Genomic DNA, 57,671 nt, shown 5'->3' on the forward strand with positions numbered 1-57,671 from the left:
TGAAATTCTCAAGGACGCACTCGGTTTTTTCGCAAAAGACCGGAAGCGGTAAAGGCATGTCAACTCTATGCGTACATCCGTGAACGACGGGATCGGTGGCCCGTCAAAGAGATGTGCAAAGTACTTGCTGTCAGCGAATCGGGCTATTACCGAAGCTTGAAGCCGACATCCAGACAGGAGCGGCAGCAACGCCTTCTGGTCAACATTAAAGAAATCATCGGAGCACATGAAGACAACAGCAATTACGGTGTCCGGCGTATTCTGCTGGCGCTGTCACAAATAGAGATCACAACCAGCTACAGCACAGTCTATCGAATCATGAAGAGGCACGGCCTGCTGAAGAAAGTGAGGCGTCATTCAAACAGTATTACACGCGAGGATGCTGCAGCTCAAAAGAGCGAGAACCTGATCCAGAGAGACTTCAAATCCTCAGCACCCAACCAAAAGTGGTTATCGGATATCACCGAAGTCCCTTGTTCAGACGGTAAGCTCTATCTGTCCGCGGTACTGGATTGTTTCAATGGAGAGATCGTGGGCCTTGCCATGGACGACAACATGCGCAAAGAGCTGTGCATCCAAGCCTTTGAGAACGCCTGCAAAGCAAGAAATGCTCGCGGAATGATTTATCACAGCGATCGAGGTAGCCAATTCACCAGCCAAGCTTTCCGGAAGAGTCTGGCTAAACGTGGTGCCATTCAAAGCATGAGCGGCACAGGACGTTGCTACGATAACGCACGGATGGAAAGCTTTTTTGCTACGCTAAAGAAATAGAGCGCTATCCGATGGCCTATATTAAATCGGTCATCTTCAGATACATCATGGTCTATTACAATCGGCGGCGGATCTACACCTCTAATCCAGGGGGTTGGCCGCCATCTGTATATCGCGAAATAATGCTTTCAAAAGCAGCTTAGCAGCGGGATTTCTGAATGAGTGTGTTTTCAAACTGCACTTTTATTGACAACTCCAAACTACATAATTTCATATCATCATCATTCATGATGGTTCTTTTACTTCAAAGGACTGATTTTAAGGTATACTAAGCATCAATCATAAATTGTGGGTATACTAAGATGGTATTTACCTTTATTGGAGGATTCCGAAGGGAAGAAATAACATGAACATGGAAATATCGGATATCGACCAGCAAGTGTTGAATGAGATGAAGAGTGAATGTGATATCAATGTCACTGAAACACTAAATTTAATCGGTGGAAAATGGAAACTCAACTTATTATGGGCTATTCATGATAAAAGTAAACGGTTTAATGAACTTCGAAGAGAGCTCACCGGCATCTCTCAAAAAATGCTCACGCAACAACTGAGAGAGTTGGAAGAATCGGGATTGATAGCAAGGCGTGTCATTCCCGAAAAACCCCCTAAAGTCGAATATTCCCTATCCGAATACGGACATACATTGGAGCCATTGTTTAATGTGTTAAACTATTGGGGGTTAAGGCATAGAGTTCGTACCATTCATTCTCATCCCATTCACCAAACAAAAACAAACAAGCCCTCACAACTCGATTCTTAATGCCATTTTAGACGTAACGTTCTGAAGGACGCCCGTCCTTCGTTACTTTGTTGTTACTTTCTCGTTACCATTTTGTAACGAACTTCGTCCGCGTTCCGGGTAAGATGAGCATGTAAGCAACAAGGTCCCATGTCCCGCAACAGAGAAAACGCGGTTCGAGCAGGCCGATGACCGGTCGACGCACAAGACATCCTGCAGGTATCCTACACAATTGCTTGCTCACAATAAGGAGGAATTACGAATGAAACTTTTGACTCCCGTGAAAAAAACGGCGATTGCCGCAGTGGCCGCCGGTACGCTGGCCCTGTCCGCCGTCGGCGCCGTTCCTACTTACAACACGGCGGCCGCTGCTGCCGCGCCGGTTGACGCGCATATGAAGGCGTTCGAAACGCTGATGAGCTTCTATAAGCCAGCACTCCAAGGCCAGTTCCCGAATTTCCATAGCTTCACGATCGGCTCGACCACGCATGGAACGGTCATCAAGACGATCGGCGAAGCCGAGTCCCCGGCCAAGGACGCCGACGGGTTCGACGTCTATCACGCGGAGATGGGTCATCCCGGCTACGCCATCAATTACAAGCTCGATAAAATCCGCGAGATGCGCTACTTCGGCACGAACGTCGAGCGCCAGACGAACCTCGGCGGCATCACCGTCCGCATGATTGTCCAGCACTGGGGCGCGCCGAACGCTTCGACCGTGTTCAAAACAGGCAAAATCGTTCAAAAGAAACTCACGTACGTTCGCGGCAACTATCAGCTGGAATTCATCTTCAACGGCACGAGCGGCACGGGGCTGGACCACATCAACCTCGTGAAGAAGCCGGTCAAGTAACCGCTCCGCTCGCCGCATTCCTTCTCGATCCTGCGACGCATCGCACGATGACTAAGCCCGTCTTGGCCTATGGCCGAGACGGGCTTTTCCAGCCTCCCCGAACGCAAAAAAAGCCGCGGCAATCGCGGCTCGTTCTCGTCAGCATTCAGCAGCCCGCAGCCAAGCTGACCGTGTGGTCCTAGGGGCTACGCTACGGTCACGATGATGGGCTCATGCTTCGTAATGATGATCGTATGCTCGTGCTGCGCCACGAAGCTGTTATCGGGTACGCTGAGCGTCCACCCGTCCGGCTGTTCAACGGCATATTCGGCGCCGGTCGATAAGAAGGGTTCGATGGTGATGACCATCCCTTCTTTCAAGACCCGTTTGTCATGCTTGTTGTAATAGGGAAGAATCTCCGTGGGCGTCTCGTGCAGCGATCTGCCGACCCCGTGGCTGCACAGATTCTTAATCACGCGGTAGCCGCCCTTCTCCGCCTCGGATTGCATGATCCTTCCGATCTCGTTCAATTTGACGCCATGCTTCAGAGATGCGATCACCTTCATCATCGTATCGTGCGCGTATTGGCAGAGGCGCGTTAAAGCCGGATCGTACGGCGACATCGGAAACGAATGCCCCGCATCCGCATAATAGCCCCCGCGTTCAGCCGACACGTCGATGTTGATGACATCGCCCGGTTGAAGCTTGCGATTCCCCGGTATGCCATGCGCGATATCATGATTCACGCTAATACAGGCGTTGCCGGGAAAGTTATATGTGGCTTTCGGCGCGGGGACGGCGCCATGCCGTTTCAATATTTGGCCCCCAATCTCGTCGAGCTCCCGCGTCGTCATGCCCGCCCGGGCGCGATGCTTCATTTCGCGAATCGTCAAGGCAACGATTTGGCCAATCTCCTTCAGACCCTCGATATCGTTTTGCGATCCTATTGTCACGGCTTACCCCTCCGTTTGATGGATGTTCCCATTTTACCATATCGGAGCAGCGATCCGTTATCCCGGCCGCTGCTCGGCGCAGGCATGCAAAATAGCGATGGAGCTGATCCATCGCCTTTGCATGCGTACACGTTTAGTTCAGGGACTCCTCCTCCGGCTCCTCCGCCTGCTTCTCGACAAATTCATCCTGGTCGCTGCCCCAGATGAAGTCGATTCCCGATTCATTCATGACCTGGGCGCTGTTCTTCTTTCCTTGGCTAACCAGATCGGTTGGATCCGGTATGTCGCGATTGTTCATCTATAAGCCTCCTATTCCTCAAATGGCGGAACCCAAGCGGTATCCTTCCCAATTTCCGGTAAGCTTATGTACCGGCCAACAAGCGACAGCCGACGACTTGAAGCCGCAAGCTGCCGCTCGCTTCCGAATGATTATCGCTACAATGGATCCGCTAGCTTGAGCAAGACCGATACGGCCTCCGCCCTTGTTGCAGGATCTGCAGGGGCAAATCGGTTATTGCTCTTTCCTTGCACGATGTCTTGCTCGTGCAAGAACGCGATGCTCCCTTTCGCCCATGCCGGAATAGCCTGATCGTCCGCAAACCCGGTTGCGGCTGCCGCTCCGACCGATTGGCCAAGCGCCTTGGCGAGAATAACGGCCATCTCCGCGCGCGTGATTGCCGCATTCGGACGGAACGTCCCGTCCTCGTAGCCTGTCATGTACCCGGCTTTCACGGCTTGCGCGACGGCACTCCGGGCCCACGCTCCGATTCGCGCCGAGTCCTTGAACGTCAGCCCGGCTGCCGCCTCCGCCGGGGCCTTCAGCGTATGCATCAGCATCACGGCGAATTCGGCACGCGTCACCGTCGCTTTGGGTTTGAACGTACCGTCCGGATACCCGCTGACGATGCCCATGCTTACGGCTTGCTTAATCGCGGACTCGGCCCAATAGCCGGAGATATCGGAGAAGCTCGGCACGGGTTTACCGGTACCGGATGCCGACCCCTCTTTGGTTGCGGCAAACACGGCAAACTTCGTAAAATAATTCACCTCGACCGAAATACGATTGCCGTCGATTTTCCCTCCGGGCACTTCCACCCATTTTTTACTTGTCTCATCGTAATACATCACGGCTGCCCGCTGATTCTCCTTCAGTCTTGACCGGTCGAATGCAAAGGTCAACGTAACGGGATTGCTGAAATTCTCGGTGAAATTCTTGCTTATATCATAGATCGCGCTTAGAAGCTGCTCATGATTCACGACGAGATTATGCGTGCTTGTCCATTTCTCGATCGTTACGTTCAATTCCCGGTTCGCCGCATTCGCCGGAATGACGACCGTTGTCATCTACGCTCACTTCGCCCGATTGGCCTGCCGTCAGCGTCAGCTTCCCATCCTTGGAAATCACGCGCTCATCGGCCGGAGGCGGCGGTACCATTCCTCCGAAGCCACCACCGCCGCCAATGCCCCCGCCACCGCCGCTTCCGCCACCGCCGCCGTTGTTTCCGCCTGTCTCCTCGGACCGTTCATCGGCGTACGCCTTCGATACGATCAAGCTTTCCGCTTTGCCGTCGGCCTGCAGCGAGAGATTGACGTAGCCGCCTTCCTTGTTAAGATGCGCGACCTTCATCGTGACCTGCGTACTGCCGTTCCGTTTGCAGGGCGCTCACCGTGATGGAATCGTTGGCCGTACCGGCGAGATTCGTAACCTTAATCGCATCCAAGTCCGGCGTTCGGGTCATTTGGTCCAAGATCGGAACGACCGTGTAGAAAGGGGCTTGCTCCCCGTTGGAATCCGTATACCTGACCGCCAGCATCAACGCGGAATCAGGAATGGGAGTTCCCGAAGGAATCGTAACCGTGTACACGGACTTCTTGGCATCCGCCCGGGCAATACGGTCACCTACCAAGCCGTCCTCTCCTGCAAAATACACCTCGTAGCCGCTTCCGGTGCTCTCGGTGTCGGCAGGGTGCCAGGACAGGACGCCGCCAATGGTATCCCCGTTTGGATCGGTATCGTTGAACGCAACCTGATTCGCGAGGAAGGTCGGCATATCCCAGAGTCGCGCCACGCTGTAGTTGGTCGAACGCCTGAAGCTATTGTCATTGACTCTAATATAAGCGTAGATTGCGATATGCGTTTGATCGGTTTGGGGGTAAAGGCCATAGATGTCATAGTAGTACAGCCCGTCCTCCAGCTCATCCTTGCCGACTTGCCCAAGCTCTGCACCGAGCTCCATCTGATCGTTCATATAATACAAGGTATAGTGATCCACTTCGGCATCGTTCGCGGAAGGCTCGAACGCCACGAAACCAGATACCAGACCGGCTTGATTATTGTAATCGATGAACACCGCTTGTCCCGGCGTAAACGAATCCATGTAGGATTTGAGCGCGTCTACGGAGGCAAACTTATACACTTGCTTCATGCCGGAATTATCCGAATTGAAGGGATCCTGATTGCCCCGGACGACATAGACCGCGCTGTCGTCACCCACATCCACTAACCCGGCCTCGAACGGCAGATCGAACAATTTGACGGATGTATCGCTGTCATAGACGGCATATTGGGTAAACGCATACGAGCCTTTCGCATAGATGACCTGGTCCGGGAAGGTGGCCAGCAATGGCGCGCCTTGGCTCCTGTCGTACTTCTTGGTGCCTGCGTAGATCGCGTCGCCGTCGGTCATCAAGGTCCTCGTGCTGTATTGGAAATTGTCTACCACGGCATGAAGCTTATACGGAGCTTGAAGTTCGATCCCATACAGGCTGTTGCCGATGCTCGCATACAGCAATGACTGATCCGGCGCCAAGGCAAGATGCACGGCATTGATGTCGAAGTAACCGTTCTTGATCTCCGTCACCTCTTGCGTGGCCCTCGAATAGACGCTCAGCGTGTTGGCGTTCCGGGATAGATCGGTCGAGGTGAAGAAGATCAGATCCCCGTAAGCGACGGCCTCCAGCGGCATGCGCCCCGACAGCTCGGCCGCCTCACCGATTGCCGGATTCGAAGGATTCACGATGGCGATCGAGGAAGAACCGGTATTCGCGGCATACAGGCTGCCGTCGGACATCGTAATCGCGACAGGCTTGGAACCGATATACGACTCGTTATCCACCGTCATCATGTCCTTGTTGATCGTCACTAGCGTATTCTCCGTCGAGACGGCATAGAGATGGTCGTTGTCCGACGCCCAGCGCGTAATCGGACTGCGCAAGTCCAGCCGGTTCGCGGCCGCAGTATGGCCGCCGTACGAGAGCTCGGGGAGCTCGATCCGCTGCTTGGAGATCGTATTGTAGGAATACGTGTACACGTTGTGCTCCGCATCCAGGGCTGCCAAGGAAGATTCTCGGGGCAGATCGGCCAAGATCCGGTACGTGTCCTTGTCATAGACATGCCGGTTGGTCACGACTACGCGGTCTCGAACCTGCAGAATGCTGTCGAAGTGATATTCCGTGAACGACGAATACATCCCTCGAACGACCGCCAGGTTCGAGGCATCGAATTTGCGCGAGGCATAGTAGACCTCTTCCCCTTGCGCAAGGATCGGCCCCGTGAAATTATAACCGCCCAATTCAATCTTGGATGCTACCTGCGCGGTATTTGCCGTACTTACCGCGATCAAATCGTTCCCGGCCAAGTAGAGCATATTCTTCGCGGCGTTGATTGCGAGCTCCCTCACATACGAGACCCCGTCAGGCAGCGCAATCGCGCTTTCGGTACCCGCAGTCAAGTCGAATTTTTTGACAAGTTCATTCGGGGAACCGGACGAATAGTAGACGCTTGAAGACGACGCTTCCGGCGAGGAAGCGAATGCCGCGCCGCTCGTCGGAGCCGGCATAATAAAAACGTGAAGCAATAAAACAAACGCCGCCATCATGCAAATAAACCTTCGATATTGCCAACTCCTTCATCATTTCTTTGGTTGTTCTGTAAAATCGTTCCGATCATGGAATGAGAAGTGAGTATTCCGAACCATAGCCAATCAGGCCGCAACAATAAAGCCCAAGGCGCTAAACGGCCTTGGGCTTTGTTTTCTAATATCTCGTTATGAATCACAAGTGGGTTGCGGGTAAAACTCGCTATAAATTGAATTATCCTGCTCCTTGCTTCCAAATTCACTCAGCAGTGCACGCACTTCGCTTGTTGACTTCGCGTTCATCAAGCTGTTTCTAAGTTCACTTGCCCCTCGAAACCCACGGACATAAATTTTGAAGAAACGGGTAAGCGCGCTAAACGAACGTGGCACCACTGCTGAATATTGATCATGCAGATCCAGATGGAGCCGCAGCAGATCAAGCAATTCCGCACTGCTATGCTCCTTCGGCCCTTTCTCAAATGCATATGGATTTTGAAAAATACCGCGCCCAATCATAATACCGTCGACACCGTATTGCTTGGCAAGCTGCAAGCCGGTCTGACGGTCGGGGATATCCCCGTTAATGGTCAGAAATGTATCTGGCGCCACCTCATCGCGAAGCTTCTTAATCTCCGGAATCAGTTCCCAATGAGCCTTTACTTTGCTCATTTCCTCTCTTGTTCGCAGATGAATGGACAGATTAACAATATTTTGTTTCAGTATATGTGTTAACCAGTCACGCCATTCGTCTACGTCACTAAAACCGAGCCTTGTTTTTACACTGACCGGCAGTCCCCCGGCTTTGGCGGCTTGGATGATATCCGCTGCGATTTCAGGACGGCAGATCAGGCCGCTGCCCTTGCCATGCTCTGCTACGTTCGCCACTGGACAACCCATATTAATATCGATGCCTTCGAATCCTTCTTGCGCCATGCCGATGCTCATTTCACGGAAAAATTCCGGCTTATCTCCCCAGATATGCGCTACAATCGGCTGTTCATCCGGGGTAAAAGTCAAGCGCCCGCGTACACTTTTGTTTCCCTCCGGGTGACAATAACTCTCCGTATTCGCAAACTCCGTAAAGTATACATCCGGTCTGCCCGCCGCACTTACGACATGGCGAAAAACAACATCTGTCACATCTTCCATAGGTGCTAGTACAAAAAAAGGTCGTGGCAAATCGCGCCAAAAATTTTCTTTCATCCTTAAATACTCCTTTATACCTACAAGAACAATCTTTGTCCCGAGCATAGTCAATTAAACATACATGACTTAATTATAAACGGAATACCGTCATGATGGTATGTCACTTCGAACCATCAACAATGCCCAGTTATTGAAAAACACGCATCACTCTTTGTTTGGCATAACTTTGCGGCAAGCTCTTCACTAACGTGTCCCATTAATTGAACAAAAACATCCCAATCGGTTCAAGACAGCAAGTCATAGATCATTTCTGGAAAGCGCAGGATACAGAGAAAGAGTCGATCGAAGGAGCCCAGCACATGCTTAAGCCACTACTAATCATCGCTACACTGATTGCTGTTTTATCTGGATGCGCTTCTAAAGCCCACGAGGAACCAAAGGTCGTCGACCAACAACGTTTAATTACGTACACAGCCATTCGATTATTTGTAAACGGCAATCTTGCGAATGTCGCGCCTACGATCATAAAAGGCGTTACATTCGTTCCCGTTCGTGCAGCCGGGGAGATGTTGAACAAATACGTGTTCTGGGATGCGGCGACAAAAACCGTGTTCATTAATGATCAGAACCAATAACAGAAGCAGTCTCCCGCGAGCAAGGCCTTGAAGCTGATCATAAACGGAAAACAAGCAAACGTCGCTCCGAAAATCATGTCCGGCGTGACTTATGTTCCCGTACGTGCGGCAGGCGAGCTGCTGAAGAAGTACGTCACATGGGATGCATTCATTAAAGCGGTATACATCAACAATCAGATGCATCAAAAAGTGCTTTACTTCCCGGCGGCCAACTACCCGTTAACGGCGGCCCATATGAGAGCCGCGATTGGAAAGGGAAAATCGCCAATCTGCACCATTGATCGGGCAGGCGCAGACGCGAACCGCGCAAACGCGCTTCAAGGCATCCCCGCCAAAGAAGGGTTCGATCGCGACGAATATCCGATGGCGATGTGCGCGGAAGGCGGAACCGGTGCAGATGTCGCTTATGTGAAGTCCTCCGACAATCGCGGCTCCGGCTCCTGGATCGGCAATCAGCTCGAACCGTATCCGGAAGGTACGCGCGTGCTGTTCGTGATCGATGGGGCGGGAGGCGCGAGCCCGACGTCGCCGTCAACACCGGCGACTCCTTCCACACCGGTTACTTACGAGAATTGCGCTGCGGTAAAAGCCGCGGGAAAGGCCCCGCTATACAAAGGACAGCCCGGCTATAGCACCCAGTTGGACCGTGACGGCGATGGAGTAGCCTGTGAGCAGTAGCGATTACGATAACGTAAAACCTGACTGCCGGAGCAAACTCTTGCGCAGCAAACGGAAAAGGGGTCCCCGAGAGGACCCCATGCTTCCAATTGCGATCTAAACCTTCAGCCTTTGATACCCGAAAGCGTTACGCCCTCGATAATATACCGCTGCCCGATGATATAGACGATGAGCACCGGAATAAGCGCGATGGACGCTCCCGCCATCATCAGGGTCCAATCCGTCGCGTACATGCCCCGGTACAGGTTGAGCATCATCGGAACGGTGAACCTATCCGGGCTGTTGAGGAAAATCAACGGATTAAAGAAGTTGTTCCACATGCCGAGGAAGGTGAATATCCCCAGCGCCGATAAAGCCGGCTTGATCAGAGGCAGCATAATCCGCAAGTAAATCGTCCATCGGTTGGCCCCGTCCACGATAGCCGCCTCTTCCATCTCCTTGGGAATGCCTTTGAAGAACTGACGGAGCAGAAACACCCCGAAGGCATTCAGCAATGCAGAAGGAATGATGATCGACAGGTGGGAATCCAGCCAGCCGATGTTTTTCATGATGAGATAGAGCGGAATAATCGTCACCTGTCCGGGAACCATCATGGTGGCCAGGAACATCAGAAACAGCGGCTCACGCATGGGGAAGCGGATCTTGGCGAACGCATAAGCCGCCATGGAACAGGTCAGCAGCTGCGACACAACGACGATCACATTAATATAGAAGCTGTTGAAGTATGCCCGGCCAAACGGCAGCGCCGTCAGAGAGTCCTTGAAGTTGGACCAGACGAAGGGGCTCGGAATCCACTTCGGCGGCACGATGAATACCTGCGATAAATCCTTCAGCGCGCTAAGCACCATCCAGACGAAAGGGAGTGCCATTACGCAAGCCCCCAGAATCAGTACAAGATGGAGCGCCAGGGTGGAAATACGAAAGCCTTTTAGCTGCATATTGCTGCTCCTCCTTACCGAATCTACTAGTCCTCGTAATGTACCCAACGTTTGGATATGCCCATTTGAAACAGGGTCAGCGATAAAATGATCAGAAACAAGATGACCGCCGCCGCCGTACTTTTGCCAAACGTAAAATCTACAAACGCGGTCTCATAAATATGGAACACAATGGTATAGCTGGCTTTGGCCGGCCCTCCCGAGGTCATGACGAAGGACTGGTCGAATACCTGGAAGGAACCGATGATCGACATGATGGTGACAAAAAAGGTGGTCGGCGAAATCAAAGGAATCGTAATATGGCGCAGCTGCTGCCACTTGTTCGCTCCGTCAATCTGGGCGGCTTCATAGTAGCTTGCCGATATGCCCTGCAGCCCCGCAAGAAACAGCACCATATTGCCGCCGAGCCCCATCCAGATGCTGAGCAGCGCAATGGACGGCATAACAAACCGCGTATCCGTCAGCCACATCGGCCCTTGGATCCCGAACCATTCCTTCAAATACAGATTGATGAGCCCGAAATCCGCGTTGAACAACCACATGAATACGACGGCTACCGCAACCGACATCGTGATGTTCGGCATGAAATAGATCAGCCGGTAGATGACCTTCCCCTTGACCCGGTTGAGCCCGATCGCGATGAGCAGCGCCAGCAGAATGCCGGTCGGCACTGTCAGCAGGGTGTAATAAATCGTATTGACAATGGCGATCCGGAATTCTTCATCCTTGAATTGGGCGATAAAGTTATCCAATCCGACAAATGACCGCTCCCCGAAGCCATCCCAATTCATCAAACTCAGCACGAATGCCATAATGAGCGGAAGCAGCGAGAAACAGAGCAGCCCGACGAATTGCGGGAAGATGAAGAAGTATCCCCAGAAGCGGTCCGATGCCTTATTGTTCAAGGGGCGCCGCTGCGGGCCGATTTCCGGGCTTAGGGTGCCTGCTGCCTGTGTTTGCCTGGTATTCACATCCATCGTCATCCCAACTTTCTTTTGCTAGCCTTATTTCTTCTTGTATTCTTCGATTTTTTTGTTGGCAAGATCCTGAATCTCCTGCATGGCTGTATCCAGATCCTCATTCTTGAGCCACAGCGCTTCAAAGCGGGAGTTGATGTCCGAGCTGAGTCCGGGAACGCCGGCTTCGGCAGGCGTCAGCGCATAGCCGATTTCCCGGGCATCGAGGAACAGCTTCGCATGCTCCGGCAAATTGCCTTCGAGCACCACATCGTCCGCTCCTTTGACGGACGGAACCGCATTGCCGCCGCCCTGCAGGCGATAGATCTGGCCTTCTTTGCTGACGAACTCCGTCAGGAACTTGTAGGAGGCTTCTTTTTGCTTGGACGCTTTATTCAACACCATATATGCAGTGGGGATACCGGCTGGCTCGATTTTGTTGCCTGTATTGGTCGGCCAGGTAACCACGTCATATTCAAGGGTGGCATTTTTCTTGAACAGCGGGAGGTACCAGCGTCCGGCGCCGACGAATCCGACTTGATTGGACATGAACATGGCATCGCCGCCTTGACCTTTGGGAAGCGTACCCGAGAACGTAATATTTTTGGCCTTCACATTGTCATAGAGGAATTGGAAGGCTTCCTTTGCTTTGGGATCGGAGTTGGCGACATAGGCGCCAGTCTCGTCATATACTTTACCGCCGTTCGAGGTTACCCAGCTGTGGGTGCTGTTCCAGGAATTATCCAGCACATAGCCGTATTTGCCGGTTGCGCGGATTTTCTCGGTCATCAGCTTGAATGCTTCCCACGTCCATTCGCCTTTCTCCTGAAGATCCGCAGGCATATCCGTGACGCCCGCATCCGTCAGCACCTTCTTGTTGTACCAGAGAACCATGGGATTACAGTCCACCGCGATGCCGAAAATTTTGTTGTCGCGTTGCGCTGCGCCCCACAAGCCTTCGAAGTAATCGTCCTTCTTCAGCGTGCTGCCCGACACTTCCATTAACGGGGTGAGCTCTTCGATGCTCCCATTCTCGATCAGCTTCACGATGAAGGCATCGCCCGCATAAAAGATATCCGGCGCTTTGCCGCCCGTCAGCTGGGTGAGGATTTTCTGATCGTATTCGCCGGGAATCGGGATGAGCTCGGCTTCAATATCGGGATGCTTGGCGTTAAAGTCCTTGGTAAATTCCTGGAATCTTGTCAATTCGCCAGGATTCCCCCACGTCGCCCAGGTAATCTTTACTTTCTCCCCTTTGGGCGGCGCTGCATTTCCCCCTTCGGTCTGACCTTCTTCATTGCCTGCCCCACAAGCCTGCAGCAAAATCGACAGCGTAAGAACAGGAGCCAGCAGCGACCACTTTTGCATTTTCATTGCGAATTCCTCCTTTAATTTGTCCACCCATGCCGCCAAATCTACTAATGGAAGCGCTCTTATTATAAAATGTGGAATTTTTCAAGAAAACGGCTTTTGTTCCGATAACGTGTCTTGTTTTCCGCTGTTTGCTTCTCCGCCCGGTTTATGAGGCTGTCCGTGGTATTCCCCCGGCGAGAGTCCGACAATTTTCTTGAACTGCTTGCTGAAATGCTTGACGTCGTTGAAGCCCGACTGTTCCGCGACCTCATAGACCCTCAGCGTTGACTCCGCCAGCAGCTCCTTGGCCCTGTTGACCCGCAGGGCAATGAGATAATCGATAAAGTTCTTCCCCGTCACTTTCTTAAACATTTCGCTGAAGTAGTTCCGGCTGACATTGACTTCATCCGCCACCTGCTGAAGGGAAATCGCCTCGGTAAAATGCTCCATCATGAACTGCACCGCCTGCATCACAATCCGCCCGTGAAGCGAGGTGTCCGGAATGCCGGAGTCGTCCGGCACCGGCAAGCTGCTGAAGCAAGCCTCCACATGCTCCGCGATCTCTGCCGCATAATCAAGCTTGCTCAGCTTGCGGATATGATGCACCATCACCGTATTGTGATGCTTGCTTAACGTGAGCAGGCTGAGCACCTGCTCGGCTTCATCAATGACCTGCTGCTTCGTCTTATATCGGCGGCTCCAATGCCCGGTGATCCGCTTCAGCTGGAGCAAGGCTTCGGCATGATTTTCCGCCGCCAGCGCTTCCTTGAGCAGATGCAGCATGTCGCCATGATCGGGAAGAGGCTGGCAAGCCGGCTCAGGCCTTTCCTCCGCCATCACGATGCTGCCCGGCCCGTAAAAGAACGTATCCTCGAGCGCCTGCTGCGCTTCGGCGAAAGCAGCCTGAAGTTCCCGCAAATCGCGATGCAGCCGGCTGATTCCCGCCGCATACCCCCTATCAGCCAGCTCCCCGTCCCGGATGGCTTGGCCGACAACCTCCTCCGCCCGCCCCGCTGACCATACCCGTTCCGGAACAACCGCGATCAGCAGATCCGGGTGGATTGCGGCGGCAACAGGAGCTTTCAGCCTCTCATACAACAGCGTCTTCGCGGATTCAATCCCCCGGCTCAGCCGGACTTCAGCCTCCAGCGAATGCGGCTTGCTGCCGCGAACCTGAAGAACAGCCATGCCGTAACGCTGCGGAATATCCTTCAGATTCGCGATCAGCGAAGCGCAGGCCTCTTCATTGCCGCGAACGGCCTGAATCAAGCGCTTCTCCAGCACTTCCTGCTGCTCGGCAAGCTGTTTGTCCCGATACTTCTCGAGCAGTTCCCGGTTCGCCTGCTCCTCCCGAAGCTTTACCCGCATCTGGTCCAGAATCGTCTTGAGCGAATCGGCGTTCAAGGTCGGTTTCAGGATATAATCGGACGCACCCAGCCTGATCCCTTCCCGCACATAATCGAAATCGCTATGGCAGCTGAGCAGCAGCACCTTGACCCAGGGACACAGCTCCCGCGCCCGGCGCGTCAGCTCCAGCCCGTCCATCACCGGCATGGCGATATCCGTAATCAGAATATCCACTTCCCCGTTCTCGAGCCACTTCATCGCACGCAGGCCGTTTGCGGCTTCGCCCACCAGCTGGTAGCCGTTACCCGCCCAATCGAACGTTGCGCGAAGTCCGGCCCGGGCCATGAATTCATCGTCAACGAGCAGCACTCTGCACATATTTGGTCTCCTTTCTCCGCGAGAACGTGATCATCACCGAGGTGCCTTCCCCTTCGGCGCTGGCCACTTTGACCCCGTAGGCATTCCCGTAATACAGCTTGATCGTTTGATCCACATGCCGCAGCCCGATGCTCGTCATCCCTTTCATCGTCCGCTCGTTGCTGCTGATCAGCAGCTGGCTGATCCGCGCCTGGCTCATGCCGACTCCGTCATCCTGAATCCGGATCAGCAGATCCTCTCCCAGCTGCTGCACCTGGATGGCGATCGTCCCCTTCTCATCCTTGGGAGCAATCCCGTGGAAGATCGCATTCTCCACGATCGGCTGCAGCAGCATGCGGGGGATCGGAACGTCGAGCAGCTCTTCCGGGCAGTCGGTATACAGCTCGATCTTGTTCTCGTACCGGTATTCCTGGATAATCATATATTTCTCCAATAGCTCAAGCTCGCTGCCGATGGTGCCGAATACGCCTCCCCGCTCCAGGCTCCCTTCCAGCAGCTGAACCAGCGTCGTAACGGCATTATCCACGTCATTCGTGCGGTTGAGCTTGGCCATCCAGCGAATGGAGTTCAGCGTATTGTACAAAAAATGGGGATTGATCTGGTAGCGCAGCGCGCGGATTTCCGCCTTCTTCTTCTCCGATTCCTCTTCCGAGATCCGCTCGATCAAGAGCGCGATCTGTCCGATCATTTTGTTGAAGCTGCGCCCCAGCTGGCCGATTTCATTGCGTCCGATGTGACCGCTTCGGACCGTCAGATCCCCGGCTTCGCCCTTCTTCATCAGCCGGCTGAGGTTGACGAGCGGATTACCGATCTTGCGGATTCCGAATACCCCCATGCCGACCGCAAGCACGATGGAGCCTAGGGCAATCCAGAACGTATAATTGCGGATACTAGCGGAGTCTGCGGTCAGCTCTTTCAGCGGAACGACGCCGACCACATGCCAGCCGTTATCCAGCTCCTCGGGAATCACCAGCGTTTTGTTCTTATCGCGCTCGCTCTCCCGCATCTGCTCCGGCAGCTCGATCCTGGAGGCTTGTCCGTATTCCGCCGGGTCGGGGTGATAGAAATAACGATTCTTGTCATTGGTCACATAGATATAGCCGGTATCTCCGAACTGCACGCGGTCCAGCTCGTCAATGAGCAGATCGGCCATGATCTCATAGAACATCACGCCGATGATCTCCCCCGTCTCCCAGCTGCGGATGGCGCGGCCCAGCCCGAATACGGGAAAGCCCGTTTCCGTTTTCTTCAGGTACGAGGTTTGCGATATTCCGAACCAGACCGTATTGCCGTTCGCCTTCAGAATCGCTTCATACCAGTCCGAATCCCATTGATCGGGGACGGACATCAGCGAATCTCCGCTGAACACGGAGTTGTTGCGGTTGACATCGAAGATGTAGATGTCGATAATTTCCGTGGAATTGATCATGATGGAGGTCAGCAGCTCTTTGCTGCTCTTCACCATCTCATTGAGTTCGTACGGGGTGGTCTCCGGCTTTTGCTCCAATACCTGCTGAATGAGCTTGCTGTTGAGCACCATCATGGAGGAGTCGTCTAGCTTCTTGAAGAACAGATTCAGCTTGTCGCTCACCTGCGTGATGGTCAGCGACGCGACCTTGCTGACCTGCTCCTCCACAATCGCCGAGGAGATGTTATAGGACAGGAAGCCCATCACAAGTACTGGAAGCGTCATGCCGATAAAACAAAACAAAAACAGCTGATTCACGATCGATTGCAGAGGCCGAAACCGCATGAACATGTATCCTTTCCTGTCAGATTTTTCGATGAACCGCTTACAATTGGGGAACTTGACCTCCCTTCTGTTCTAGCCAGGCGGATCGGGACAATAGCTATCCCCTCACCACCTCATTGCTACGGATTGACCCCTTACATTCGCCAATAGCGGGATTTCCCCTTCTTTGGTTGACATTTTCAGTACAATAGGAAAAACATACCAAAAAAAGCGATCGCTCTCCTGTCGAATGCAGGAATACGATCGCCGCTTGATTACCTCTTTTTCAACAGTATGCTTGAGGGGGATGGGACCAGCGGTAAGCTGTCAGGTGGATGATGTCTGTTTCACGACATGACCATCCAGGTACACACCGTAGGACAAACGCTCGATATACTTCAACTGTTTCTCTTCATAGCCGGTGTCTTTCTTCAATATTCGGTTATCTTCAATGTAATAGGGATAGAAGCTCATCTCAATCCGCCCGTCATGCAGCAGTAACTTCAATAATCCCGTGTCCGCCTTGGGACCTGTCACGTAGTCGGGGAACAGGAAATTGCCGAGCGAATAGGCTATGGGTTTCCCTTTGTAATATTCAAAACCTTGAAGGACGTGCGGATGACTGCCGATGATGGCGTCGGCTCCTGCATCAATCATCTTCTTAGCCAAATCCCGCTGCCATTGCTCCGGGCGGTTGTTCTGCTCGACCCCCCAATGCATGTAGACGATCAAATAGTCGCAATCGGCCGCTTGCTCGCGGCTGGCTTTCAGGACTTTCTTCTGCTTGTAGGCTCCAGCCACGCCAGGCCGGTCTTTGGAGGCATTCCATGAAACCGACGGCAGGAATCGGGTGAAGGCTGCGATCCTTACCTTATTTCCACCCAGCAAGATTGTTTTCGCATGAAAGGCTTCTGTTTCGTTTTTGCCCGCCCCCGTATAAGTCAGGCCGGCATCCTCTACGTTCTTGAATGTGTCCATGAGTCCTTCCGGAAGGTAATCCAGCACATGATTATTGGCCAATGAGACCATATCGAAACCGGCATTCCGTAGTCCGCCAAGTGAAGCGGGGTCGGCATTGAAATTATTGGCTCGTGTCTTTGACCGTTGCTGTCGTTACGGCCGTCTCAAGATTAACAACCGCCCAGTCGGCAGCCTGGACCTGTTCCTTGACTTGCAGGAACGGATCGTCGACTCCCCGCTCGCGCATGGCGGCTTTAACGGAATTGTCCATCATGACATCCCCGGCGAATACGATGCAGCTATCTTTCTTATCCCCGCTCGAAGGATAGTCATTTTCGGAGACTGGGGCATTACTTCTGGAGTATAGTCGACTTGCCCAGCTATTATCGGATAGTTGGATGCGAAGCAATATACTCATACTCGAACCGACCAAAACAGCAAGTACCCAAATTCTTTTTCTCATAACCAGACCTTTCGCAACGTTGCTCATCGAACTATAAAAGTTCGAAGCATCGTTCAAATTTTTTGTCGGCCTTCATCAGAATCGACATGATCCAGAAAAAGGCCGCGATTTACGCGGCCCTTCATGCATTATGTTTTTGTCACCTCATATTTTATGCTCATAGACGATGACCCTGTCATCCGGACTATAATCATCGCCGGTATGTCCCTTCACCTTCCACGTTGCCGTGTACCCTTCGGGTAATTCGGCTGTACTGTATTCGGTACCGTCCGCGCGCACCTTCGTTATACTCGGAGATGGTGAACCGTCGCCTGCTGACTCCAGACTCAGGTCATAATTTTCTCCATCCGGAGAAACCATGGAGACCGTAACGACCGCATGATACCCTTCAGGCAGGGTCCAAGATCCGCTCAACGCTTGGCCGGGAGTCGTGATGTACCCGTAATATAACGAATACTCGTAATTGTACCTGCCATCTGAATCCGTTATGGAATCGGAAAACTGTAACGAGCCTGGCTCCTGCTCCTGATAGGCTTCCGTAAAGAATATCACCTCTCTGTTCTCGCTCTGATTGCCGCCGGCATCCACGGCAACCAGTGTGAACACCCGTCGGATCTGCAGCTTGTACTGGCCGGTCTTTAACATTTACGCACCTGAATCTAGGTGACCGATGAATTTCCGGATCGGCTGTCGTCTATATCAACGAAGGCCAACATGAACACAAATTAAATGGACGGAGAGGTGTTTGGATAATGGCATTAACATCCGTATTCACGAGCTTCAACCTGCCCGTAAACAACGTAGAACAATCGAAAGCGTTCTTCACCGGACTCGGATTTGAGCTCAACCCGCAATTCCCCGATAACGAGAATTCGGCAGCCATCGTAATTGGCGACCGCCTGCAGGTCATGCTGATCGATCAAGCATTCTTCACGACGCTCACGGAGAAGGCATCCGTCGATACGGACAAGTATGCGCAGATGACGATCGCATTGGCCTTGGAGAGCCGGGAACAGGTCGATGATATCGTGAATACCGCGGTTGCTTTGGGCGGGACATTGCACGCTGAACCCGAATATCATGGGGCGATGTATCATTGGGGCTTCGCGGACTTGGACGGCCATCTGTGGGCCATCAACTACATGGACCTGGAGGCGGCACAAGGCTAAGGCGAACAGCGCATGCTCGTACTAGGGGTCGAAAAGAAAGACGCCGGGCATCTTCCCCGGCGTCTTCTTCGCGATGTTTAGTTTTGTTCGGTATAGGCTTTGAAATTGTCCATGATCGCTTGCCAGCCTGCTTGCTGGAACTCGACGGGATTGGAGCTCTCCGCGTCGAACGTTTCAATAACCTTCGTCTCATTCCCTTGATCGACGAAAGCAATATCCGCTCTTCTTCCGTCTTCCATGGTGTAACCGATCGCCTCATGCCGATTCACGACATCGTAGACGCCGCCAAAATCAAAGCCCATGCTGCCATCCTTCGCTTCCATCCGCGTCACGAACTTGCCGCCGACCCGCAGATCGTTTTCGGCTCTCGGCGCATGCCAGTCCTCGGACGCTTGATTCCACTTCGTGATGTGCGCCGGCTCGGTCCAATAGCGCCATACCTTCTCCAGCGGGGCTTGAATGACGGCTTGCACGGTTATTTTCGTCGGTTGATTCGTTTCCATCTTAAATAGACACCTCTCTCATGATATTCATCGTGCGGTCATGCTCAATACTATAGACGTAAGCCAGTGACGACATTCATCGGTCCATTCGCTCAGGCAGCCCAAATCGCGAAAATAAAGGCCGATGAATGAAGTTTTGCACGTGCAGGATTTGATCGTCTTTCGTTTCGATGACGTGGATGCCCCAGGGCACCAGACCAGAACCCTCTTGAGCCGGCATATACTGGGCCAACGCCGGATATCCGCCATTCACCGTAATGGGCACGAATCGCGAACCTTCGCAATGCCAGCGCGTAAGCGAATAGAAGGCGGCCAGGTCTTCCTTGCCGCGAATCCACATCTCGAAGGGCGGCATCGACATGCAGCCTTCCTCGTGGAACAACGCAACGAGCGCCGCAATATCGAATCGCTCGAAGGCCTCTACATATCGGGACAGCAGCTGCTGCTCCGGTTGAACGTTCATGCTGCTGAGCTCATCCGAGCGAAGCTGCGCCCGGCCCATCGTCTCCCGGGCTCTTTGCAAAGCGCTGTTCACCGCTGCCGGCGACATCGCCAGCGTTTCCGCGATCTGCTTGGAGGACCATTCGAATACATCCTTCAAAATAAGTACCGCGCGCTGCCGCGGAGGCAAGGTCTGCAGAAGAGCGATGAAGCACAGTCGCAGGGTATCCCGGCGGACGAGCCGATCTTCCGGATCGCCCCCGAAGTCGGGGGACGGCCAGATCCAGGCAGCGTCCGGCAGCGTGTCGCGCGGCTCGAAGATGGCGGCGGCCGGATCGAACAGGTCAATGGGAAGCGCGCGGCGTTTGGATTGTCTTAGCTTGTCCAAGCACAGGTTGGCGGCAATCCGATAGACCCACGTTTTGAACGAGGCATCCTGTCTGAACGTGCTCCAGCTCTGCCAGACCCGAATACTCGTCTCCTGAACGGCATCGTCCGCATCGTCCATGGAGCCTAGCATGCGGTAACAGAACGAGGTTAAGCCCGGCTTCAAGCTTGTAAATAAAGGTTCGTCAAATGCGGTTTCGTTCATCGCGGCCTCCCTTAACGATCCCCCCGAAAGGCGGTACCTTCCGCTTCGGCTGCCGAACCGTTAGTTTTAACGTTCTCCGCTAATTGAGAAACAATTTACCGAAATGCGAGATCAATGAATCCAACGGATTCCCGATCTTCACAGCCAGCTCTCGCTCAACTTTATACGCTGCTTCCACCATCGATAATTGAGCAACCGAAATCTTCTTATCTTTTTCCGATACCAGTATCTTCTTTATGTACGTTGATAATTCTTCAACATAACGCTCTTTTTCACCGCGCATGAGCAGCTCGAATGTATTCTCTATAATTCGCGCCTCAATATTACGGATAGGCATACCATGTGTAGAAGCATATTCTTTAAGCCTTCCCATTGTCCCCTCGACCGTTGCTGGATTCGTGAACAAAAGCACTTGCGGTGCTGTAATTCTGCAGACGGAATTAAAGAAAGGCTCATCCATTTTGAGTATCGGAATTGACGTATGAAGCCGGTTTTCTTCCAGAAGCGCAATATAGGTTGTACATGTGATCAGAATAGCCTCAACATTGGCTTGTGCTATCCATTCTATTTGTTCGAGGACTTTGTTTTTGGCCTGTGCTTCATCAAAATTGTTATCCGATGTGATTCTACTCATCAAACCAGGGTCCACAAAATGAATCCATTCCAAATCATCAGAGGATATCGCATGTTCAATATACGCTATATTTGAATAGTGGGCGTGTAAACAACCAATCCTTCTTTTCATCATTTTATTGCCTCAAGTAACGATTTCGGATGACCCCAACGTGATGAAGCTCGTGTCCTGCGATGCCATAAGCGAGGGCGCGCACCGTAATGCCGGTGTCGTTGGCTGTGCCCTGGCGGGACCACGCCTCCGTCGGTAACCCGCTCAGCAGCGTGATCGTCGATTGCCGTACGGCCCGGTAGTCTTCGGCCAATTGCGCGGTTGTCCACCTTCCGAAAGGAGAAATGAACAATTCCTGGTCGAAGCCGGGGAGCGGCGTCTGATCCCCTCTTGCAAATCGGAGCAGGCGGCAGGTCATGACGCGTTCACTGTCTGCGATGTGGCCCACGACTTCTTTCAGCGACCATTTTCCTTCTGTATACCGATAGTCGCTCTGGCTTTCGGTCAACGATGCCAGCAGCTCGGTCATTTGCTTTTCCTGGGCGAGCAGAATGTCGATGATATTGCCTCCCGGCACCAACCGGATATACTCACCGGCGTCCCCGGCGTACTCATCTTCTGACGGTCTTTGGTTCATGCGTAATCACCTTTCTATTCAGATCTAGGAAACGACACTGCTCTTTCCAAGGCATAGCTAATGAATTCTTGAAAGAATAGCATTTTCCTTCCAGTAATTGAAAGTAAGCAACCATTTCGTTGGTTGGCCGCTGCGCTGCCCTTTCAAATTTAATGAAAGCGTACAAGCTATTTTTCATAGATTTTCATATATTGCTGTATCCAGACACGAGGAGGTGATTGAATATGCCAAAACAATTTTTAGATGAGCGAATTTCGGTGATTTCCCAGGGCGCTGCGGTTGCGATTCTGGGTACGCCTGTGCTAGTCGGAGATATTGGCCTGCAAACGGTTGGCATCTTACCTGAGAATACAAGCAATGTTCGGGTTATCTTGAATGCCATGATCATTACGACGGCATTAGGTGCCGCAAGCAGCTATCGCGTTCAAATTTTGCGCGAAGACACTCCGCTTTTTACGGCCGATTATCTTGGAGCCGACTTAGCAAGCGTCAACCCGCCGTCCTACGTGGTGACCGATTTTCCGCCGCTTGCGCAAGTATTGACCGGACAAGTCCGTTATACGTTCACGATTCAACTGACGGCGGGAGCGGGCGGCACGGTTCAAGGCGCATTCTTCGGCGGCGTCATTGCTGCCGGTAACTAAATCACCATGCGCCAAGGAAGAATAGTGTTGCTGCTCTTTTCATCATGGACATGCTCCCCCTACGGTGTAGGGGGATTTTTTCGGCCATTAGCGCAATAAAAGTAGAGCAGTACGGTACTATTTGGCGGCGCCGGTCGGAATCGGTATCGTCATCCGATAGGATTTCATATAGTGGAAGCCGGATAACAGCAGCCGTTCGGGCTTATCCGCTGTATGCACGGAATACGTCTGCTCCCAGAACACGTTATTCTTCCCCAGCTCCCATGGACGCGCCTGCGATATCGCAGCGACCGGCACCCGCTTACCGCCGGCCTGCACGAATAACGAGTCCGTGTCGAGCTCCGTAAACTGCGCCCTTGCGATGACGATGTCGTAGCCGGACGCGGTCTTGGTCACGCTGCGAATGAAGACCTTCTCCGTGCCGAATCGGAGCGATCGATCCGAAGGGGATGTCAGCGAGATCGGCTCCGTCACCTGCTGGTACCCGGGGAAGCTGTCGAGTACGATGGCTAACGATTCGATCTTATCGGTCGGAAGCACGTCGTAATCAAGCTCAAACTCCGCCCTGCCGTTCACGCTGCTTGTCGTCATTCGGTAGCCGCTCACCTCGGCCCCGTTCACCAGTAGTTTCATGGTGCCCGGATATCTCGGAAGTTCTCCATCGTCCATATCGTAGTGCCCTTTAATCACCGTGGAAGTCGGAGAAGCCGAGATCGAATCATAATGAATCGTTCCTTCGTCGACGGGCACGGATAGGGCCAGCTTCTCTTGAATGATGCTCTTCATCGCTTTATTCGCCTCGAAGTTGAACGAGATCGGGTAGGTCGCTTTCGTCCCGTCCTCCAACCACTCGCTGAATTCGGCCGTTAACGTCCGTGAGAACGGACTTACCGGCTCGAATTTATCGACCCCTTGAAACCGCGTCCGGTCCTCGCTGTAGTTGCCCCCGCCTTCGATCATATCGGAGTCCGTGAGAAACCCTTTGACTTTATAGACGTTATACCTGGTCGAATCATCGACCCCAAACGTCCGGCCAGCCGGCAGATCGACGGTATAATACATCAAAAACGCAAGGTCGTCCGCGATAACGCCATTTACGGTGATGACGGTGCCGTCCTGGAGCGTCATGCTTTTGCCGATGGCCTGTCCATACCCCTGCTCGGCGACTTCACCGAAACTCAGCGTACTCAGCTCGGCCCGATTCAGCAGCTTACCCCCGTAATAGGCGAAAGCCGGGTATTGGTACGTCAGAACAAACAGCAGCAGCGCGGCGGCCGCCGACAGGCTCCAGGTTAACGACCGGTTCCGCTTGCGCTTCTTCGCCGGGGCGCGATACAGCGCTTGCCGCAGCCGATCCTCCAATGCTCTCGGCGCTTTCAGTTCATGCAGGCTCTGTTTATGATGCTGTAATTTTTCTTTAATGGTACTCACAGCGTTCACCTCCGAGGATGTCCTTTAACTTCTGCATGCCGAGCGAGATGCGCGACTTGATCGTGCCTAAGGGCACGCCCGTCATATCCGCAATCGTCTGATAGGGAAAGTCATGCACGTATCGAAGCTCGATCGCCTCCCGCTGCTTGTCGCTTAAGTGAGCGAGCAGCGACTGCAGATCCATCTCGGATTCCGTGCTCCGGTAAGGGTTAGCTTCCGTTAACGCCGGCATCGACGCCTCGAGCTCCTCTTCAAGCGGCTGACACTTCCCGTTCTGGCGGAGCAGCGCTTTGCATCGGTTCACGAGAATGGTTTTGCTCCAGCTGTAGAACGCTTCCCCTTTCTGCAATTGCCCGATCTTCTCATAGAGCGTGACGATCATATCCTCCATCGCATCCATCGCGTCATGCTCGTTCCCCATGTAAGCGTAAGCTAGGCGATAATAAGCGTCCTGGTCGGCCATGATGAGTTGTAATAGTGCATCCTTGCTGCCTTTCTTTGCTTGTCTCACAAGACGGCTTACCATCCGGGTTTCTCCCCCTTTCATAACTAAGAGCCCGCTGAAGCGCAAAAAGTTCATAGCAGCCCAAAAATAGTTTCGCGTATGTATGCCGGAGTGCAGGTCTGGCATCAATGAAAAAAGCAGCCTCGCAGGCTGCTTCATCGTAGATTGCCGGGAAGTAGTCTATGTCTGGATTGCGGGTTCTTGATGTGCACGCACGTTCCCTCTACACGTAGGCATAACGTTACGATCGTTCCCATATAATGCTTGAGGTGTCTCAATATGCGGCTTAGGAGGAACAACGTGGAATACGATATCACCGTCGAACCGGGAGTACGGGTGTTCATACAGGACTTGAATCCGACAGGGACCCCGACGATCCTGTTTATTCACGGCTGGCCTTTGAGCCATAAACAGTTCGAATACCAATTCGATCTGCTTCCGTCCATGGGCGTCCGGTGCATCGGGATGGATTGGCGCGGGTTCGGCAATTCGGATAAGCCCTACACCGGGTACAGCTTAGATCGATTAGCGGACGATATTCGCGTCGTGATCGAGGCGCTGCGCTTACAGCATATCACGCTGGCGGGGCATTCCGCAGGCGGAGCGCTAGCGGCCAGGTACCTGGCCAGGCATCAGAGCTTCGGCGTCTCCAAGCTTGTGCTCATTGACGCCCAATCCCCGGGTTCCATACCGCCGCAAGATGCGAATCGGTTCATTGCGGGAACGTTGTCCGACCGGCCCCAGATGCTGGCCGGGTTAACCGATTCGTTTTTCTTCAAATATATTACCGAACCCTTCTCGAACTGGTTCTTTCAAATCGGATTGCAAGCAGCCGGCTGGTCGACCGCGGCCGTCATGGTTACGTTACGAGACGAGAACGTGCGGCACGATCTGGGGAAGATCAACGTGCCGACGCTCATTATTCACGGCGTCCATGACAAAGTCGTCCCGTTCTCCAATGCGCAGGAAACCCATACGCTCATCCGCAATTCGGTCTTGGTCCCGTTTCAATATAGCGGGCATGTTCCTTTCTTGGACGAACGCGATCTCTTTAACCAGACCTTGATGCAATTTATACGATGATTGCCCTTACGCACCTATTCCCATCCCTTGATATGGTAATGGAGGTGAAACACGTCTTGCCCGCCCTTTTCCTGCAGTTCACATTCATACTCATGCCATCGAGCTTAAACTGGCGGTACATGTGCTGAGCAATCTTGTTGATGTGGGCGATTAGCGGCTGGTCTGCTGCTTCTAACTCCATCACGGGAGGAACATGTTTTTTCGGGACGGCCAGCAAATGAATAGGGGCGGAAGGATCTTTACAGCGAAATATGATGATCTGATCATCTTCATATTCCACTTTGGCCGGAAGTTTTCTGTCGATAATGTTACAAAAGACACAGATAGACTCCATTTTACGATCGCCCCCATATCATGTGGACACTCCCCGAAACTAAAGCCCTTTCTGCAATGAGAATTGACTACTTCATTACTAATCCGGCCTCTTGGAATTTATACCATAGTTCTCGTTCGGTTTACCGGTTCAACGCCGTTTTGCCCTTACTGCCGCCTCCAAGCTTCTCCTTTAGCTTAATCCCCGAATGCATCGGGGTAGATATTGAAACTGGATTTCGTTTCTGAGTCAACCACCTGCACGGTATTTATATGAGGTAAAATAACCGCTACGCGTGCTTGGTTCAATATCCTATGATCCGTTTGAACATAAATCCGGGCTTCCCTTTTATTTTTTGTGATTGCAATGCTGCTAATTGTGGGCTTGCCAAAACTATTGTAGATGCATACGACAGAACCGGTAAACATCATATTACCACTAGTACCGAAACCCCAAGCTTTCGTTGATATGCCGGATAATGTTTGAAAGATGCCAGTATCATCGCAACTTTGCATTTTTGCCGGATCCGTAATAATTTGCGTCCGATTCGACTGATGCTGAATGAACAACACAGCAGCAATTACAACTATCAGTATTGAAACTATCAGGAACGGAATCTTGAATTTCATATCTTTTATCTATCATCCTCTCTATATCATTAATAAAGCTGCAACCGGACATTCGATCCGCTGCAGCTTGATGGAAAGCGCTATAGTCTCATAACCTTGACAGGTGCTCCGCCGCTCAAGCCAGATTCAGCAGAAACTGCCGCGTACCTTGATAGGCCTCTTTCCATCCCATCTTCGCATAGAAGCGAAGCCCATCAAGCCCCTTGAAATAATAGGCGCCGAGCAGCCGCTCCTTGAAATTCGGAATCACTGCCCCCGCTCGGGCTTGGTAATCCAGATACGTCTGAATGACGCCGCTCCTAGGCAGATGCCGGTCGAGAATGGCGAGGTCCACGAGGCTATCGCCGTACATGCAATTGCCGTCAATGATGCCGGTAATCCGCGTACCGTCCGACAAAATGTTCCACTGGTGAAAATCTCCGTGGATAAATCCCCTATGCGATTCGTTATAATGAATGCAGGCCATTAAGCGATTATAAATTTCATCGTAGACGTCTTTTTCCAAGCACGACTTGCGATAGAGGTCATGCCAGTTCTCCCAGAACGTCCCGGTCTGGTCTTCCGCATTGAAGGCCACGACGAATTCCTTCCACGAAGCGTAGGCTCCGTTACCATCCGGCCCAATCCACCCGTACCCGGATGTTGCCCCGACTTCCACGTCGGCCAGTCGCGTCAGGATGCCGATCAATTCCGGCAATTGACGGGTCTGTTCCTCCTCCGTGCAATCCGCTAGATTGCGTCCTTCCATACGCTCCATGATCGCATACGCTAGCCGGCCCGTCATGCCAAGCTTCAGACATTTCGGAAAAGGAATGCCTTGGCCCGAAAGCAGGTCGGCAACATAGCGTTCCGTCTCGTACGCGCCAGCCAGATCGCTGAATTTCACGCAATACCCTTTTCCCTCATGGACGAAGGAAAACACGCTGCTCAAGTTGCCGCCGGCCATCGGCGTAATCTCGGTTACGCCCGTTCCGAAATGATTCCGTAACACGTCCTCGATCTCTCTAGGGGTCAAGCTAGGCTTCTCATAGGCAGTCATCGTCCCATCTCCCGTTCATCCTGGATATCGCGCAGCCGTGGATGAACAGGGTTCCCCCACGGCCAACGCCTAACCATGCTTCCGCCTGCACCGCTTACTGCTCCGGTTGACCATGATACAGATCGCTATACAGCCCTTGCTTGCCCAACAGCTCTTCATGAGGCCCCTGCTCCACCAGACATCCATCCTTTAACACCAGGATGCGGTCCGCCTCGCGGATCGTGTTCAGCCTGTGGGCGATGACGAAGCACGTTCGTCCCTTCATTAACCGCTTTAATCCCTCCTGGATTTTGATCTCGGACACGGTATCGATGCTGCTCGTCGCCTCGTCCAGCACGAGAATGGCCGGATCGGCCAAAATGGCGCGCGCGATGGCAAGCAGCTGCCGCTGCCCCTGACTGATGCCGCTGCCATCGGCAGCCAGCACCCGGTCATATCCGCCGGACAGCCGCATAATGAAGGAATGGGCATTGGCGAGCTTGGCGGCCTCTTCCACCTGGCTGTCGGTCGCGTCAAGCTTGCCATACCGGATATTGTCGCGGATCGTGCCTTCGAACAAGAAGGAATCCTGCAGCACGAAGGCCATATGGGAGCGGAGGCTTTCCCGCCGGATCGTCCGGATGTCCCGCCCGTCCAGCGTGATCGTCCCCGCATCCGCATCATAGAAACGGGAGAGCAGCTGAATCAGCGACGTCTTGCCGGCTCCGGTAGGACCGATGATCGCGATCGTCTCGCCGGGCTTCGCCTCGAAGCTGATCTCCTTCAGCGTATGCCTTCCCGCTTCGTATGCGAAGGACACCTTGTGGAAGACGACCGCACCCGCGACGGCATCGAGCGCAACGGCCGTACCCTCGTCCGCGTCTTCTTCCCGTTCGTCCACGATTTCGAATACCCGCTCGGCTCCCGCGATGGCGGACAAGAGGGTATTCCACTGGTTGGCCAGATCGTTCAGCGGTCTGGTGAACTGCCGGGCGTACTCGACAAAAACGATAATGACCCCGACGGTTATCGCCCCGCGGATGGCCAATATTCCGCCGACGCAGGCAATAATCGCGAAGCTCAGATTGTTGAGACCGTTCATTAATTTGGGGATGAAGCCCGATATGGTCTGCGCCCAGAATCCCGCATGCTTGAGGCGCACATTGCGTTCATGGAACGCTCGAATGACCCGCGCTTCCTGGGAGAACGCTTTGATAATCCGCTGACCGGACAGCGTCTCTTCCACGAATCCGTTCAATTCGCCCAAATTCCGCTGACGTTCCTTGAACAGCGCGCCCGTCCGCCGCGTAATCCAGCGCATGCCGAGCCCCATCAGCGGCACCACCAAGAAGGTGAGCAGCGTAAGCAGCGGACTGAGCAGCAGCATGACGACGACCGTGCCCGCCAGCATCAGCACGCTGGATAGCAGCTGGATCGCCGAGCTGTTGAGCGTAGAACTCACGCTGTCGATATCGTTGGTCATGCGGCTCATGAGATCGCCCTGACGGTTCTTCCCGAAGAACGGGATCGGCAGGCGATGCAGCTGCGCGAAGAGATCGGTGCGCATCCTCAGCACGGTTTCCTGGGCGATCTGAATCATCCCTATATTTTGCAGCCAGCCCGTGATGGACTGAAGCACGTAGATGCACGACAATCCGAGCAGAAACAACAGCCATGGCCTGCCGCCCGGTCCCGCCAAATAATCGTCGATGGCCATTCCGATCAGATACGGACCGAGCAGCGTCAGCCCGCAGCTGGCGATGACCAGCAGCATGACGAGCAGCAGCATGCCTCGCCGGTGGGACAGGTAACGCCATATCCGTCTGAGCGTTCCCTGCCAATCCTTCGCCTGGGTCTTGGCCGGCTTGCCCGCCGGGGAAGCGCCGGATGCGGCGTCTTGCGCGAGCGGCCCGGGATACCGGAAGGGTTCACGTAACGCTTCCCACATAATCTGCTCTCTCCTTCCCGTATTGGGATTCGTAGATTCGCCGGTACAAGTCGCTGCTGGCGATCAGCTGCCCGTGGGTGCCCTGCGCAAGGAGGCTGCCCTCGTCCAGCAGCAAGATCAGATCCGCCCCGATCGTGGAGCTGATCTTCTGCGTAATCAGGAGCGTCGTGCAGTTCATGCCCTTGAGCGCCTGCAGCAGGGCCGCTTCCGTGCGCACATCGAGCGCGCTGGTGCTGTCGTCGAGCAGCAGAATCGCCGGCTTGCGGATTAAGGCGCGGGCGATGGACAGCCGCTGCTTCTGTCCCCCGGAGAGATTGATGCCCCGCTGTCCGAGCAGGGTATCGTACCGATCCGGCAGCTTCTCGATCGTCTCGTGAATTTGCGCCAGTTTAGCCGCTTCGATGACCTGCTCCATACTGGCCTCCTCCAAGCCCCACGCGATATTATCGCGTATCGTGCCGGAGAACAGCAGCACCTCCTGGGAGACGTAGCCGATAGAGCGGTGCAGGTAGTCCGGGTCCAGCTCGCGGGCATTCCGTCCGTCGATGCGAACAACCCCGGCGGTTTCCTCATACAGGCGCAGCACGAGCTGCATCAGCGAGGATTTGCCCGAGCCGGTCGCCCCCAGGATCGCCACGGTCTCGCCCGGACGGACCTTGAAGCTAATATCCGCCAGCACGCATGCCTCCGAGCGCGGGTAGCGGAAGGATACCTGCTCGAACTCGATCCCCCCTGCGCACCGTCCTTCGGGACTCCCGTTCGGCCTGACCGGCGCTTCGCTGTCCGTAGCCAGCGCTTCGTCCACCCGCTGGGCAGACGCGCGCGCTCTGGAGAAGACCGCCACAATCATGGAGAACGCCGACAGGGCACCCGCCGTGCGGAGCGAATAATTCACCACCGCCACCACCTCGCCCGCCGTCGCGGTCCCCATGCCGATCTGCTGATGCCCGAACCATAGCACAGCTATAATGCCTGCGTTCATGATGAGCAGGATGAATGGCATCGTAATCTCCGTCAGGCGCAGGGCGGAGACCGTACTCTGCATTAATTCCCGGCTCTGCCGCGCAAAACGGCCCGCTTCTTGTTCGCGCCGGACAAACACGCGGATCAGCCGCATGCCGGACAGATTCTCCTGCATGAGTCGGTTCAGCGCATCCAGCCGCAGTTGGACCTTCTTGAATAACACCGACGCTCGCTTCATGATCCACACGACGAACACGAGCAGCGCGGGAACGGTCAGGGCAAGCAGAAATCCCAGCTGCGCGTGCACGACGAGCGCCATTAGGATGCTCCCGATGACGACCAGCGGCATGCGCAGCATGAACCTCAGACCCATGAATACCGTGTCCTGAAGCTGCGTCACGTCATTCGTTAACCGGGTGATGAGCGAGGAGGCGGCAAAGCGGTTAAACACCGGATAGGCGTACTCCTGCACCTTGGTGTACAGCGCTTCCCGGACATCGAACGCAAACCCCTGGCTGGCATGCGAGGCAAAAAAAGAACTCAGAATGCCGGCGGCGAATGCGGCAACCGAGCCCCCGACCAATATTCCGCCCCACAGCAGCACCACCGCCGTATCCTTCTGCGTGATGCCTTCATCAATAATGACCGAGATGAGATAAGGCTGAATCAGCTCCACCGCCAGCTCTACCAGCGCCATCACGACAGCCATCCCGGCCGCAACCTTGTATTTCCCCAAAAAACGCATCATGTTGATCATGCCTGTGTTCCTCCGCCAAGTGATGAACTCTTTGCCTGTGCAGCTTTTGCAGCGTCATTCTACCAATTGCCTAATGTCCACTTCCTCTCATTATATACATATTCTATGTGTTAGGGCGATCGGGAAATCGATAAACTTGCAGTCGGCAGGCTGATCGGACGCAAAAAAACCCTTCGAGAAACAAGAAGCCTCTGAAACCTCCTTTGCGGAAGTCATGGATCTCTTGTTTACACGCAAGGGATTTTTTGCCGAAATGGGCTAGCGGTAATAGACTGTTCTCCCTATTAACAATAGGGGGATTATATTGACTATTCCCGCTCCTGCCCTTCCGCCTCTTCCAGCTTGGAACGCTTCGCTTCGCGTATGCGGCGCCAGAGCGATAGCAGGATGATACAGCCGGAGAGACAGCCGTTGATCCACACGGACAACACGACCACCACATAGGGCCCTGTCCCCGGCTGGACCGCTGTCAGCGAGACGAAGCACAGAAGCAGCAGGACGAGCGACATCGATAGCACGATTTTGGATAAGGCCTGAAAATCACCCATCATGGACTCTTAATGACGCCGAGCTCGGCCATTTTACGCTGCCATTGATCATGCGCCTCCTCCGCATAGTGACAGGCCGCCTCCTCGGAACCGACAGCGCGCAGCTGAGGCTCTTCGGTCGAGCACCAGCCGGTTGCCATCGGACACCGCGGGTGGAATCGGCAGCCCGACGGAGGACGGGCCGCGCTCGGCATCTCCAAGCTGCGCAGCGGCAGCTCTGTCATCGCCTTGGCGATGTCGGGATCCGGCGTCGGTACCGCCGAGAGCAGTGCTTGCAGGTAAGGATGCTTGGGATGACGGAGCACTTCATCGACCCCGCCGAGCTCCATCACGCGCCCGAGATACATGACGGCCATCCTGCCTCTGCCCGCGATATAACGGGCCGTCGCCAGATCATGCGTGATATAGATGATCGCAATGTCCAGCTTGCGGTTGAGTTCAGCCATCATATTCAGAATGGAGATCCGCAGGGACACGTCGATCATGGAGACCGGCTCGTCGGCGACGATAATTTTGGGATTCAGCGATATCGCCCTGGCCATCAGAATCCGCTGGCGCTGACCGCCGGAGAGCTGATGCGGATATTTGTCCAGGAACCGTTCGGGCGGCGTCAAGCCTACGGTTTGCAGCAATTCGACGACGCGGGCGCGGGCCGCTTTCCGGCCCTTGACCATTTTGCGTTGGAGGATCGGCGACGACAAGGACTGGTAGATCGTCCGCATCGGGTTAAGCGCGGCATAGGAATCCTGCTGGACCAGCTGCACGCCGCTGCGAAAGTCCCTCATTTTATCCCCGCTCAGCCTGGCAACGTCCTCTCCCTTATACAGCAGTTTGCCGGCGGTCGGCTTGAGCATCCCCGTTATGATGCTGCCAAGCGTTGTTTTTCCGCAGCCGCTCTCGCCTACAAGGGCTATGATTTCACCGGGATGAATCGTCAAGCTGACATTCACGACGGCGCCGATCTTCTGCGGCGCGGCAAACATCCCCTGATCGCGTTCATAATACAGGCTGACGTTATCCAGACGCATCAACGCTTCCGGGCCGGCCGGGCGAGACACTTCCCGGAGATGCTGCCTGGTCCCGCGCTCATGTTCGAGATGGATCGTGTTCACGATGTACGCACCTCCGAGATCGAATCGGGATTAGGGTATAGATGGCAGGCGACTTCATGTCCCGTCGGCGAGTATACCTTGACCGGACTGCTCGCGCCGCATGCGTCGAGCGCAAATTCGCAGCGGGGCGCGAACGGACACCCCGGCGGCATGTTCAAGAGATCCGGCGGAGACCCGGGAATGCCCTCGCGCTCCGCGAGATCCTGGTAGAGACTGGGGACTGCCTTCATTAATTTCTCGGTATACGGATGCTTGGGCCGCTTGAACATCTCGTACACGCTGCCCGCTTCCACCACATTCCCCGCATACATGACGCCAACGCGGTCGGCAACCTTGGCGACCACGCCGATATCATGCGTGAGCAGCAGCATCGTTATGTTCATATCCTTATGAATTTTGGTGAGGATATCGAAGATATACGCCTGCGTAATGACATCCAGCGCCGTCGTCGGCTCATCCAGAATGACCAGCCGCGGATCGAGCAGCAGACTGAAGGCGATCATTACCCGCTGCTTCATCCCTCCGGACAGTTCATGGGGGAAGGCGTGCAGCACCCGGTCCGGTTCCAGTCTGACGTAATCGAGCAGGCTGCGGGCTTTATCCAGCATCTGCTTCTCCGTCAATGTCTTAGAATGGGCGCGGAACGTCTCGACCATTTGATCTTTGATCCGCATAACCGGGTTGAGCGCATTCTGAGCCGCCTGAAACACCATCGCCGCTTGCTCCCACTTGTAAGTCTGAAGCTGCTTCTTGCCGAGGCTCATCACATCGTGCCCGTCAAACTGAATCGAGCCCTTCGCCACCCGTCCCGGGACCGCGATGGCCCGCATGATCGCCGATGCCATCGTCGATTTGCCGCTGCCGCTCTCGCCGACGAGGGCGGTGATCTGGCCTTCCGGGATGACGAAATCGGCGTCGTTCACTGCCCGGAGAAGGCCGGCCCGCATGGGGAACTCGATGGTCAGCCCCCTGACTTCCACCAATGGCTTCATCGTACCACTCCTTTGTCACAGCGGAATTTTGTGCCCTGCCGTCATGATCTGAGCCTAGGATTGAGCGCTTCCTCCAGACCGTTGCTGAAGAAGATGCAGGCCATCTGAAACAACCCGAGGCACATAATCGGCGATATCAGATAGATGTATCCCTTAGGGTTGAAGATGCCTCCGGTGTTTTGAACCGCCAGCTGGATCATCATGCCCCAGTTGGTCGGCGAGTACGGAGCCAGACCGAGCATCATCAGACCGACGCTGGCGACGATCGCGCCTTGGGCGGCCATGATGAAGTTAATGGCCAAATAAGGCGTCAAGTTCGGCAGAATTTCGCGGGACAGGATGTAAGGCATCTTGAGCCCCATGATCCGGCAGGCCACGATGAATTCCCGGTTCTTGAGCGAGAGCAGCTGGGAGCGGATCGCCCTGGCTAGCGGCGCCCAGGACCAGGCGGCCAGAATGAACGAGAACATCACCGGATTTTTGATCTGCACGAGCGCCGCGACGATCATGAGGACCGGAAAGCTCGGCACGGTGAGAAACAGGTTCGTGACGAACATCAGCGCCGTATCCGTCTTGCCCCCGGCGAAACCGGCAACCGCGCCTATGACAAAACCAAGAACCAGCGTGAACAAGGCGGCGAACAGACCGATGGACAGCACATCCCGGGAGCCATAGACCAGCTGCAGGAACGTATCGCGTCCGCCATAATCCGTGCCCAACCAATGGCTGAAGGAAGGGCTCTCGTAGCGTCCTTCGAAATTAACCGTCATGTCCAGGCTCGTCAGCATCGGCCCGAAGATCGCCATCATAATAAAAATGGCCAAAATAACGAGTCCCGAGAACGCCTTCTTGTTGCGGTACATCGTCTGCCAAAAGTCGATAAAGCCTTGGCTCATGCTCACCCCTCCTCAAGCTTGACGCGCGGATCCAATTTGGCGTAGATCAGATCCGAGGCCAGGTTCGCCAGAATAACCGCCACGCTGGTCACGAGCAGTAAGCCCTGCATCAACGTATAGTCGCGCTGCTGCGTCGCTTGCCCGATATAGTAGCCCATGCCGGGGTAGCTGAAGACGTTCTCGATCAGCGGGGAACCGCCCAGCATGAACCCGAAATTCACGGCCAGCGTCGTAATCAGCGGCAGCATGGCGTTGCGTTTGATATATTGGCTCATGAGCGTTCTTTCGGATACGCCCCGAATGCCCGCGGCCACGATATAATCTTCTCCAAGCACGTTCACTGCGCTTCCCTTCATGGTCAGTGCCCATGTGCCGATCGTCGTAATGACGTAGGTGAGGATCGGCAGCGCGCCGTGATAGAGCACATTCAGAATGAAGGGGAAGTTAAATCCCGGTTCCACGATCGGATCATACGCCCCATTCACGGGGAACCAGCCGAATTGGAAGGCAAATATAACGAGCAGCAAAAGGCCTACAATGAAATTGGGCACCGAAGAAGTCAGAATGGCATAGATCGAAATAATCGGATCGAGGATCGTCTTGCGCTTGAAGGCCATCATCGCCCCCAAGTTAATCCCGATCAGAAAGCTGACGACCAGCGACACGCTAAGCACAAACAACGTCCACGGCAGCGCATTGGCGATAATCTCGTTCACCGATACGTTCTGGTAGATCATCGACATGCCCAGATTGCCGTGCAGCAGCCCGCCTAAGTAGCGCCCCAGCTGGGCGAAGATCGGCTCATTCGGATCATAGTTAATCATCGCGGTAATCTGGCGGTACGCTTCATCCAGACTCATCCCCCGCTGCAGGGCATAATCCCGTGCCCATGAATCGATGGCATTGCCCGGCGTCATCCGCAGCAGGACGAATGTGAGCAGCATCGCCAGACAGACGGTTATCAAGGAGACGCCAATTCGTTTACAGATCCCTTTCAGGCTCATTTCCCGTCACCTCCAGAAGGCTAACATGAGGACTTGCGGTATTAGCGAGGCCAGTATTCCTCCGGCATATAAGTCGAGTTGAAGCCATGATTCAAATGGGTGATGGCCAGCTGATCTTCCGGATCCGCAGCCAAAGGCATATCCCGGTCGTACTTGACGATCTCATCCATCATGGGGTAGTTGCCCGCCATCGTCTTCGTATTGATCCAAGCGCCCGTCGTGTTTTGGAAGAAATTCACCCCCCAGCAGTTCTCGTTGGCGATCCAAGCCAAATTCCCGATCATTTGCCGGCGTTCCTGTTCGTCCTGCACGAAGGGATAGCGTTTCATTTCTTTGTCGATATCGTAGATTTTGCCGTCGATCCCCTTTACTTTGAGATCCAGCTTGCCGGTATCCACTTCATTCCCTTCCGCATCCTTCTTCATGACGTTCGGGAACCCGACCTTCGTCTTCGTTCCTTGCCAGTACAGCACCCGCATCGAGCTCCAAGGATTCTGGAAGCCCCAGGAGACGTCAACCCAGTCCATGGACATGTCATACTGCCCTTTATCCGCATTGGCGTAATAGATCGTACTGTCCACGGCTTTAAGCTTGGTCGGTATCCCGAATTTGGTCAGCTGCTCTGCGGCGATCTGCGCCGAATTCACGCCGGGCGCCCAGTTGTTCGGCGCCCCGATGATGAATGCAGGCACCTTGCCCTCCGGATCGTGCCACAGCCCGTCATTGCCCTTCTTCCAGCCGATTTCCGTCAGGAGCGCCGCAGCCTTGTCCGGATTGTGCGTATAATCCGTCATCCGATCGAGTACGGAAGCGTCCACTTCCTTCGCCAGGGAAGAAGGCATGATGCCCGTCATGGAGATTTTCGGGTTCTCCTGGCCGTAGTAATTCCCGATCTCTCTCAGCTTGCTCTTATCCAGCACATAGGTAAGCGCTTGCCGGAACTTGATGTTATCGAACGGTTTGTTGCGGATGTTGTACATGAGCCCGACGCTCGCCGGATCAAACATCCGATAGTGAAGCAAATTTTTATTCTGCTTGAGCAGCGACTCGAGAATATCCTTGGGCGGAGTCCCGTCGTACCAGTCGAGCTTGCCTGCTTTGACCAGCGCGTATTGAGCGGACAGCTCCGGCACGTTTTTGAGCCATATTTTGTCGAAGTTGACCGCGTTCGGCCGCCAGTAGTCCTCGAACTTATCCAGCAGCATATCCGTCGTCGTGACTTTTTCGAATTGATAAGGGCCGGTCCCTACCGGGATTTTCGGGCCGGAGCGGGTAAATTCATTCCAATTCAAGGCGAGTCGTTTGCTGAGCTCATCGGTAATGTCGAGGTTAAACGGGCCTTCCTTGGATTTGTCTGTAAGCGGTTTCGCTTCCTTCAACAAAGCATCGGCCTTATCCACGTATGGCTTGTAGATGTGGTACGGTATTTGGCCCTGAAGATCCTGCGCAAGGAGAAGCTTCCTCAGCTCGGGATACGGCGCCGGTTTCATCCAATGGAAGACGACCGTATAGTCGTCCGGTATCTCGATGGAGGTGAGATACTTCGTTACTTCGGCCCCGTTATTCAACCGGTAGTACGCCCACACGTCCTTGCTGGTGAACGGAGCGCCGTCATGCCACTTGACGTTGCGATGCAAGTGCACGGTCGTCGTCCCGTCGCTCTCCTCGCTGGATTCCGCCAGCAGATTGTACACATTGTTCATGGACCGGATGAAGAAAAACAAGCCTTCGTACATGTAACGGTTGTTCGTATCCCCGATGCCGCCGGACCCGAAGGGGTTGCCCTGATACAGCGGCGGTTTGGGCCAACCGCCCAATCCATGGAAAATCTTGTCCTTGTTGTACTTCAGCTGCTCGGTTGGAATGGGCTGCCGCAGATCGTTGACATCGCCTGCATTCAGACGATCTACCAGTCCTTGCGCGGAGGCGCCGCAGCCGGAGAGCATGACCGATGCTCCCAGCACAGCGGATACGCACATGGCCGATACGCGCTTTCGTCTACTCCAGAGGTTCATGAAGGTCCTCCCGTCCTTGATGATCTTCTCAACGCATTCACTTGTGAAATCCTGGAATCTCCTCATTATAGCGGCCCGAAGGAATGCCATGTTTATAAAAACGCTTACATAAAACCGCCGAAAAAGACAACATTCTCACTGTTTTCGACGGTCGAAAATCACGATCATGATTCTTTGCCAGAGGCGCGCGACAATCACAAAACAAACACAAAAAGCCTCTATGCAGAGGCTTTCAAGGGGTGCTTCATTCATTGTATAGACCGATTACAGGCGCGGCCAGGAAGCTCCGCTTACGGACTGCCGTTTCTCCTCCATTCCAGCGGCGTCATGCCCACATGCTTAATGAAGAGATCATGGAAGCGGCTGGAGGAGCTGAAGCCGACTTCCGACGCGATGAATTCAACGGGCTTGCGCGAAGTCTCGAGCAGACGCTTGGCCTCGTCAATCCTTAGCGATATGATGTACTGCTTGGGCGAGACGCCGAAGCGGTCAGCAAACTTTTTTCGAAACATGCTCTCGGACAAGAAGTGGCTTGCAGCAAGCGCCGATACTTTGAGAGACGTGTGATAGTTTTGGTGAATCTCCTTAAGCGCGTCCTGAAGCAGGTGTTCTTCCGGATTGTCGCCGTTCGGCTCGGCGTGCCGCGTCTCTTCGACCTCGGTGTGGTAAGCGAGCAGGAGCGACTCCAATGCATTGCGGAGCAGATCGTTCGAATAATCGGTTTGCTCCTCCCGCCTGCACTCTTCTTCAATCTGCCGCATAGCCGTCAACGACCGCTCCATCGCGGAGGGATGGAGAGCCGCTTTCAGAATCAAGCCGGGCCGCTGGGAGAAGGCAAGCGACATTAGGTACTGGCAGTATGGCGGAATGTACTGCTCATAGACGTGCAAGGAGTAGCCTTCCCATGCTTTCGTGCAGACATAGCTGTGCTTCAGATCCGCCGGAATCAGCAAGAGATCGCAAGGCGCGACCTCCATATTCTGCTCACCGGATGCGTAGTAGCCTTGACCGTGCATCAGGAGCGTAACCTCGGCAGTCTTATGGGAATGAGTCTGAAATCGTCCTTCTCCATTATCCCGTTTCGACGGATCGGTGGAAAAATTACAGATGCCCTCTATAAATCCGCTGTCCATCAACGATCCCTGCCCTTTGTAGATGTAAGGGACACCTGCTCTCCCTCAGGCGAGTTATATTAACTTATACAATGGCGTGAACGGCAGTCCCTGTAACATCCAATAAAAGGATCGGAGCATGAACAACAATACGCTATTTTCATAGTTTGGTAAATGCATTGAGCGAATTTGTGCAGAAATGTTCACAGAATTGTCAACCTCATTATATGTGTTACAATAAAGAAATTAAAGGAATTTCTGACAAGGAGAGTGCCTAGATGACGCAAACTTCCCATCGGATGGAGAAAGAGATCCTGAAGAAAGTATCGTTAAACTATTTACTGCATCTCCCGGACGGCTACGAGCAAGAGGCTGCTAAAAGGTGGCCGCTGATCTTGTTTCTGCACGGTTCCGGCGAGCGCGGCGACAACGTGGAGCGCGTAGCCGTTCACGGAATCCCGAAGCTCGCACGGCAGCAACCCGATTTCCCGTTCATCGCGGTGTCGCCGCAGTGTCCGGAGGATTCTTTTTGGGGCGCCGAGATGGATGCCCTGATCCCCCTGCTTGACGAGATCATGGCGAGGTACCATGTCGATACGACCCGGGTCTATTTGACAGGGCTGAGCATGGGAGGCTATGGGGCATGGCAGTTAGGCGCCGCTCATCCTGACCGGTTCGCCGCCGTCGTTCCGATTTGCGGGGGAGGCAATCCGCAGCGGGTCGAGCCGCTGAAGGAAACGCCGGTCTGGGTCTTTCACGGGGCGCAAGATAACGTCGTGCCGCTCTCCGAATCGGAGAAGATGGTCGAAGCGCTGCAAACGATCGGAGGCAACGTGAAATTGACCGTCTACCCGGAGGCTGAGCATGACTCTTGGACGGAAACGTACGCGAATCCGGAATTGTACGAATGGCTGCTCCGGCACGCTTTGTAAATGGCCTGATCCGCGATACGTTCCATGCTTCATCCTCGTTAATCTCCCATTCATGCAGAATCGGCAGCCCTCCAAGGCTGCCGATTCTTTGCTATTGCTATCGTTCAACGGGACAACTCGCCTGCCGCGTTAGGCCGAACTGCTATTTCATGTCGCAGCGGAAGGAAGCCGCGTAACCTTATAACTGCGGAAATGGGTATGGCTTCCTCCTGCGTTGCCAAGCCCGATCTGTCCGGTGAGATACGGCCGGTCGGCATCCTCGGCTTCGAGCAGCTTCACGCCGTCCACGCTGACCGTGAATCGGGCGCCCTCCGCTCTCACGGCGATGACGTACTCGCGGCCCGCCGTCCATTCGAACGGTACCGACGCCAATTCCCGGTAGCCGTTCTCGTTTTTGAAGAAGACGAGCCTGTTCCCTTCGAACAAGCTTGCCGCATAGGCGCGGATGCCGCCCTGCACGCGCACGAGGACGCGGTGATCGCCGCCCGTCATGGGCCGTACGACTGCTTCGAACGCGTAGTCCCGCCACTTGAGATCGCCGGTATAGCACTCGGCAGGCTCGCCGCTGTAGCTGCCCGACAGCTCGCCGTTCTCGAGCGCCCATAGGCCTCGGAGGTAGGTACACTGGCTCACTTCCTGATGAAGCCCGCGCCAACGTTCCATTCTCTCATAGCGGAAGTCCACGGCGTAGTGCGGTTCGCCGGAGAAATGCACGTCGTCCAGGTAGACGACCAGGCTGCCTCCCCAGCCTGCCGTCGGAATGAATTCGACCCCCGCCTCGCCTAGGCAGACGTTCTCCATGGCCGGCAGATCCAGCCGAAGCGCCGTCCACACCCCGGAAGCCAGGTCGACCGTGTCGCCGTAATGCCGCCGGTCGGCATTAATGTCCTTCACGTACAGCCTGGCCTTCACTCCCACCCCGTTGAAGCCAGGCGCCATGACTTTCGCTTCAACCGTCTGTCCCGGATAGAGCAGCGGCGAGAAGCTCGGGTCGTACCGGCTGTCGTTAAAGTCCTGCGGCCTGTAGTACGTCTGGTAATATACCCGATACCCGTACCCGCCGCGCACGCGGTCAAAGACCGCTTTAAGCGAGCGCTCGCCGGTCGCGGCAGCCTCCGTCGTCCCGGATACGACGGCCGTCACATGCGCTTCGCTTGCGTCCCAGTCCGTGCGGAAGGCATGCGTGGAACCAGGATACTCGAAGTGGAAGCGCGGCCTGTCGCCGAGCAGGATTGGCCGCCACTTGGCCGGAATGTCCGCGCCCGCGATTTTGTAGCCGAAGCCGGCGATATAGGAAGCGCACCACGGGAGGTCCAGCATGTTCAAGGTGCCGATGACGCTGGAGCAGCACAGAAAATCATTGATTGGCTCGCGCCAGCTGCGGTCAATGCCGTCCAGGCCGTTGCGCACGCCAATGATGGTGCCGACGTTCGCCACATTGCAGTCGGTGTCCCAGCCGCACATATTGCAGATATTGATAGCCTTGGAGAAATCGCCTTCGCCGTAGAGCAGCGAGAGGACGATCACGGCGGCGTTCGGAATGATGTGGCATTCGCCCGGATACAGATGGTAGCCGAAGTGGGCGTTGACATAATGATAGGCCTCGCGCCAGTCGGACGGCTGCTCCGCATGATAGCGGATCACGTCCCGCGCCATCCGCGCGAACTCGCAATCCGCCGGTATCACGGACAGACCGGCCTCCAGAATCTCATGCATATCGCTTCTGTCGAAAGCGGCCGCAATGCAGGCAGCGATGAACATGCCGCCGTATTTGCCGTTGCCGTCATGCGACACGCTCGCGATCTTCTCCGCATATTCGGCGGCCAGCCGCGGGTTGCCCGGGGCGATGAGTCCCCATACGTCAATGAAGATTTGCCCGCCGATCTGCTCCGCCACCGCGGCGCCGTTCTGCTCGATCGAGCCGGAGCGGGGCGCCATGATGCCATACTTCAAGTTCTGATAGGCGGTGTGCTCCGTTGACTTGCCGTAGCCGCCCCACCAGTAGAAGCCGTGGCCGTCCGGCGCGTAGTTCAGCCAAGTCAGGCCCATCTGCTCAGGCGTGATGTCGCTGGTGTACGTATAGTCCTCGAGCGCCCGGAGAAAAAACATCGGTCCGTTCGTATCGTCATCGGCTGCGAAATTTTTGAACGTGTGCAGGTAGCCCGTAATCTCGCCGAAGGTGCGCGCGATTCGCTCGTAAGTCCATTGCTCGATGTTGCCGCCGTGGCGGACGCCGATTACTTTGCCGAGCCAGCCTGCGTAGACTCGCTCCGGATAATCGGGGCTTAATAAGGTTGGTTTCATTCGTTTGTGCGTCGTCCCTTCTCTATTGAGTCATTCGGGCTAGTTCTAGCCTTTGATGCCCATGCTGGCGATGCCGCCGATCAAATTCCGCTGCGCGAAGTAATAGATCAGCAGCAGCGGCACGACGACGACGGTCATCGACGGCCTCAGGATCGGCACCAGCACCCGCCACAGAATTTGCAGCTCACCCGCGCCGTCGATCTTGGCTTAGTTAACCGCTTACATTTTTCAGTATTATCGTACCATTGCGCGAGAAGACTTGGCTTGCCAATTACAGCCCTTTGATTGCCAAAAACGGCTAAATAAAAAACCTGCCAATGGCAGGCGAAATGGCAGGCGCAAAGGCAGGCGCGAAACTTGCTGGTCATTCCCCCGTTCCGGCAAGCACCGCCAGAACGGAGGCCCGCTCCCGGTAATCCTGCGGCGATTGCCCGACAATCTGCCGGAACGCCCGGTAGAAGGGAGTAAAGCTCTGGAAGCCGCACTGCAGGCAGATCTCCGTCACTGGCAGCGCGGTCGTGATCAGCAGCCGTTTGGCCTCATTGATGCGCAATTGGGTCAGATACGCTTTGAACCCTTCGCCCAGGATCTCCTTGAATAAATGGCGTGTCCGCGACGGGCTGAGCAAGAGCACGCGGGCAACGTCCTCAAGCGCGATCGGCTCGCGAAACCGCTCTTTCATCAAGCTGAGCGCCGGCTGCAGCATATGGTATTGATTGAAGATCCGGTTGATCTCGTCTCTCGGCGTATCCAAGCCGTAATGCCGCAGGAGCAGGGCGCAGATCTGCAGCAGCCCGCCGCGAATCATGCTTTTATAGCCGGTCCGCCGCTCGCGGCACTCCTCCTCCATGGACATGACCAACGCCCCGATGGCCTTGGCCGTCGGCGTACCGGACGAGATTTGGTTGCGGAATTGGCCCGGATTGTACACGAACGGAAGGAGCAGCTCCTTCTCGCCCTGCTCGATGAATTCCGGATCGAAGTAGAGAAACAAGTACCGGCTCGGATCGTCCGCATCCGACTGCGCAATGTGGCGTTCCATATTGTTGACGACGTATATGTCTCCCGGCATGACGCGGAATGTCTTGTCCCCGAAATAAAACCAGCCCTTCCCCGATTGACAGTAGCCGATCTCCAGAGGCGTATGCCAATGGAAGGTTTCGACCATGGTACTGGGCGTCCATTCCTGGATCAGGACAGGGAGATCCTTCTCGAACTCGTAGCGAAACTCCATCGAACCTTGTCCTCTCTCATCATGGTAAGGTTGCTGAGCTAACCTGGCTCCCTCAGCGGATATACCTATCATAAGGCGGACAAAACGAAAATGCCAAGAACGAACCGGCCGATTCGTTCTTGGCATATGATGGATGCCCGTATGCTCCCTGCCTCGCAAGACGAAACCCTGCTCACGCAGAGGACGGAGCTCTTTGATTATTTCGCAAACGATGGCCGCGTCTAGGCCTCGTAATCCAACCAGTCGAAATAAGCCGGCGTAACCGAGCGCATGCCGCCGCCCGTCGCGTACATGGCGATAAAGACGCCCGTGAACCCTCCCGCGACTTCCGTGGCCAGCATGCTGCATTCCCCTTGACCGAACGGAACGGGAGCGCATGCCTCGCTTTCGGAGAAGCCGAAACGATACTCGCTGGCATCGGCTTGGATGCTCAATACGACCGAGTCGGCCGGCCATGGCATCTCGTTCTCCACCTTCCATAGCGTGCCGAGCCTTCTGCGAAAGAGCAGCTTGCGCGTGCCCGCCTGCCGCACGATGGCGATCTCGTAGTGGAAGCGCTCGTTCATATACACGGCGAGTCCCGCTTCTTCGCCGTCCCGCTCGGGCGCGAAGGTCAAGTGCGCGCGTGCCCGGAACGAGAAGTGCTGCTGTCTTCGCCCGACGAAGGCCACGATGCCCGCATCGTTCAACGTCGCCTCCGAGCCGAAGAGCGTCAGGCTTCCCGGCTTCGAGGTAAGCGACCAATTCCGCGGATCCGGCGAACGCAGGAAATTCCAGCAGGGGGCAAGCGCCTCCCGATCGAAGTCTTCTCGCGCCGCCTCCTCCGTCCGCGGCCGCAGCGGGAGATTGCCCGCCGGCATCGTCTCTCCGATCGTGCCGGCATCGCCGATGATGGGCCAGCCGTCTTCCGTCCACGTCACGGGAGCCAGGAACGTCTCCCGGCCCATATGATGGCGGGCGGGATAACCGGCCGGGCGGATGCCCAGGAACACGGCCCACCAGCCGCCATCCGGCCCTTGCACGAGGTCGGCGTGGCCGGTGGCATGAATCGGCTTCAATCGGCTGCGATGGGTCAGGATCGGATTATGCGGACAAGCGTCGAAGGGACCGTCCGGTCTCGCGCTTCTCGCCACGGTCACCATGTGCCCGTATTCCGTACCGCCTTCCGAGAGCAAGAGATAATACCATTCACCGATGCGATAGAGATGCGGCGCCTCCGGATATTGACCGCCGGTTCCCCGCCAGAGCAAGCGGACGTCGGATAAGCGCTCCCCCGTCCGGATATCGATCCGGCTCTGGTACGCGCCTTGCCCCTGCGCATCATGGGACGTCGTGTAATAGACGGTGCCGTCCTCGTCGAAGAACAAGTCGGGATCAATCCCCGGCTGATCCACGAAGATGGGGTCCGACCACTCGCCGCGCGGGTCTGTCGCGTAGACGTAGAAATTCCCCCCGCCGGACACGTTGGTCGTAGTCATGTAGAACACGCCGTTCCGATGCCGAATCGTCGGCGCATAGATGCCGCCCGAGCTTCCGGCTCGGCTGAGATCCAGCTGCCCCGTCCGCGTCAAGACATGCCCGATCTGCTCCCAATGAACGAGATCGTTGCTGTGGAATAAGGGCACGCCCGGAAAATATTCGAACGAGCTGGTTACCAGATAATAGTCTTCGCCCACGCGGCATATGCTGGGATCCGGGTGGAAACCGCTAATAACGGGATTGTGATACTGCATGCGTTTGATCGCTCTCCTACTCTACTTAAGTTCTGACTCCGGCCGCGCTTCCCGGTTCTTCTGCTGCGGGCTTATTCATTCCAGAGCTTGACGACATTTTGGACATAGGCCGTGAAGCCCTTCTCCATCTTCTCCACGCCCGCATCCAGCAGGTCCTGCTGATAGCGGTCCCACAGCCGATCGAAATCTTCCGGCTTCGCCATGATGGCCTGCGGGATTTGCTTCCAGGTGATGTCCTTCATTTTATTGCCGAGGATGGTGACTTCGTCGTCGCCCGGCACGGCGATGTTCCAGGCCGCTCCCCATGCCTTCACCGGGAACTCGTCCTCCTGCGGGAACAGGTCCTTCCACGTCGTGGCGTGGTACGCCTTCAGCGTCTCCTGATCGGCGCTCGTATAGGTGCTCACGATTTGTTCCGGGAAATTCTTCGTGTAATAGTTGCCCGTCGAATCCAGCACGCCATCCCCGTAGTGCGCGCCGAGGTTGAAGTAGAAGCCGATGCCGGATTCCCGGCTGAACGCCGTGTTATCGTTCACAATGCGGTTCTGCACGTCCTCGGGCACGACGCGCTTGCCGTCCTGCACCGTATAATGCTTGCCTTCGATGCCCCAGTTGTTGAGAATCTGGCCCTGCTCCGAAGCCAGGAAATCCAGGAACTTGATGGCCCTGACCGGGTCCTTGCAATCCGTCGTGATCCCCACTCCCCAGCCGGCCATGAAGCCCGTCGACTGAAAGCGGTTGTCCTTGTAGGCATCCGACAGCATGACCGAATAATGCCCGTAGGTCTGGTCCAGCTTGTTGGCCGTCTTGAGCGACTTCTCGCCGTCCGCATACCCCCAGTCGGCGTCGATCAGACCGATGACCCGCCCGGAAGCCACCTTGGCCACGTATTGGTCATTCTTCTGCACGAAGCTCTCTTTATCCAGCAACCCGATGTTGTACATGTGGTTCAGCCATTGAAAGTATTCTTTCTCGCCTTCCGTGCGGTAATGATAGGTCGCTTCGTACGTCTTCGGATCGATCACGTATTCGCCGTCGCCCGACTTGCCGGTCGTCTCCGCCGCCGGGTTCGTGACGGAGATAAACATATGCCAGTCGTCCGCGTTCAGCGTAAGTCCGATATTCTTATTGCCGTTCTCGTCCGTCGGATGCTTGTCCAGGTAGGATTGAATCACGTGCTCGTAATCTTGCAGCGTCTTGATCGGCGGATAGCCCGCTTCCTTCACCGCGCGATGCTGCAGCTCGAATCCGCCGCCCGCCACGAGCGTCTTGCCGTCGACGGCCGAATACGTCGGGATGACATAAATCGCGTGATCGTCGTTGCTATAACGCAGGCGGTTCAGCTGATCGCCGAACAGCTTCTTCAAATTCGGGGCGTATTGCTCGATGAGATCCGTCAGATCGAGCATCGCGCCCGCATCGACTAATTTGTTCAGATCGCCCTTCGGGCTAATCAGATCGGGATAATCGCCGCCGGTGGCGATCAGCGCGACTTTCTGCGCCGGGTCGCCGACCGCGAATTCGGCATCCAGCTTCACGCCCGTCGCCTTCGTAATGGCTTGCCCGACGTCGTCCTGCATGTCCTGCCAGTTCGGGTTCGCGTCTTCGCTGAAGAACGAGAAGGTGATCGGGGACGTATCGCTTCCCTGATCCTTCCCCCCGTTCACGCTTGCCGCGCCGCCGTCATTCCCGCCGCATCCCGCCAGCACGCCCGCTGCGAGCGCAGCCGCCAAGCCTGCCTTCGGCAGATTCCAACCTTTTCTCATACCTGTATACCCCCCATTTGAAATGTAGATTCGATTAGCTTTTCACCGCGCCAAGCGTCATGCCGGTGACGAAATACCGCTGAAGAAACGGATAGACCAGCAGAATCGGCACCGTCACGATGATGGTGATCGCCATCTTGACCGATTCCGGGGAGATCCGGTTCATGAGCTGATTCATGTTCATGCCGTTCACCGCTTGACCGCTGCCGCCCACCTGCGTGCTCTGCAGCACCTTCATGAGCTCAAACTGCAAGGTGGTCTGCCGTTCGTTCGACCCGTTGTAGAGATACGTATCGAACCAGGCATTCCATTGGCCCACCGCCAGGAACAGCGCGACCGTGGCCAGCGCCGGCGTCAATAGCGGCAAGATGACGCGCCGGTAGATCGTAAAATCGTTCGCGCCGTCTAATTTCGCCGATTCTTGAAGGGCATAGGGCAGCCCGTCGATGAATGACCGAATGACGAATACGTTGAATGCGCTTACGAGCCCGGGCAGCACATACACCCAGAACGTGCCGATCAGATGGATGTCGCGCATCAGCAAGTACGACGGAATGAGCCCGCCGGATACGTACATCGTCATGGCCAGAAACACGGACAGCCATTTGCGGCCGTCGAAATCGGATCGGCTCAGCACGTAAGCCAGCATCGACGAACTTAGGAGACCGGCGACCGTGCCGGCCACCGTCCGAAGCACCGATATTTTGAGCCCGGTCAGCAGCCCTCCGAACGAGAAGATCAGGGAATAATTCTCAAACGTCAGACGACGGGGGAATATTGTAATGCCTCCCCTTACCGTGTCGGTCGAATCGTTCAGCGATATCGCCAGCACGTTCAGAAACGGATACAGGGTACAGACCGTTACCAGTACAAGGGCCAGATATACGATCAGATCAAAGAGCCGATCGGGCGGCGAAGTACGGCCTTTCATTGCTCCACGACCTCCTTACAGAATGCTCTCTTTGGTGATTTTCTTGAACAAGCCGTTCGCCGTGAATAGCAGTATCAGGCTGACGACGGAGTTGAAGATGTTAATCGCCGTTCCGAACGAGTACCGTCCCATGCCGAGACCGTAGTTCAGGGCATACAAGTCCAGCACCTCGGACTTCTCTTGGACCAGATTGTTGCCGAGGAGAAACTGCTTCTCGAAGCCGATGCTGATCAGATGGCCGATGGACATGATCAGCAGAATAATAACGGTCGTGCGGATCCCCGGCAGCGTAATATGCCAAATCTGCCGCATGCGGCTCGCGCCGTCGCGCGGGCTGCTTCGTAGAGCTCCGGCCCGATTCCCGAGATGGCGGCCAAGTAGATGATGGCGTTCCAGCCCGTTTCTTTCCAAATGTCGGCGCTCGTCACGAGGTACCAGAACAAATTTTCCTTCGCCATAAACTGAACCGGCTCCCGCAGGAGATGCAGCTTGACCAAGATTTGATTGACGACGCCGTTCTCCGCCGAAAGCATCTTGGTCACGATGCCCGCCACTACCACCCATGAGACGAAGTGGGGCAAATAGGAAACCGTCTGAACGAACCGCTTCAGCGCGGACAGACGGACCTCGTTCAACAGCACGGCGAATAGAATCGGGATCGTGAAGCTGGCGATAAGCCCGAGCACGCTCATCGCCAACGTATTTCTGAGCGCGTGATAGAATTGCTCGTCCTGCATCAATAGACGAAAGTTATCGAAGCCGACCCACTTCTGCTCCCAGAAGGACTTGCCGACTCTGAATTGCTGAAACGCCATCGTCCAGCCCCATAACGGCAAATAGCTGAAGATGAAAACAAATAGTACGAAAGGGACCGACATGTAATAGAGATATCGCTGCTGGACGATCCGCTGCCTGATCCTCATGAAGGACAAATCTGTACCACTCCTCTGCCTGTGCGTTTTCGTGTTCATTAAGCATTATAGTGGAAGCGACGCGCCTTCCTCCTTGATTTTCGGGTCTTAAACTAGCATGATTAGGACATCCGCTCAGCGAGTCTAGTCAGAAGAAAGGGAGTCGTATGAGAAGCGTACATCTGCATTGGTTTACATCCGACCAACAATTTCTGTTCTACATCGGGTACGGCGGGCATGACGAAGACATGTACCTCCACGATCACGTGGATTTCTCGGAGCTCGTCATTGTCTTGAACGGGAATGCCACGCACATCGTGAATACGGAGGCTTCATTCATTAAGAAGGGGGACGTCTTCGTGATCGACGGCGCCACCTCGCATGCCTACAAGGATCCGCATGATTTTCGAATCTGCAATATCATGTATCGCCCGGACATCATGACCTTCGCCGGTCCCGAGCTCAGATCGTCCATCGGGTATCAGGCGCTTTTCGTGCTGGAACCGTTTTACCGGCGCATCCAGCCGTTCACCAGCAAGCTCAGCCTGCCGGTCGCCAGTCTGGAGTACGTCGCCTCCCTGGCCGCCTTCATGATCGAGGAATATACGAACAAGCTGCAGGGCTACCAGACCATGCTGCGCGCCCGCTTCATGGAGCTCGTCGTCTACCTGTCGAGGCAGTACCAGAATCAAGACCGTCAAGGCATCCAAGGGAATCTTATGCATGTGGCGAAAGCCATCTCCTTCATGGAGGATCATTACCTCGAGCCGCTGACGCGCGAACAGATCGCCGACGTATCCGGCATCTCCGAGCGCCATTTGAACCGGATCTTCCAATCCTATTACCAGACGACGCCCTTCGCGTATCTGCTTCGGCTTCGCTTGGAGCATGCCTGCCATTTGCTCAGGACGACGAATGGCCCGATTACGGAGGTCTCGTATCGCAGCGGCTTCAATGACAGCAATTACTTCACCCGCCAGTTTAAGAAAGTATACGGCCTGTCCCCTAAGATGTACCGCCAGCAGCAATAGCAGGTAAACAAAAAGAAACCATCATTCGACTTGAATGATGGTTTAGCCATACTAAGGAGCTGCAGTTCCGTTCGGGAAACACGCTGTAGAAAACGTCAAATGGAGGATCTCTCTCCTAGGTTACATTCAGGATTATGTCCTTCAGTTCTATCAGCGTCTTGATTCGATAGCTGGCTTGTGAGAAGTCATGGGTTCTCGTGAAGTCGTTATGGACAATCGCACAGTCGATACCAGCCGCCACGGCAGAACTCAACCCTCTGTTAGAATCCTCGACAACCAGGGTCTCTTCTGTGGTAGCTCCGAAGCGCTTTAAGCCGGTCAAATATGGTTCCGGGTGCGGTTTGGCGCGCTCGTAGTCCTCGCGAACAAGGACGAAATCCATGAATTGAATTATCTGGCGCTTTTCATGAATAAGTTGAAAATCCGCACGTTTTGCGGTCGTCACGATGGCCATGCGGACGTACGTTGACAGTTCGGCGAGCGCTTCAACTACTCCTTCAATCTCTACGGCTTCGGTTCTTAGATATTCCTGATAATAGACGTTGCGGACGTCACGCAGCTTGCTTATTGTCTGTTCATCAATACCTGCCGCCCTTGCTTGCGACCAAGTGCCCCAGGTCTGGGTCATGCCGCGGAGGTATTGGTCTTTATCCAAAGTAAATCCAATGTCAGCCAGAGCGCGTTCTCCCGCTTTGAAATACCAAAATTCAGTATCAACCAACACACCGTCATGGTCGAAGAGTACGTACTTTTTCATTATTTCGTTCTCCTTATCTGCTTCGGCAACCATGCGTGACAGCATACGCCATCAACATCGTAAAATTGTTGCTATCTGGCCTATGTGAAATGCGTAGAGACACATTTAAGGCGCAACTAATTCGACCTTTATTCGGTCGGGGTCTTCGAAAAACAGAGCATAATAATTTTCTCCGCCCGCGAAAGGATGCTTATCCTTGTAAAGCACGTTCATTCCCTTAGAGCGAACCTTTACAGTCAACTCATCCACTTGTTCTCGCGATATCGCATGGAATGCCAAATGATTCAGTCCGACCCGACAACGATTGTATGGCACGTCCAAGTGTTTTTCTTTTGCTTGAACAAACACAAGGTAGGTGTCTCCTAATTTCCAACTACGACCTTCTTCCCATTGCTGATATGGCGTATAACCAAGCTCTGACAGAAACCACCCCCAGAACTCAGCCGAACGTTTAAGGTCTGATACGTAAATCTCGATATGATGTAGCAATCCCAAATGATTCACCCTCCTAATTTGCGGCATACGCTCCGTGATCTTTAGTCTTCAGATACTGTTGTTCTCCTGCTTTGACGGCGATATATTCGGATGGTTCCACACCTTCGATCTCATACAGCTCTGTTCCTTCGGGAAATTTATTGGAAAACCCATTCGAATAGATCCCTTCAGCGTCTGAATATTGCGTGATTTTCCCGATTTCTTCACCGATGTCTTCGGGACGCACTTCATCTTCCAGAACTTCGTATAGGTCATCATTCCAAATCACAAAGCTATAGGCCCAGTCTGCGCTTGAGGTTGACACTGACTTTCCTGAGGCACTGCACCCGGAAATAAAAACAAGGATGAGCAGCAGGTACGCTGCATCACGTCTCTTCATGAATCCGATCTCCCCTTTAAGGATGAAAGCTGCCTAATCTCTGAATCACGCGCGGTCTCCAAACCAGCGGCTACGCCTCTTTGCCGTACCTCTTCTTCAAGCCATCGACTTCGATTTCAAGGCCGATATCGTTGGTCCAGCCGGAGAAGCCTGTTCCATCCAGCAGCTCGCCGTTAAATACCGTGCTGACGCCGACCTTCCGATGGGGCGGAAGCGTGATCGTCATCGGTTCGAACATGACCTTGGCTGAGGCTGCGCTTCTGATCAGGTAAGGCTTTACCGTTACCGTCTTCTCCTTCCCATAGTTGATCAGCGTCACGGTGCAGTTGGCTTTCATCTTCGCGTCTTCCGACCGAAAGCTGCACTGGCTGTTCTTCTTGGAATAGGCGACGGAAGATACGGAAACGGAATGATAGTTCAGAAGCATCATGGCTTTCTCAGTCACGGACGGAAACAGCAACACGAAGGCGATACAGCCCAGTATGATTCGGCTTCGTATTTTCGCATATCGAGATTGATAAAACCTCACTGCCCCGATATAGCCGGCGATAATAAAAACCAGCCCAGTCACAACCGCAAGATGCAGCCCCGATTCATAGTCGGCACGGGTCCACGGCGGAATTCCTAGCGCTCTGAATATACTATCTCCGAAAGAATACCCAAGGTGCGTTTGGGATACGAGCAGCAGACCGATCACGATGAGAGCGAAAAACAGGACTTCTTTTCTAAGCATCTCATTTCCCCTTACCAGCGTACATGAATGAAATGACTGCATCGTACCAAAGGCGTTTAAATTAAATAACGGTTGCTAATTACGAGGATTGCAAAGCTGAACAAGATGATAAGTATGCCACTGGGTAGGGATACTTGTTTTTTTGCCGCTCCGCTTTTCTCGATCAAGAGAAAGGTGCCCCCAATTAGTAGCCCGTAGATGATTGATTTAACGGTATGAATAGGTACCCAGTCGGGCAGGAATATATCGGAAAATATAGTTATCGGGCAAGCACATAATAGATACAACGGTAAACGTAATTTCACGCGTGACCTCCATTCGCAGCTAAACCACATAAGGGCATAAAGCTATATTATGCTCTTCGTATACGCAATCAAGCGAATTTAGAAATATTCGGCCTCTTCGAATAGGTGGCTCAGTCGGCTGGAAGCGTCATGAATAAAACGGCGTACGTTCTCTTCCGTAATGAACCTCGGCTCGATACAAGGTTCCTTTTCAGGCATATACCAATGGGGCACTCGCTGTTTTCACTTCTCCACTTCTTCTTGCGTCAATAGATTTGGGACATGGACAGGGGGACAAGATTGCAGCGCTTCCCACGCTTGCGGTCTCCACGGTTCCTTCCCGAATAAATAAAAATCGACTTGATCCGTCTCCTTTTTTACTAGATCGTGTGCTAGAACTCTCAACGGATTTACAAATATACCCATAACTAAGACGCGACTAATCCCGCAAAAGTTGCGCTATTCCTCCTGCCCGTAGCGCAGCGGCGGCAGCCGATCGTTTCCGAGGCCGGCTGCCGTCGTGACACGCTCATGTGATGGTGCACCGTTAGGAGCTAAGCGTGCGACTCGAACCAGCTTTCGCTATAGCGGGTCTAAAATATTTTCCGACCTTCTCTAACTCATTCATCACGCACGCGATTTTCCCCTCATCCCGGAACCAGTTCTCTCTCGTGATCCCCGTTTTATCGACCACCGGACTTACGTAAAATTCGGTCTCGCTTGGGAATACAAAACGATACGTTAATAGGGCTCTTCTAGCGTGATAGTTCTTGCACACCAACACCACTCGTTTAGGTTGAATCCCATGTTGGTATAAGACCTCTAAAGAAAACCGGGCGTTTTCAAACGTATTCGCAGCTTGATCTTCCTTCAATATGGCTTGTGACGGAACCCCTAACGAGAGTCCGACATCTCGAAGAAACGCCCACTCCGTCTTCTCGACATGGGGATTAGCACCACCTGAAGGCAACATAAACGGAGCATAGCCTTGATGATATAAGCATGCCGCGCGCTCGGCTAATTGAGGATGACTAGCTCCCGGAATTAAAATGACATCCGATTGCTCCACCTTCGTGTCAAAAAACATAAAGTCCGTAATGGGATCAAAGGGAAGCGACATTCACCGTACCTCCTTAAAATAAGCTTGTTTTAGACGATATTGCATAAAACGTTATTTATTTAGGGAATCGCAGATCTCTTCTAATTTTAAGCCTCTTGAGCCTTTTATTAATACGACATCGTTATGATTCAATAACGGTTTGCAAGCAGCTGTCAGTTCAGCCTTTGAGGTAAAATGCTTCACCTCTCCTGTTGTCCTTGTACGATGAAGTGTATCCGAGATGATCTTGCTTAAATTACCGATCGTAAATACGGTCTGGATCTTTGACATATCAATACATTTCGCGATTTTCGCATGAAATTCAATTTCCTTATCGCCTAACTCCAACATATCTCCAAGGATCAATATTCTTCTATTAAAGCCTTCTAGATTTGAGAGCGTTTCTATTGCTGCTTTCATTGATACCGGACTCGCATTCCATGCATCATTAATGATCATGAATCCTCTCGGAGTAACTATTCGCTCCATTCTCATTCCGGTCATCACTAATTTCTCCAAACCCGATTGTATATCCGGTTGTTTGATTTGGAAGCAATCTGCCACAGCCATAGCTGCAAGCACGTTTAATACGTTGTGCCGACCGAGCATTGGAACAGAGAACTCGGCTTGATACTTGTTCATCGTAAAAGATAAACTAGATTCATTCAGGTTGATCTCTAGTGGATAGTAGTCATTTCCAGGAGATTCACCGAATCGAATGACCTTCAATGTTTCCGGGAGCCTCATTTCGGAGAGCGGCTTATTCAGCAGCGGTTCATCTCCATTAATAATAAAAACACCACAGGGATTCAGACCTTCGAGTATTTCTAACTTTGCGGAGGCAATCCCCTCTCTCGACCCAAGACTCGCCAAGTGAGATACGCCAATCATCGTAATGATGCCTATATCCGGTTTTGCAATCTCGGATAGGATTTTCATTTCTCCGGCATTGCTCATTCCCATCTCCAGTACAATGATATCCGTATCTTCTTCTACGGCCAATAAGGTCAAGGGAAGTCCGTACTCTCCATTTAAGTTCCCAATGGTTTTATGAACCTTATACGACGCACTCAATAGGGAGCTGATAAGATCTTTAACGGTTGTTTTTCCATTACTCCCCGTGACGCCAATAACTTTGCAGTTAAGTTGCCCGCGATAGGATTGAGCAAGCTCATGTAAAGCTTTTAATGTATCTTCCACAATGATAAGAGGCAGCCCTTCGGGAGGCGGAACATGGTCTGCTTGCCACAATGAGACGACAGCTCCATTTTCAAATGCCTGCTTCACATAGTTGTGACCATCATCAATTCTTACGATGGGGACGAACAAGTCGCCTTCGATTAAGGTTCTCGAATCAATGGAAACACCTTTGACAATCAACTCGGGAGAAGTAACGTTTATGCCTATTCCTTCGACCATTGAATATATTTCTTCAATTGAACGTAAGATCGCAAATCCCCCCTTTTCATCTACATAAATATTATGCCACACAGTTCTGTTAAATTTCCCCAAAATAATTGGCGGTCATATCTAGAAACGTGGCTCGAACGGCCTCCTCCGACCAGCATCCACGCAAAAAAACACAACAAGCATACGGACCCCGTATGCTCGTTGTGCTCTAATAACGCGAATCTGCCGGCTAATCACAACCTAATCGTTCTCTACGCGGCTTCGTGGCGTACATCCCGATCAGCCGCCGCGCCGGAGGTGACGGCCTCATCGATCGTAAACGAGAAGTCGTTCGTTGTCGAGCCGTCGGCCGAAATCACTTGGAGGCGGAGATCCGCTGTAATCGCCGCGGCTGTATCAACCGCATTGCCGCTGCCATCGACAACCGACATCGACTGGACGCCGGCCAGAGAGATTAACTCGTCTAGCACGTCGCCAACCGTCGTGCCGGCCGTAACATCGATGGTCCGATCCGTAATGGCGTTCAAATGCGTGCTGGTATAGGCAATATCGACCGCGGTGTCGGAGACCCTGCCCGGGAACACATAAGATTGCGATAAGTTATCCCGTATGGAGCTGTCGAAATCAGTTCGGCCATGAACGTCAGGGTACACCGTCGGCGTTTGCGCAGGGTACTGTTTATTGAACGTTGTAATCGCCAAGTGGCTGAACTGGTAACTTGATGTGCCTCGCACTTGTACGGCGCTGCCGGGTAACCCGCCCTGCAGCATCGTTAAGCTGCTGAGACGAACGTCGGTGCCATTATCGATAACAATCGCGTAGCGGTCATTTCGCAGCGTGTCCTCATAGGCGATGGAGCTGTCCTGAATCGTGACATGATCGACGTATTTCATAAGGATGCCGTAGGCAGGGAATGTATTCGCATTCGGATAGGACGACGTCCGATAGTTCCCCCCGTTCTTAGCCTCGGCGATCACTTCCGCCGTGTTGGACAGCACCGGCTTGGAAGCAGGCTTAGCTGGATTGTAGGACGCCGTCAGCGCAAGGTTCTTGATCGTGATATTGCGGACGGGATACGTCTGTCCGTCTACGATTGTGCCAACGGAACCGGTGTCGACTTGGCCCGCGGCTCCGGTGCTCGGAAATCGTTTATACCCTTGAATCACGATCGGGAACGCGCCGTCTCCGCCGGCATTCTTGGATAATACGGCCCCGTCGACCGTAACGTTGGCGATCGATCCGGGTCTTCGAATGCCCAGCGGCAGCCTCGCCGTCTGCAGACTTCCGTCTTCGTCATACCCGGCCCCTTCGAACCGAGGAGATACGCCGAAGGCAATGCCGCCGGAGGTGTTTTCCAACCGCAAATCCGAAAACGTGACGTTCTTGACGTTCGAACCGTCGTTCACCCAGATGGCAACGCCGGTTTTGTTGGCATTCGTGGTGAGCGTCAAGTGCTTTGCGGTTATATTTTCCATGTCCCCGACCGTTTCCGAGCCTAGCTGGAACACATTGCCGCCCGCAATATCACCGGCCACAATGGTATCGATCGCGATATTGGATACGTGCCGAACGAAGCCTAACGAAAAATCGCTGCCTAATTTCGCTACGTCATTGCTGGATTTCAGCGTCGTCACGTTATACGCGGACGCGTCGTTGTCTTGCATGAAGTTGAACGTGTCCCGCTGACGGCCGGAACTAGAGTCAGGCAAGACGATGTTTTGAACCCGAATGTCGTCGCAGCCGGTGGTGAGGATCGAGAACCAGCCGCCTTGTTCGATGGTTAGCACATGCGCCTCATCCGTTCCGCCCACCACGATCTCTTTCGACAGCTTGAACGAAACGGTCTTCGTCCCGTTACCGGGAACGTACGGATCGCTGTAGCCCGTATATAAATTCATATTTCCGTAAATTTTCGCCGAATTCCCGAGAATCTTAATATTCTCGACGCGAACGCCCCACATCAGAGCGTCTTCCCAATAGCCATGACCGTCATCCTGCCCCAATGCGAACGGATAATTTAACGGGGCTTCTCTAGCGTCGATCTTGTCCAAGGCGGTCAGTTGCGCGTTCGTGTCCAGATATAAATAGACATTGCTTCTTAAATGAATGCTGTTCGAAGCGAAATTCGAACCGCCCTTGAAATACACCGTTCCGCCGCCGTCCTTGCTTGCCGCCGCAATGGCAGCATTGATCGCAGCGGCATTATCCGTTCCGGTATAGGTCAGGATGTCGCCTTCGCCCCCCGATACGGCGGCATCCGCGACCGCACCGAAGTCCGTGACATCGTAGCGGCCGGAATAATAGCTTACCATGTTGGAACTTCCATCGGCTGTGATGAGCTTGAAGTAATAATGGGTGTCCGGCAACAGGTTCTTCAGGACGGCTTGCTGCGACTTCAGACGCGCTCCCGTATTCACCCAAGTCAACCCTTTATCTAAGCTTGCATAAACGCTGGCTTGCTGATGGACGGAATCGGCTTCCAGCACCGCCGTTGTCGGGGTGGTATACGAGACATCGGCCGCTTGCCGGACTAGATCGTCTGCCGTAGCAGCGACATTGAACCGGGCCGTTCCCGTCTCCGTATACTCCGCTTCGCGAGGCGTTCCCGAATAAGCCTTGCCGCTGAACGTCGCGCTGAACGTTCCGCCCCGTTTGGGAATTTTTTTGTTTTTCAGCACCAGCGTGACGTCAACGCCGTTGTAGGCGCTAAAATCCGTATCCTTGATGGAAACCGTTCTTCCGCCGTCCGTGATGACTACTTTGGTACGCAGATCGGCATTGGAATTCAGATCCCGCACCCAGTTTCTTCCCGAATGGTTATAATCCTTCGCCGACGCGATCGCAGCATCGTTCAATTGCACGAAACCGCGGCCGATCACATCGAACGTATCCGTCGGGGAAGCGGTGATGCCTTCCGGCAAATGAAAGGTTAACGTGCCGTATAAATATTTTCGTTCCGGCGTGGTTCGATTGATCGAATATTCCAATCGGATA

52 protein-coding genes and 5 pseudogenes (1 of these 57 running past the window's edge) are annotated in these 57,671 nt (G+C 54.1%); 12 read left to right on the plus strand and 45 right to left on the minus strand.

What is annotated here, in order from left to right; all coding sequences use genetic code 11:
* Positions 1-57 precede the first annotated feature (57 nt).
* From ACFPB1_RS09800 to ACFPB1_RS09810, 3 genes and pseudogenes are all read left to right on the plus strand, one after another.
* Positions 58-771: pseudogene (locus ACFPB1_RS09800) on the plus strand (IS3 family transposase); the annotation flags it as partial.
* Between the two features lie 346 nt (positions 772-1,117).
* Entirely contained in the window at positions 1,118-1,534 is a 417-nt protein-coding gene (locus ACFPB1_RS09805) for a winged helix-turn-helix transcriptional regulator (protein WP_379224556.1), read from the plus strand.
* A 241-nt stretch (positions 1,535-1,775) separates the two neighbouring features.
* Complete coding sequence (locus ACFPB1_RS09810; RefSeq protein WP_379224558.1) at positions 1,776-2,366, plus strand: YjgB family protein; 591 nt, start codon at positions 1,776-1,778, stop codon at positions 2,364-2,366.
* A gap of 185 nt (positions 2,367-2,551) precedes the next feature.
* Here ACFPB1_RS09810 and map read toward each other — a convergent pair whose 3' ends face one another.
* The 6 genes from map to ACFPB1_RS09840 all read right to left on the minus strand — a co-directional run bounded on the left by map (position 2,552) and on the right by ACFPB1_RS09840 (position 8,358).
* Positions 2,552-3,298, minus strand: coding sequence for a type I methionyl aminopeptidase (map, locus tag ACFPB1_RS09815; RefSeq protein ID WP_379224560.1), 747 nt, complete (start codon positions 3,296-3,298; stop codon positions 2,552-2,554).
* A gap of 133 nt (positions 3,299-3,431) precedes the next feature.
* On the minus strand, positions 3,432-3,596 hold the full coding sequence (locus tag ACFPB1_RS09820; RefSeq protein ID WP_379224562.1) for a hypothetical protein: 165 nt from the start codon (positions 3,594-3,596) through the stop codon (positions 3,432-3,434).
* A 137-nt stretch (positions 3,597-3,733) separates the two neighbouring features.
* The gene (locus tag ACFPB1_RS09825; RefSeq protein ID WP_379224565.1) at positions 3,734-4,642 is read right to left on the minus strand and encodes an S-layer homology domain-containing protein; all 909 of its coding nucleotides are present in this window, start codon (positions 4,640-4,642) and stop codon (positions 3,734-3,736) included.
* Complete coding sequence (locus ACFPB1_RS09830) at positions 4,563-4,925, minus strand: hypothetical protein (RefSeq protein WP_379224567.1); 363 nt, start codon at positions 4,923-4,925, stop codon at positions 4,563-4,565. The genes ACFPB1_RS09825 and ACFPB1_RS09830 overlap by 80 nt, the downstream gene beginning before the upstream one ends.
* Positions 4,906-6,978 carry a YncE family protein gene (locus ACFPB1_RS09835; RefSeq protein WP_379224569.1) on the minus strand — a complete coding sequence of 691 codons (2,073 nt, stop codon included), beginning with the start codon at positions 6,976-6,978 and terminating at the stop codon, positions 4,906-4,908. Before ACFPB1_RS09835 ends, ACFPB1_RS09830 begins: the two co-directional genes overlap by 20 nt.
* A gap of 366 nt (positions 6,979-7,344) precedes the next feature.
* Positions 7,345-8,358 carry a tRNA dihydrouridine synthase gene (locus ACFPB1_RS09840; protein ID WP_379224571.1) on the minus strand — a complete coding sequence of 338 codons (1,014 nt, stop codon included), beginning with the start codon at positions 8,356-8,358 and terminating at the stop codon, positions 7,345-7,347.
* A 203-nt stretch (positions 8,359-8,561) separates the two neighbouring features.
* Here ACFPB1_RS09840 and ACFPB1_RS09845 point away from each other — a divergent pair, with 203 nt between their 5' ends.
* From ACFPB1_RS09845 to ACFPB1_RS09860, 4 genes and pseudogenes are all read left to right on the plus strand, one after another.
* On the plus strand, positions 8,562-8,936 hold the full coding sequence (locus ACFPB1_RS09845; protein ID WP_379224573.1) for a stalk domain-containing protein: 375 nt from the start codon (positions 8,562-8,564) through the stop codon (positions 8,934-8,936).
* Between the two features lie 27 nt (positions 8,937-8,963).
* Positions 8,964-9,101 (plus strand): annotated as a pseudogene (locus tag ACFPB1_RS09850) (stalk domain-containing protein); the annotation flags it as partial.
* 12 nt (positions 9,102-9,113) lie between these two features.
* Positions 9,114-9,434: pseudogene (locus tag ACFPB1_RS09855) on the plus strand (sporulation protein); the annotation flags it as partial.
* On the plus strand, positions 9,429-9,614 hold the full coding sequence (locus tag ACFPB1_RS09860) for an excalibur calcium-binding domain-containing protein (protein WP_379224817.1): 186 nt from the start codon (positions 9,429-9,431) through the stop codon (positions 9,612-9,614). The pseudogene ACFPB1_RS09855 and the gene ACFPB1_RS09860, both read left to right, overlap by 6 nt.
* A 104-nt stretch (positions 9,615-9,718) precedes the next feature.
* Here ACFPB1_RS09860 and ACFPB1_RS09865 read toward each other — a convergent pair whose 3' ends face one another.
* From ACFPB1_RS09865 to ACFPB1_RS09900, 8 genes and pseudogenes are all read right to left on the minus strand, one after another.
* Complete coding sequence (locus tag ACFPB1_RS09865) at positions 9,719-10,552, minus strand: carbohydrate ABC transporter permease (RefSeq protein ID WP_379224575.1); 834 nt, start codon at positions 10,550-10,552, stop codon at positions 9,719-9,721.
* Positions 10,553-10,578: 26 nt separating this feature from the next.
* Positions 10,579-11,529 carry a carbohydrate ABC transporter permease gene (locus ACFPB1_RS09870; RefSeq protein ID WP_379224819.1) on the minus strand — a complete coding sequence of 317 codons (951 nt, stop codon included), beginning with the start codon at positions 11,527-11,529 and terminating at the stop codon, positions 10,579-10,581.
* A 27-nt stretch (positions 11,530-11,556) separates the two neighbouring features.
* A complete protein-coding gene (locus ACFPB1_RS09875; RefSeq protein ID WP_379224577.1) occupies positions 11,557-12,882 on the minus strand; it encodes an ABC transporter substrate-binding protein in 1,326 nt (441 codons plus the stop codon).
* An 81-nt stretch (positions 12,883-12,963) separates the two neighbouring features.
* The gene (locus tag ACFPB1_RS09880) at positions 12,964-14,586 is read right to left on the minus strand and encodes a response regulator (RefSeq protein WP_379224578.1); all 1,623 of its coding nucleotides are present in this window, start codon (positions 14,584-14,586) and stop codon (positions 12,964-12,966) included.
* Positions 14,564-16,339 carry a sensor histidine kinase gene (locus tag ACFPB1_RS09885; protein WP_379224580.1) on the minus strand — a complete coding sequence of 592 codons (1,776 nt, stop codon included), beginning with the start codon at positions 16,337-16,339 and terminating at the stop codon, positions 14,564-14,566. The genes ACFPB1_RS09880 and ACFPB1_RS09885 overlap by 23 nt, the downstream gene beginning before the upstream one ends.
* Before the next feature lie 306 nt (positions 16,340-16,645).
* Positions 16,646-17,350, minus strand: a pseudogene (locus tag ACFPB1_RS09890) (CapA family protein); the annotation flags it as partial.
* 49 nt (positions 17,351-17,399) lie between these two features.
* Positions 17,400-17,768 (minus strand): CapA family protein, encoded by a 369-nt coding sequence (locus tag ACFPB1_RS09895; RefSeq protein ID WP_379224821.1) that lies wholly within the window; start codon positions 17,766-17,768, stop codon positions 17,400-17,402.
* Between the two features lie 117 nt (positions 17,769-17,885).
* Positions 17,886-18,386 (minus strand): hypothetical protein, encoded by a 501-nt coding sequence (locus tag ACFPB1_RS09900; protein WP_379224582.1) that lies wholly within the window; start codon positions 18,384-18,386, stop codon positions 17,886-17,888.
* Between the two features lie 107 nt (positions 18,387-18,493).
* Here ACFPB1_RS09900 and ACFPB1_RS09905 point away from each other — a divergent pair, with 107 nt between their 5' ends.
* Positions 18,494-18,910, plus strand: a complete 417-nt coding sequence (locus tag ACFPB1_RS09905; RefSeq protein WP_379224584.1) for a VOC family protein — start codon at positions 18,494-18,496, stop codon at positions 18,908-18,910.
* 77 nt (positions 18,911-18,987) lie between these two features.
* Here the strand turns inward: ACFPB1_RS09905 and ACFPB1_RS09910 are convergent, their stop codons facing one another.
* The 4 genes from ACFPB1_RS09910 to ACFPB1_RS09925 form a co-directional block, all read right to left on the minus strand.
* A complete protein-coding gene (locus ACFPB1_RS09910; protein ID WP_379224586.1) occupies positions 18,988-19,413 on the minus strand; it encodes an SRPBCC family protein in 426 nt (141 codons plus the stop codon).
* Between the two features lie 76 nt (positions 19,414-19,489).
* Positions 19,490-20,446: a sigma-70 family RNA polymerase sigma factor gene (locus ACFPB1_RS09915; RefSeq protein ID WP_379224588.1), complete on the minus strand. Its 957-nt coding sequence runs from the start codon at positions 20,444-20,446 to the stop codon at positions 19,490-19,492.
* A 79-nt stretch (positions 20,447-20,525) separates the two neighbouring features.
* Positions 20,526-21,191 (minus strand): aspartate/glutamate racemase family protein, encoded by a 666-nt coding sequence (locus ACFPB1_RS09920; protein ID WP_379224823.1) that lies wholly within the window; start codon positions 21,189-21,191, stop codon positions 20,526-20,528.
* Between the two features lie 4 nt (positions 21,192-21,195).
* On the minus strand, positions 21,196-21,708 hold the full coding sequence (locus tag ACFPB1_RS09925) for a DinB family protein (protein ID WP_379224590.1): 513 nt from the start codon (positions 21,706-21,708) through the stop codon (positions 21,196-21,198).
* A 224-nt stretch (positions 21,709-21,932) separates the two neighbouring features.
* Here ACFPB1_RS09925 and ACFPB1_RS09930 point away from each other — a divergent pair, with 224 nt between their 5' ends.
* Entirely contained in the window at positions 21,933-22,352 is a 420-nt protein-coding gene (locus ACFPB1_RS09930) for a hypothetical protein (protein ID WP_379224592.1), read from the plus strand.
* A 117-nt stretch (positions 22,353-22,469) separates the two neighbouring features.
* On the opposite strand, the gene ACFPB1_RS09935 is transcribed toward ACFPB1_RS09930, so the two are convergent.
* Together ACFPB1_RS09935 and ACFPB1_RS09940 are read right to left on the minus strand one after the other, a co-directional pair.
* A complete protein-coding gene (locus ACFPB1_RS09935) occupies positions 22,470-23,783 on the minus strand; it encodes a DUF4179 domain-containing protein (protein WP_379224594.1) in 1,314 nt (437 codons plus the stop codon).
* A complete protein-coding gene (locus ACFPB1_RS09940; protein ID WP_379224596.1) occupies positions 23,770-24,309 on the minus strand; it encodes an RNA polymerase sigma factor in 540 nt (179 codons plus the stop codon). The genes ACFPB1_RS09935 and ACFPB1_RS09940 overlap by 14 nt, the downstream gene beginning before the upstream one ends.
* A gap of 279 nt (positions 24,310-24,588) precedes the next feature.
* Here ACFPB1_RS09940 and ACFPB1_RS09945 point away from each other — a divergent pair, with 279 nt between their 5' ends.
* Positions 24,589-25,371, plus strand: coding sequence for an alpha/beta fold hydrolase (locus tag ACFPB1_RS09945; protein ID WP_379224598.1), 783 nt, complete (start codon positions 24,589-24,591; stop codon positions 25,369-25,371).
* Here ACFPB1_RS09945 and ACFPB1_RS09950 read toward each other — a convergent pair.
* From ACFPB1_RS09950 to ACFPB1_RS10005, 12 genes are all read right to left on the minus strand, one after another.
* The gene (locus ACFPB1_RS09950; protein ID WP_379224600.1) at positions 25,361-25,705 is read right to left on the minus strand and encodes an HIT domain-containing protein; all 345 of its coding nucleotides are present in this window, start codon (positions 25,703-25,705) and stop codon (positions 25,361-25,363) included. The two genes, ACFPB1_RS09945 and ACFPB1_RS09950, sit on opposite strands and share 11 nt — an antisense overlap.
* Before the next feature lie 176 nt (positions 25,706-25,881).
* A complete protein-coding gene (locus ACFPB1_RS09955; RefSeq protein WP_379224602.1) occupies positions 25,882-26,313 on the minus strand; it encodes a hypothetical protein in 432 nt (143 codons plus the stop codon).
* Positions 26,314-26,428: 115 nt separating this feature from the next.
* Complete coding sequence (locus tag ACFPB1_RS09960) at positions 26,429-27,352, minus strand: phosphotransferase family protein (RefSeq protein WP_379224604.1); 924 nt, start codon at positions 27,350-27,352, stop codon at positions 26,429-26,431.
* Between the two features lie 94 nt (positions 27,353-27,446).
* Positions 27,447-29,279, minus strand: coding sequence for an ABC transporter ATP-binding protein (locus ACFPB1_RS09965; protein ID WP_379224606.1), 1,833 nt, complete (start codon positions 29,277-29,279; stop codon positions 27,447-27,449).
* Complete coding sequence (locus ACFPB1_RS09970) at positions 29,260-30,999, minus strand: ABC transporter ATP-binding protein (protein WP_379224608.1); 1,740 nt, start codon at positions 30,997-30,999, stop codon at positions 29,260-29,262. The genes ACFPB1_RS09965 and ACFPB1_RS09970 overlap by 20 nt, the downstream gene beginning before the upstream one ends.
* A gap of 308 nt (positions 31,000-31,307) precedes the next feature.
* A complete protein-coding gene (locus ACFPB1_RS09975; protein WP_379224611.1) occupies positions 31,308-31,547 on the minus strand; it encodes a hypothetical protein in 240 nt (79 codons plus the stop codon).
* Entirely contained in the window at positions 31,547-32,659 is a 1,113-nt protein-coding gene (locus tag ACFPB1_RS09980; protein WP_379224613.1) for an ABC transporter ATP-binding protein, read from the minus strand. The genes ACFPB1_RS09975 and ACFPB1_RS09980 overlap by 1 nt, the downstream gene beginning before the upstream one ends.
* Positions 32,656-33,651 carry an ABC transporter ATP-binding protein gene (locus tag ACFPB1_RS09985; RefSeq protein WP_379224615.1) on the minus strand — a complete coding sequence of 332 codons (996 nt, stop codon included), beginning with the start codon at positions 33,649-33,651 and terminating at the stop codon, positions 32,656-32,658. Before ACFPB1_RS09985 ends, ACFPB1_RS09980 begins: the two co-directional genes overlap by 4 nt.
* 41 nt (positions 33,652-33,692) lie before the next feature.
* The gene (locus tag ACFPB1_RS09990; RefSeq protein ID WP_379224617.1) at positions 33,693-34,547 is read right to left on the minus strand and encodes an ABC transporter permease; all 855 of its coding nucleotides are present in this window, start codon (positions 34,545-34,547) and stop codon (positions 33,693-33,695) included.
* A 2-nt stretch (positions 34,548-34,549) separates the two neighbouring features.
* Positions 34,550-35,551, minus strand: a complete 1,002-nt coding sequence (locus ACFPB1_RS09995) for an ABC transporter permease (protein WP_379224619.1) — start codon at positions 35,549-35,551, stop codon at positions 34,550-34,552.
* Positions 35,552-35,592: 41 nt separating this feature from the next.
* Entirely contained in the window at positions 35,593-37,566 is a 1,974-nt protein-coding gene (locus ACFPB1_RS10000; RefSeq protein ID WP_379224621.1) for an ABC transporter substrate-binding protein, read from the minus strand.
* A gap of 290 nt (positions 37,567-37,856) precedes the next feature.
* A complete protein-coding gene (locus ACFPB1_RS10005) occupies positions 37,857-38,699 on the minus strand; it encodes a helix-turn-helix domain-containing protein (RefSeq protein WP_379224623.1) in 843 nt (280 codons plus the stop codon).
* 257 nt (positions 38,700-38,956) lie between these two features.
* On the opposite strand from ACFPB1_RS10005, the gene ACFPB1_RS10010 reads away from it, so the two are divergent.
* On the plus strand, positions 38,957-39,610 hold the full coding sequence (locus ACFPB1_RS10010; RefSeq protein ID WP_379224625.1) for an alpha/beta fold hydrolase: 654 nt from the start codon (positions 38,957-38,959) through the stop codon (positions 39,608-39,610).
* Positions 39,611-39,757: 147 nt separating this feature from the next.
* On the opposite strand, the gene ACFPB1_RS10015 is transcribed toward ACFPB1_RS10010, so the two are convergent.
* The 6 genes and pseudogenes from ACFPB1_RS10015 to ACFPB1_RS10040 all read right to left on the minus strand — a co-directional run bounded on the left by ACFPB1_RS10015 (position 39,758) and on the right by ACFPB1_RS10040 (position 48,501).
* Entirely contained in the window at positions 39,758-41,914 is a 2,157-nt protein-coding gene (locus ACFPB1_RS10015) for an ADP-ribosylglycohydrolase family protein (protein WP_379224627.1), read from the minus strand.
* A gap of 364 nt (positions 41,915-42,278) precedes the next feature.
* Complete coding sequence (locus ACFPB1_RS10020) at positions 42,279-43,148, minus strand: helix-turn-helix transcriptional regulator (RefSeq protein WP_379224629.1); 870 nt, start codon at positions 43,146-43,148, stop codon at positions 42,279-42,281.
* A gap of 221 nt (positions 43,149-43,369) precedes the next feature.
* On the minus strand, positions 43,370-44,881 hold the full coding sequence (locus ACFPB1_RS10025) for a glycoside hydrolase family 43 protein (RefSeq protein WP_379224631.1): 1,512 nt from the start codon (positions 44,879-44,881) through the stop codon (positions 43,370-43,372).
* A 71-nt stretch (positions 44,882-44,952) separates the two neighbouring features.
* A complete protein-coding gene (locus ACFPB1_RS10030; protein WP_379224632.1) occupies positions 44,953-46,647 on the minus strand; it encodes an ABC transporter substrate-binding protein in 1,695 nt (564 codons plus the stop codon).
* A gap of 34 nt (positions 46,648-46,681) precedes the next feature.
* Positions 46,682-47,578 (minus strand): carbohydrate ABC transporter permease, encoded by an 897-nt coding sequence (locus ACFPB1_RS10035; protein ID WP_379224634.1) that lies wholly within the window; start codon positions 47,576-47,578, stop codon positions 46,682-46,684.
* Between the two features lie 15 nt (positions 47,579-47,593).
* Positions 47,594-48,501 (minus strand): annotated as a pseudogene (locus ACFPB1_RS10040) (ABC transporter permease).
* A 155-nt stretch (positions 48,502-48,656) separates the two neighbouring features.
* On the opposite strand from ACFPB1_RS10040, the gene ACFPB1_RS10045 reads away from it, so the two are divergent.
* Entirely contained in the window at positions 48,657-49,520 is an 864-nt protein-coding gene (locus ACFPB1_RS10045; protein ID WP_379224636.1) for a helix-turn-helix domain-containing protein, read from the plus strand.
* Between the two features lie 115 nt (positions 49,521-49,635).
* Here ACFPB1_RS10045 and ACFPB1_RS10050 read toward each other — a convergent pair whose 3' ends face one another.
* The 7 genes from ACFPB1_RS10050 to ACFPB1_RS10080 all read right to left on the minus strand — a co-directional run.
* Complete coding sequence (locus ACFPB1_RS10050) at positions 49,636-50,277, minus strand: HAD family hydrolase (RefSeq protein WP_379224638.1); 642 nt, start codon at positions 50,275-50,277, stop codon at positions 49,636-49,638.
* 105 nt (positions 50,278-50,382) lie between these two features.
* Entirely contained in the window at positions 50,383-50,766 is a 384-nt protein-coding gene (locus ACFPB1_RS10055; protein ID WP_379224825.1) for a VOC family protein, read from the minus strand.
* A 19-nt stretch (positions 50,767-50,785) separates the two neighbouring features.
* Complete coding sequence (locus tag ACFPB1_RS10060; protein ID WP_379224639.1) at positions 50,786-51,151, minus strand: hypothetical protein; 366 nt, start codon at positions 51,149-51,151, stop codon at positions 50,786-50,788.
* A gap of 70 nt (positions 51,152-51,221) precedes the next feature.
* A complete protein-coding gene (locus tag ACFPB1_RS10065) occupies positions 51,222-51,884 on the minus strand; it encodes a hypothetical protein (protein WP_379224641.1) in 663 nt (220 codons plus the stop codon).
* A gap of 831 nt (positions 51,885-52,715) precedes the next feature.
* Positions 52,716-53,288, minus strand: a complete 573-nt coding sequence (locus ACFPB1_RS10070) for a YdcF family protein (protein ID WP_379224643.1) — start codon at positions 53,286-53,288, stop codon at positions 52,716-52,718.
* Positions 53,289-53,339: 51 nt separating this feature from the next.
* Positions 53,340-54,758, minus strand: a complete 1,419-nt coding sequence (locus ACFPB1_RS10075) for a UDP-N-acetylmuramoyl-tripeptide--D-alanyl-D-alanine ligase (RefSeq protein ID WP_379224645.1) — start codon at positions 54,756-54,758, stop codon at positions 53,340-53,342.
* 170 nt (positions 54,759-54,928) lie between these two features.
* Positions 54,929-57,671: the 3' portion of a hypothetical protein gene (locus ACFPB1_RS10080; protein ID WP_379224647.1), read on the minus strand. It continues 827 nt past the right edge of the window; only the last 2,743 of its 3,570 coding nucleotides appear in the window; the start codon falls outside the window, past its right edge; the stop codon is at positions 54,929-54,931.

The organism is Paenibacillus sp. GCM10023250 (assembly GCF_042653205.1).
Lineage (GTDB): Bacteria > Bacillota > Bacilli > Paenibacillales > Paenibacillaceae > Paenibacillus_Z.

Excerpts from the sequence above, each read along its gene's own strand:
- ACFPB1_RS09805 (WP_379224556.1), top strand. The coding sequence starts at position 1,118 with ATGAACATGGAAATATCGGATATCGACCAGCAAGTGTTGAATGAGATG.
- ACFPB1_RS09810 (WP_379224558.1), top strand. The coding sequence starts at position 1,776 with ATGAAACTTTTGACTCCCGTGAAAAAAACGGCGATTGCCGCAGTGGCC.
- ACFPB1_RS09820 (WP_379224562.1), bottom strand. The coding sequence starts at position 3,596 with ATGAACAATCGCGACATACCGGATCCAACCGATCTGGTTAGCCAAGGA.
- ACFPB1_RS09825 (WP_379224565.1), bottom strand. The coding sequence starts at position 4,642 with ATGACAACGGTCGTCATTCCGGCGAATGCGGCGAACCGGGAATTGAAC.
- ACFPB1_RS09830 (WP_379224567.1), bottom strand. The coding sequence starts at position 4,925 with ATGAAGGTCGCGCATCTTAACAAGGAAGGCGGCTACGTCAATCTCTCG.
- ACFPB1_RS09840 (WP_379224571.1), bottom strand. The coding sequence starts at position 8,358 with ATGAAAGAAAATTTTTGGCGCGATTTGCCACGACCTTTTTTTGTACTA.
- ACFPB1_RS09865 (WP_379224575.1), bottom strand. The coding sequence starts at position 10,552 with ATGCAGCTAAAAGGCTTTCGTATTTCCACCCTGGCGCTCCATCTTGTA.
- ACFPB1_RS09870 (WP_379224819.1), bottom strand. The coding sequence starts at position 11,529 with ATGGATGTGAATACCAGGCAAACACAGGCAGCAGGCACCCTAAGCCCG.
- ACFPB1_RS09875 (WP_379224577.1), bottom strand. The coding sequence starts at position 12,882 with ATGAAAATGCAAAAGTGGTCGCTGCTGGCTCCTGTTCTTACGCTGTCG.
- ACFPB1_RS09880 (WP_379224578.1), bottom strand. The coding sequence starts at position 14,586 with ATGTGCAGAGTGCTGCTCGTTGACGATGAATTCATGGCCCGGGCCGGA.
- ACFPB1_RS09885 (WP_379224580.1), bottom strand. The coding sequence starts at position 16,339 with ATGCGGTTTCGGCCTCTGCAATCGATCGTGAATCAGCTGTTTTTGTTT.
- ACFPB1_RS09895 (WP_379224821.1), bottom strand. The coding sequence starts at position 17,768 with ATGAGCAACGTTGCGAAAGGTCTGGTTATGAGAAAAAGAATTTGGGTA.
- ACFPB1_RS09900 (WP_379224582.1), bottom strand. The coding sequence starts at position 18,386 with ATGTTAAAGACCGGCCAGTACAAGCTGCAGATCCGACGGGTGTTCACA.
- ACFPB1_RS09905 (WP_379224584.1), top strand. The coding sequence starts at position 18,494 with ATGGCATTAACATCCGTATTCACGAGCTTCAACCTGCCCGTAAACAAC.
- ACFPB1_RS09910 (WP_379224586.1), bottom strand. The coding sequence starts at position 19,413 with ATGGAAACGAATCAACCGACGAAAATAACCGTGCAAGCCGTCATTCAA.
- ACFPB1_RS09915 (WP_379224588.1), bottom strand. The coding sequence starts at position 20,446 with ATGAACGAAACCGCATTTGACGAACCTTTATTTACAAGCTTGAAGCCG.
- ACFPB1_RS09920 (WP_379224823.1), bottom strand. The coding sequence starts at position 21,191 with ATGAAAAGAAGGATTGGTTGTTTACACGCCCACTATTCAAATATAGCG.
- ACFPB1_RS09925 (WP_379224590.1), bottom strand. The coding sequence starts at position 21,708 with ATGAACCAAAGACCGTCAGAAGATGAGTACGCCGGGGACGCCGGTGAG.
- ACFPB1_RS09930 (WP_379224592.1), top strand. The coding sequence starts at position 21,933 with ATGCCAAAACAATTTTTAGATGAGCGAATTTCGGTGATTTCCCAGGGC.
- ACFPB1_RS09940 (WP_379224596.1), bottom strand. The coding sequence starts at position 24,309 with ATGGTAAGCCGTCTTGTGAGACAAGCAAAGAAAGGCAGCAAGGATGCA.
- ACFPB1_RS09950 (WP_379224600.1), bottom strand. The coding sequence starts at position 25,705 with ATGGAGTCTATCTGTGTCTTTTGTAACATTATCGACAGAAAACTTCCG.
- ACFPB1_RS09955 (WP_379224602.1), bottom strand. The coding sequence starts at position 26,313 with ATGAAATTCAAGATTCCGTTCCTGATAGTTTCAATACTGATAGTTGTA.
- ACFPB1_RS09960 (WP_379224604.1), bottom strand. The coding sequence starts at position 27,352 with ATGACTGCCTATGAGAAGCCTAGCTTGACCCCTAGAGAGATCGAGGAC.
- ACFPB1_RS09965 (WP_379224606.1), bottom strand. The coding sequence starts at position 29,279 with ATGTGGGAAGCGTTACGTGAACCCTTCCGGTATCCCGGGCCGCTCGCG.
- ACFPB1_RS09970 (WP_379224608.1), bottom strand. The coding sequence starts at position 30,999 with ATGATCAACATGATGCGTTTTTTGGGGAAATACAAGGTTGCGGCCGGG.
- ACFPB1_RS09975 (WP_379224611.1), bottom strand. The coding sequence starts at position 31,547 with ATGGGTGATTTTCAGGCCTTATCCAAAATCGTGCTATCGATGTCGCTC.
- ACFPB1_RS09985 (WP_379224615.1), bottom strand. The coding sequence starts at position 33,651 with ATGAAGCCATTGGTGGAAGTCAGGGGGCTGACCATCGAGTTCCCCATG.
- ACFPB1_RS09990 (WP_379224617.1), bottom strand. The coding sequence starts at position 34,547 with ATGAGCCAAGGCTTTATCGACTTTTGGCAGACGATGTACCGCAACAAG.
- ACFPB1_RS09995 (WP_379224619.1), bottom strand. The coding sequence starts at position 35,551 with ATGAGCCTGAAAGGGATCTGTAAACGAATTGGCGTCTCCTTGATAACC.
- ACFPB1_RS10000 (WP_379224621.1), bottom strand. The coding sequence starts at position 37,566 with ATGAACCTCTGGAGTAGACGAAAGCGCGTATCGGCCATGTGCGTATCC.
- ACFPB1_RS10005 (WP_379224623.1), bottom strand. The coding sequence starts at position 38,699 with ATGGACAGCGGATTTATAGAGGGCATCTGTAATTTTTCCACCGATCCG.
- ACFPB1_RS10010 (WP_379224625.1), top strand. The coding sequence starts at position 38,957 with ATGACGCAAACTTCCCATCGGATGGAGAAAGAGATCCTGAAGAAAGTA.
- ACFPB1_RS10015 (WP_379224627.1), bottom strand. The coding sequence starts at position 41,914 with ATGAAACCAACCTTATTAAGCCCCGATTATCCGGAGCGAGTCTACGCA.
- ACFPB1_RS10020 (WP_379224629.1), bottom strand. The coding sequence starts at position 43,148 with ATGGAGTTTCGCTACGAGTTCGAGAAGGATCTCCCTGTCCTGATCCAG.
- ACFPB1_RS10025 (WP_379224631.1), bottom strand. The coding sequence starts at position 44,881 with ATGCAGTATCACAATCCCGTTATTAGCGGTTTCCACCCGGATCCCAGC.
- ACFPB1_RS10030 (WP_379224632.1), bottom strand. The coding sequence starts at position 46,647 with ATGAGAAAAGGTTGGAATCTGCCGAAGGCAGGCTTGGCGGCTGCGCTC.
- ACFPB1_RS10035 (WP_379224634.1), bottom strand. The coding sequence starts at position 47,578 with ATGAAAGGCCGTACTTCGCCGCCCGATCGGCTCTTTGATCTGATCGTA.
- ACFPB1_RS10045 (WP_379224636.1), top strand. The coding sequence starts at position 48,657 with ATGAGAAGCGTACATCTGCATTGGTTTACATCCGACCAACAATTTCTG.
- ACFPB1_RS10050 (WP_379224638.1), bottom strand. The coding sequence starts at position 50,277 with ATGAAAAAGTACGTACTCTTCGACCATGACGGTGTGTTGGTTGATACT.
- ACFPB1_RS10060 (WP_379224639.1), bottom strand. The coding sequence starts at position 51,151 with ATGAAGAGACGTGATGCAGCGTACCTGCTGCTCATCCTTGTTTTTATT.
- ACFPB1_RS10065 (WP_379224641.1), bottom strand. The coding sequence starts at position 51,884 with ATGCTTAGAAAAGAAGTCCTGTTTTTCGCTCTCATCGTGATCGGTCTG.
- ACFPB1_RS10070 (WP_379224643.1), bottom strand. The coding sequence starts at position 53,288 with ATGTCGCTTCCCTTTGATCCCATTACGGACTTTATGTTTTTTGACACG.